Consider the following 57,671-nt stretch of genomic DNA (forward strand, 5'->3'; position numbering starts at 1 on the left):
CCCCAAAGTGCTGGACGGGTGTCACCCCTTGTTCATCCGTCCGTCGCTGGCGGCCGCGCAAACCTTCCGATACCAGCCGCGCATCGTCGATGGTGTGGCCGTCGCAGTGCCGTCGGTGCGCAACACCTTTCACTTCAGAATCAAGTGAGACCTGTCGGTCGCGGTGGGGAAGGGCGTGAAGGTAGACGGGATCACCAGGACTGGCTGGTTTGCGCCCATCACGCAGGGGCCGGCGTATTGGCTATTGCAGGCTATGCGCCCTGCGGTACTAGCGATGGTTGCGATAGCGTTCGGTCAAGGACTGCACGAGGGTGACGTAGGATTGCGTCTCGGCGTAGGGCGGCACCCCGTTGTACTCGTCCACGGACGCTTCGCCGGCGTTGTAACCTGCCAGCGCGAGCATCTGGTTGCCGTTGAAGCGCTTGAGCAGCCAGGCCAGGTAACGCACGCCGCCACGAATGTTCTGTCGTGCGTCGAACGGATCGCCCACGGCGAAGCGCTCGGCGGTGGCGGGCATCAACTGCATCAGCCCCTGGGCGCCGGCGTCGGAAATGGCGTTGGGGTGAAACGCCGATTCGGCATGGATCACTGCGCGCACCAGCGCCCGGTCGACCCCATACTGACCCGAAGCGGCCTCGATCTCGCGCTGATAGGAGCGGGTGTCCAGGCGCAGCGAGGCGACCTTGAAATCCTTCGGCGCCGTGCACAGATAGCAGCCCTTGATGTAATACACTTCAAGCACATCGACCCGTGCGGAGATCCCGACGGGGCGCCGGCTCACATATTGACGAACACCCTTGTGCATGAAGGTGAACACCCTAATCCGCATCGCGCCTGAGTCGTCGCCCTGCACAAGCCGTGGCAGGGCCGTAGCCTTGGCACCGACATCGGCACCCGCACCCGCCATGCCATTCACGCGAGTGCAGCGGGCGCTGGCGATGGCCTGGCGGTTGTAGCTGATGGCACCGTCACTGTCCTGGCATTTGAACATGGCGCTGGCGCACAGCGGCGCGACCAGAAAGGTCAGCCCGATGCCGCCGTGAAGGCTCTTGCGAGCCCATCGCCATGCTTTGGAACTCATCACATCGCTCCGCGCCGCGGGCGCCGATCAGGCTGGAGGAGGGCGCCTGGCCCGCCTGTTGTACTGACAGTTATACCCCTTGTATCCAGCCTTGGAACTTGCGTTGACGTACGGGCTGCCGGCGTTCCCGAAGAGGTGTCGGCCGGATTGCTCGCACGATGCGTTATCCGCATCGGTCCGGCGCACGGATCTGGCATCCCGCGGCGAACTTCGCGTCTGTAGCGCTTGCGGAGGGGAGGCCCGATCCAGGGCGAGGGTGAAAGGGCATTTCGTCCACGGTGCTGTCGTGTGACCGCTGGCCGATTGCTGCCCGTCGTGAGGCTCTGAAATCGACCCATCGCTGACTGTCGCCTGGAGGTGCCTGAGTGCTTCGGCATTCCTGTCAGGAATGCCGTGCATAAAATTAATGAATTTTTATTATCGTTCTTTATGACCTAAGTTGATTCAAGGACATGGAGAACCGCCTTGAAAACACCACTTGATTCAGCTGAAAAGTTCGATAACACACGGGCTAATGAGTACGGACGACAGAGCCGAATTGCACTGGCAGGTTATGACGCCTGTCATGACTTGGCGGCCTGCATGATGGCGGCAAGTCTTGGAAATAGGGGCACGGCAAAAATACTGGTCGTCGGCGCTGGCGGCACGGCGCAGGAGATCATCGCGATGGCGAGGCTTGAGCCGGGCTGGCGCTTCACCGCCGTTGATCCATCCGAGCCGATGCTTGAAACCGCGAAACAACAGTTAGCCGTAAACAACCTGCTTGAAAGAACGGACCTGCATCTGGGGCACGTTGACGACATGGCGGCAGATGAGTGCTACGACGCCGCCACGTAGATCGGCGTACTTCACCATCTGGATGGCAATGATACCAAGGGAGAGATTCTGCGATCCATTCGGACTCGTCTGAAACCGGGGGCTCCGCTGATTGTCGCCGGCAATCAATACGCCTATGCCAGCCAGCCGTTACTTCTCGCTGCGTGGGGGCAACGCTGGCGGCAGCACGGAGCCAGCCCCGATGAAGTGAAGGTAAAATTTGGGAAAATTCTTCAGGGCGCTGACCCTCCACATTCCGAGGCGGCTGTTCAGAAGCTTTTGCATGATGCGGGTTTTGGGGACGCTACCCGTTTTTTCAGCAGCCTGTTCTGGGGTGCCTGGTTAACGTGTAAAACAGTCTGCGCCGATTGATGGCCAGGAAGTGGTGCCCGCTGTACAGCGGGCACCACTTCCTGTGTGGGATAAAGGCTTACCTACGGGCTTACCAGTTGTAACTCAGTTTGGCGGTAATCTCGCGACCCGGGTTGTAATAGTTTGCCGTGCCGGAACCGACCACGTGTTGCTCATCCAGCAGGTTGCTGACATTCACGGCAAGGTCGGTGCCCTTGGCAATCTGGTAATTGAAGGCGGCGTCGAACAACGTGGTGCCATCGCTTTTGTCGGTGTTGGCAGCATTCATGTAATAGGCACCGACGTAGCGCGCGCCCAGGCCAACGCTCACGTCAGTGCCGGGCAAGCTGTAGTAACTCCACAGCGAAGCGGAATGCTTCGGTGCCGTGGTGAACTCATTACCCTTGAGGGAGCTGCCGTCAAACAACGTACCGCGCAGGACCTCGGACTCCATGTAGGAGTAGCCGCCAATCAGGCTGAGGTTCTGCGTCACTTGCGCTTTGGCTTCCAGGTCGAGGCCGCGCACCCGCGACTCGCCCACCGTCTGCTGCTCAATGATGCCGCTCGGCAGTACCACGGCGATGGTGACGTTTTCCTGGGTCAGGTCATAAACGGCTGCCGAGAACAGCGCATCCATCGCCATGGGCGAATACTTCACGCCCACTTCGTACTGCCGGCCCGTTTGCGGTGTAACGCCAACCTGCGGGGGCGAGACGGACTCCACCATGCTCACATAGGTGGAAACCTCATCGTTGACGATATAGGTCAACGCACCGCGGTAGGAGGTTTCGGAAAAGCTGTCGTTATCATCAAATTGCACCGGGCTGGAGAACTGGTTGTAGCCCTTGCTGGACAGGTCCATAGAGTCGTTGCGCACACCACCGGTGACGATGAAACGCTCGTAGAACGACAGGTTCTGCTGGAGGAATACCGCCTTGGTTGTCGCGTCGCTTTTTTTCGCGGTATATGGCGTGAGTGCGCTTGAAACGCCAGTGAACACCGGGTTGGCGATGTCGATTGAGGACGCCAGGTCGTACACGGAGCTTTCTTTGGTCGACGAGTCGAGATATTCCACGCCCACCAGGGTGCTGCTGTCGATGTTCTCGAAACGGGCATCGTATTGCAGCATCAGGTTGCCGTTGAACTGGTCGGCATCGCTGTCCGTCCCCAGCAGATAGCGGGGCACCGTAGTGCCGACACGCGAGGCGCTATCGCTCAGGTAAACGTAGCCGTAGTCATCGGTCAGCTTGCTGTAACGCAGGTTGCTGCGCAGCACGAAGCCGTTGTCGAAGTCATGGGTGACGTTGCCGCTGAGGCTGGTGCGCTCGACATCGTGAAAGTTGTAGCTGGGTTCACCAAAAAATTTGCTGCGGTCGTATTCCTTGTCCAGCGGATAGCCACCACTGTTAGGCGAACTTTCGGTTTTCAGGTAGTCCAGAATCATCGTGGCCGACGTGTAGTCCGTGGGTGCCCAAGTGAGGCCACCCATCACCAACTGGTTGTCGTCCTTTGAGTGATCGTACTCGCGGTCGCTGTTTTGCCCTTTGGCCGTAAAGCGGCCGGCCAGGGTTTTTTCGTCGTTCAGCGCATCGCCTACATCGATGCCAGTCTCGACATGGTCAAAGGAACCGTAGGTCACATAGCCCTGGCCAAACTGCTCGAAGCGCGGCTGTTTGGTCACGAAGTTCACCGAGCCACCGGGGTCCGCCGGACCGAACAGCGTGGAGTTGGCGCCACGCAGAATTTCGATGCGCTCATAGGCGAAAGGATCTTCGCGTACGCCGCGCATCGAACTCAGGGTCAAGCCGTCACGGTAGGTGGTGGCCTGGAAGCCGCGGATCTGGAAATAGTCGTTACGGTCGTCCGTACCATAAAAGTCGCTGACCACGCCCGGCGTGTATTGCAACGCCTCTTCAGTGGTGCTGACGCTGCGTTGCTCCATTTCCTTGCTGGTGACAACCGACACCGAGGCAGGCGTGTTGAGAATGCTGGTGGCTACTTTGCCGCCGACCCAGAGTTCCTTGGCAACCACCGAGTGGGTGTCGTCGTCGGCATTAACCTTGACCTTGGCATTGATGATAAGGGGCGCGAGGCGGTAGTCCTCGATGTCGGTTGCGCCGAGTTCGAGCGGGCCGGCAGGCTTTGGTAGAGGTGTCAGCAGGTAAGCGTTCGGGCCTTGCTGCTCGACCTGCAATTCGCTGCCCTGCAACAACGTTGACAGTGCTGTCGACGTATCGAAGGTGCCGTTCACGCCTCCCGTTGTGCGGTTCGCCACGCTCGGGGCATCGAAGGAAAGACTGATGCCAGCCTCGCGCGCAAAGCGGTCAAGCGCCGGTGCCAGTGGGCCGGCAGCGATATTCCACTGCTGGACCTGGTTGCGGTGTTCAGCGCTCGAAGATTGCGCCAGCGACGGCAGGGCGTAGCTGCTGACGATCAAACCCAGAATCACACCGTGGACGGCATGGCTCAATGGATGGCGCTGTGTAACCGGGGACGAACTCATTTTCTCGCTCCATGGAAGGGTATCGGCAGATTGGCCTGTAATGTCGGCCTTCCTTACAAGTCGAACGAGAATGAGAAGCCACCTCATTAATTTTTCAGATAAGAGAAAAGTGCGAATGGACTCAGCTGGCGGCGGTCAACGTCACCCAATAACGGGTTCGATAATCCACGCGCAAGCGCAGCGACTGCGCGACCAATGCCAGTACCTGATCGTTGTCGGCGAGCTGGAAGGTGCCGGACACCCGACGGTCAGCAACCTCTTCGGCGCATCGCAATACGCCGGGGCGGTAGCGCGATAACTCCACAATAAAATCACTCAGGCGCATATTGCGCGCGCTGATCACCCCGTCACTCCAGCTCCAGACGTCAAGGCCGTTTTCCTTGAACTCATGGGCGCCGCTTGATGTGAACAGCAGCAGATTGGCGGCCTGGACACTGCTGCTAGCGCTACCGGCCAGGGATTGACCGCCCCCAGGAAACACCGTGACTGTGCCTCCTTGAACCGCGAGCAGAGTGCCGTCGTCACGTTCCCGCGCCAGGAAGCGGGGACTCTGGGCGCGCATGACCCCGTCGCGTGTTTGTACCCAGAAAGGGCGCGTTTGTGCCGAGTGTTCGTCCGCGCCGACATTCACGATGATTTCGCCACGCCGCAGAATGATCAGGCGTCGCTGTGCGTCGAAATCGCTGTCGACAGCGCTGTCGCTATTGAGCTGGATAAGGCTGCCATCATCGAGCTGGACGCGTCGCTGCTCGCCGGTGCTACTGCGCTGCTGCGCGAGCATGGCCGGCACGGGTGTGTAGTCGCGGCCGAGCCAGGCGGCTGCGCCAACAGTGGCCACTATGCCGAGTAGCTTCAGGCTTTCCCGCCGTCGCATGCCACGGTGGGTGCCATTCAGGGTTTGTCGGGCCAATTGCGCTGGCATGCCCGCAAACTCATCCCCAAGCGTTTCCACACGGTGCCACGCCAACACATGCTCTGGGCGCTGCTGCAGCCAGTGCTCAAACGTGCGCTGTGTTTGCTCATCGGCCTGATTGAAGCGAAGGCGCACCTGCCAATGGATCGCCTGGTCCACAACGGCCGGATCCAGCGCCTGCGACTCACGCCTCGACATAACGCAAGCGATAGCAGTGTTGCAGGGCCGTGGCCAGGTCGCGCTCTACCGTGGCACGGGAAACACCCAGTTTTTCGGCTATTTGCGGGCAGGTCAAACCGTCGAGCCGGGCAAATAAAAACGCCTGGCGAACTCTCGGTTTAAGCATGTCGAGCATGCGATCTATCTGCTCGAGCGTATCAAGAATCAGCAGTCGGCTTTCTTCCGAGGGAACCTCGTGTTGGGGTAGCAGCGCGACGCTCTCCAGGTAGGCACGTTCGAGTTCGCGACGACGATACTGATCAATCATCAGCCCGCGGGCGATGCTGCTCAGATAGGCACGGGGTTCGCGCAAGGGACTTGATTGACGGGATTTGAGCAGGCGTACGAACGTGTCTTGCGCCAGATCTGCTGCGTTATCGCGACATCCAATGCGTCGGCTTAGCCAGCCGTGTAACCACGAGTGGTGGGTGCGATAGAGCAGCCCTAGATCGGCAGTGCCTAGTGTATCGTCGCTGCGCATCGGCATCCCGGAGAGTACATAATTGATAATGACTCGCATTCTACCTGCGTGATAGGCCTCAGGCAAATAGGTGGTGCTCAGCGTTTGCTTCTGGGCCGTTTTTTGCCTGTCGCGAAGGTCTGCCGTCGACAATGGAGATGATGCTGAACAATCCACACAAAGCGATTCCAGTTTCGGCGATCTGATAGCGGGAAAGCGCTTCCTTGAATATCCAGGACCCCAGCAGGATGGTGAAAAATGCGCTGAACTGAAGCGTCAACGAGGCGATGCCTGGCGACAGACCGGACGCGATGCCCAGATTGACCACACCCCACAGTCCAATGCCGAAGACCAGCCCATAACCGACGATGTAGCGCCACTGCACATCAGGTTTGGGAATGAAGAAAATCGCGGGAAGGGCGCAGAGTGTGAAGCGGATACCCGCCAGAATGAAAGGATCGACCGTTGCGAGTCCCCGTTTGATGACCGAGAAATTCAGGCCCCATAGGGCGGTGATCGAGATGGCGAGCAACAAGTGACGAATTTTCAACGCAATCTTCCTTGATGGTTGTGAGAGACACGAGCTGTAAAAAACCAGAGAGCCAAGGCCGCAGCGCTGATCGAAGCACCCAGCAGACTGACGGCCAACCATCCCCCGCGCGCATAGGCCTGAGTCGCCGCTACCGCGCCCAGCGCGCTACCTATTGAGTAGAAGCACATATAAACGCCGACCATGCGACTTTGGGCTTCAGGGCGAGCGGCGACAATCATGCTCTGGCTGGTGACATGGACGGCTTGCACGGCGAAGTCGAGCAGGATTACGCCACAGACAAGCGTGATCAGGGACGTCTGCGCAAAACTGATCGGCAACCATGAAAGTGTCAGCACGCTCAACGCCAGGCCGGTGACTCGCTGCCCCAGCCCTTGATCGGCCCAACGGCCGGCGCTCCTGGCAGCCAGGGCGCCAGCGAATCCTGCCAGCCCGAACATGCCGATGGCGGAGTGTGAAAGTGACAGCGGCGGCGCACTCAACGGCAGAACCATCGCCGTCCACAAGACCGAAAACGCGGCAAAAATCAGCAAGGCCAGCATGCCACGGACCTGCAACACAGGTTCGCTGAGCAGCAGCTTGAATAGCGACCGGATGAGAACGAAATACGAGTCCCGCGATGGTGACGGCGCCGTATGAGGAACGATTTTCCACAGCACGGTGGCGAGGACCAGTATCAGCCCCGAGGACAGAAAGTAAACGGCACGCCAGCCTGCCAGATCGGCGATCAGCCCGGACGTGAAGCGTGCCAGAAGAATCCCCAGCACAATGCCGCTGGTGACCGTGCCGATGGTCTGCCCGCGTTGTGAGGGCGTTGCATGCGAAGCGGCAAGGGCCACCACGACTTGGACGACGACTGCCGTCAATCCGACAACGATCATGGCGCCAAGCAGAACCAGCCACGCCTGAGCAGTGCCGACTGCCGCGAGTGCAATGGCGGACAGCAGTAGCTGGCTCAGGATCATCCGTTTGCGGTTGACGATATCGCCGAGCGGGACAATGAGTAGCAAACCCAGTGCGTAACCTGCCTGAGTGGCCGTGACCACGACGCCAATCATTCCCGACGCCACGCCCAGGCTCTCGGCCATTGAGTCAAGTAAGGGCTGGGCGAAGTACACGTTGGCTACCGCCAGTGCAGAGGTGACAGAGAGCAGCAGGGTGAGCGAAGACGAAAGGCCCCCGTTACCCGTTTGACTGATGCCAGGAGGTGTCTGCGTTGCACCAGATCTGTACAAGCGGTCAGTCGGTGATTCGGTCTCAACTGTCATAACGACTTCCATGTGAGTAAACTGGTTTCAATTAGCAACCGAAATGAATTCTCGCGCGGAGTAGTTTCAAATTGCAACCAGATTCGCTCGGGTTATCGATTCGATCTGGCTGACCGACACTCAGAAGGTACAAAAATGGCTGAGAACGATTCGCCACAAAACAACGAATGCCCTGTTGCAAGAACGCTGGAAGCCATAGGTGATCGCTGGTCGCTGCTAATCATCCGCGACGCATTTGACGATATTCGCCGCTTCAGCGAATTTCAGAAGAGCTTGGGGGTTGCCAAGAATATATTGGCATCGCGGCTGAAAACGCTGGTTGAGGTCGGCGTGCTCGATATCGTTCCGGCGTCGGATGGCAGCGCTTACAAGGAATATGTGCTCACGGAAAAGGGCCGAGAGATCTTTCCGATTGTGGTCAGCATGAGGCAGTGGGGAGAGCGCCATCTGTTCGAGCCGTACGAGACGCGCTCAGTGCTGCTGGACAATGCAACCGGTCAGCCTTTGATGCCCATCGCCGTTCTTTCCTCAAGCGGTCAACCACTTGGGCCGTCTGAGTGTCATCGAGTGAGGATATTGGCGCAGCAGTCTTGAATGAGAGGGCGCCTGTCCGCAGTGGGCGAATCTGTGATGCGGGCCTTTGCGGCCGTCGGAAAAAACGAAAGCCCGCTTCGGGCTGTGGACTCAACCGGTCGACGCAACAGATTGGCTAAATCGTTCAGCGGGTGTTTCGTAGTCTAGTGTTTTCCGAGGGCGGCTATTTAGCTGCCTCGCGACTTCATTGAGCGTGGCTTGGGATTATTCAAGCGGTCCCTGTATGTGGTCTCTTGATCGTAGAGAGAAGCCACCTTAATGGCCAGGGCAGGGGCGGGTAGTGAGTGGTTATCGGCCAATCCGATTGCCGGCGTGTTGCTGGATTTGAACGAAAACCTGACGGCCTACGCCAGCTATTCGGACATCTTTACCCCGCAGGGCAACTTCCGTTCAGAAGACGGCTCAGCGCTCAAGCCACTGGTGGGGCAGAGGTCTGAATTGGGGATCAAGGGGCCTGGTTTGACGGTGACATCGACGACAGCCTGAACGGTGCGGCATTCAACACCTACCTGATAAATGAAGATCGGCATCCGAGCCGAGAGCGGCTGTTTAAAAGCGTTTAAGGATACTTCCTGCAAGCTACAAGACCTTGCGCCGTTGCCTACGGGTACGCCAGAATCCGCCGGCTTGTGCGCTTTTGGGGCCATCGGTAACTTGATTCGTGTCACTGATTCCCAGTGATCGGGTTTAGCAGCCCGTGGTATTAGAAGACCGCGCGAGTGTCCGTCAAACAGGTATTCCCATGCCTGTATTTGATGGTGGCTGTACGCAGGGCGCCTTCGGGCGCGCCGGCTTTCTTCTTTTCCCCGGTCTGCTAACCTGCGTACAGCTGCCACCCCTCGTTTAGCAGCGATGGAGTGGCTGCACTGCAACAGAAAAAGAAAACCATGTTCAAAGTCACACCCAACCCGCCGGACGCCGATCCTGCCTCCCCATACGAACCCGATTCAAAAAAACTCAACGAGGCCGCCGAACGCGCCCTCGATTTTCACTTCCCCTCGACCGCCGATATCAAAGCCACACCGCGCACCGTCAGCACCCTCTTCACCGTCGACCCTGAGGTGACGCTCGAAACCCTGGCCGTTTATTTAGTCGAGACCCTGGCCTCAGTGGATGTGATGGTCCATCAGTTGGTTGATCACCTGGACGGTGAATCACGCAATGCGCTGCTGGGCATTTCCAACAGCGTGATGCTGGCGGAAATCACCGCGAACCGGGTACTGGATCAGATCGATCCACCTGAGTAGCGGCGAACTCGTAACTGTAGGCGCGAGCTTGCTCGCGAAGAAGGGCAATGATGGCGCGTTAAACCAGACTCGCCCCGGTGCCCTCTGGTTTTTCGCGAGCAGGCTCGTGCCTACAGAGGGCGTGGAAGGCAACTGCTGGATGGAAATGAAAAAGTGGACCCGCCAAAACGGCGAGTCCGAAAGGTGAATCAAAGCTTCGGCAACTGCCCGATACGGCCCATCATTTCGGTCACGATCTGCAAGTCCAGCAGGAACTGCTCGGTGGTCTTGAACTCGTTGTCGTTGTGGCCGGTGTATTTGACGTCAGGCATGGCCAGGCCGAATTGCACGCCGTTAGGCAATTCGTGCACGGACGTTGCGCCGGCGGAGGTGCCGAACGTGTGTTCCATGCCGAGGTTTTCGCTGGCCACGGCGAGCAGGGCCTTGACCCATTCACCCTCGGGGTTGCGGTACATCGGCTCGGCGATCGAGTAATCGAAGGCCGGTGCGATCTTGCTCTTCTTGCTCCAGGCGTCCAGTTTTCCGGCGATTTCCGCTTTCAGCGCATCCGGCGACTTGCCCTTCGGCACGCGCAGGTTGACCGCGAGTTTGAAGGCTTTGTCATCCACGCCGACATAGGTCAGGGAAGTGGTCAGCGGGCCCATGAACTCATCGGAAAAACCAACGCCCAGTTTGTTGCCCTGGTAGTCCAAGCCCCAGTTGTCAGCGGCGTAACGAGCGGCGTCCGTGATCTGGTTGTGCTTGAGCGCGACCTTGCCGTCGAGGCCATTGATGAAGTCGAGCATCCGCGCCACCGGGTTGACCCCGGACTCGGGCTCGGAGGAGTGGGCGGAAACGCCGGTGACCGTCAGCTTGACGTCCTTGCCGTCGACCTTGGCGGCGATCTCGAAGTTAGCGCCATTGCGCTTGACGTAATCCGCGCCGGCCTTTTGCAAAGCCGCAGCCAGTTCGGCGGGCTTTTCAGTCACCAGGGTGGCGACCGATGTCGACGGAATCTGGTTGGTGGCCAGGCCGCCGGTCATCGAGGTGATTTGCGCGCCTTTGCCTTCGCCAGCGCGCTTGGCGAAGCTGGCCATGACGGTGCCGTAGCCTTTCTCGGCGATCACCACCGGGTAGCCGCCATCCAGCGCCAGGTTGTAGTTGGGCGTCGGGTTGCGTTCGAAGTAGTAAGGGATGGCGTCGCCCGTGGTTTCTTCGGTGGTGTCGACCAGCAGCTTGAAGTTGCGTGCCAGCGGCAACTTCTCTTCCTTGATGACTTTCATGGCGTACATCGCGACCACGATGCCGTTTTTGTCATCCTCGGTGCCACGGCCATACATACGGTCGCCGATCAAGGTGACCTTGAACGGATCGAGGCGGGTGCCGTCCTTCAATACCCAGTTCTCCGGTGTCACCGGCACCACGTCGGCATGGGCGTGAATGCCCACGACTTCATCGCCAGTACCTTCCAGGGAAATTTCATAAACGCGGTTATCGACGTTGCGGAAGTTCAGGTTGAACGCCTGGGCCAGGCCCTTGATCTTTTCGGCGATCTTGATGAACTCGGGATTGTCGTGCTGGGCTACGCCGTCCACGCGCATGGTCGGGATGGCCACCAGCTCCTTCAAGGTTTCAGTGGCCGCGCTGCCGTACTTCACGCGCGTGTAGAGGCCCAGCAGGCGATGGATTTCGTTTTGTTGCACGGCAGTGAGCGTCTTGTTGTCGAGGAAGGCGCTGATGGCCGGGCCGAGGTCGCCAGCCTTGGCGATGTCGCTCTTGGCCAGGCTCCCGAGGAATTGCCGGAAATCCGTGACCGAGGCATCACTGAAGGTCTTGAGGATGATCGCGCTCTGTTGTGGCGTGATGTTGGCGTGGGCAACGGTGGTGAACGACGAAAGGCTGGCGAGCATCAGAGTGGTCGCGGCCAGGTGCTTGAGTGAAAAATCCATTTCTGGAGGCATTCCTTTGCAGGCGGTTTGTGGGAAATATCTGATCGTTCAATCAGAAACATTTCCAAACTAACACCATGAGGGCGTGATGCGGGAGCCTCTGTAACGGGATGTGTCGCACGGAAATGCAAAAACGGCGCACAAACGAAAAACCGTTTATCAGTGCTTACATTCTGCCAGCACTACCTTGCAGGTACTTGGCGTGCCGCCGGATCGCCCCGCATAGCGTGCGCAATTGGTCAGGGATTTCTGCCGAGCCATGTTCAAGGTGTCGCCCCAGGCGAGGCCACCTTCACCGACAGTGGGCAGGGCCTTTGCGTAGCAGGCCGAGCCTGCGTTCGAGGCCGTATAGCGAGGTGTGGCTGATTTGCCTGCACAGCCGACGATCAGCGCCAGGTTGATGGCGAGCAGGGCAGGGAGGAGCCATGACGAGCATTGATGCGAGTTCAAGCTCGTCATCGCGTTTCCCCTGAATCCAGAGTGCTAAAGGTGTGTTTTCGAGTGTGCGCTGATTAGTCTAGACGGCCTGGTACAACATCGATCATCAAACGCGAGTTCGCCGTCCAGGCGGCGATCAGTAATCCCAGAAGGCCGCGACCCAGCGAAACGCATTACCGTCGACGGCCACGCGGCCAACGGAGGGGAATGGCAGGTGAGTGGCGACAAACAGCTCACCGCTTGCCGCCGCTTCTTGCATCAGGCGAACCCGAACGCGCATCGATTCCTCGGGGTCATGTTCAAAGCCGTTGTGCCAGTCGGGGTGTTCGAAGGCGACCGGAAACAGGGCGTCGCCGGCGAAGGTCAACCGTTCGCCACCGGATGTCACGTAGACCACGCAATGCCCCGGGGTATGGCCGCCGGTGAGTCTGGCGACCACGCCCGGTGCCACCTCGTATTCATCTTCGAAGGTGCGCAGCTTGCTGTGGAATTCTTTCATGAATTCATTGGCGGTTGCCCGCAGGACGTCCGGCACCGGCGACGGCATGGAAGTGAGGGAAAAATCGGGTGACTTCCAGAACTCGACCTCGGTCGCCGCCACGTGGATTCGCACGTCCGGACGCAGCCGGTTCTTCACTTCGTCGACGAGCAGCCCGCCGATATGGTCCATGTGCATGTGGGTAATCACCACGTCGGTCACGGACCCCAGGTCGATACCGGCGGCCTCCAGTCGCTTGGGAAACTGCCCGGCGCGGGGAAAGCCGGGGAACTGCCCGCCCAGTCCAGCGTCGACGAGGATGGTCTGGTCGCCGCTGCGAATCACCAGCACGTTCAGTGCCCAATCGAACGAGTCCGGCCCCAGGAACATGTCCTTGAACCAGGCCGCGCGGGCCGCCGGGTCGGCGTTGGTGGACATCGTCGTGGTGGGCAGCGGCAGCACGCCATCGCTGATCACCAGCACGTCGATTTCACCGACCTGCACCGCATAGCGCGAAGGCACCAACTCCTCGAGCCCCGACCTTGCGCCGAGTGAGGTGTCGTGTTGACCGTTGCTTTTCTGATGTATTCCATCGTTCTGGATGGTTAGGTTCGGTTGCGTTGTCATGGCCATTCTCCGATTGCCTGGGTCAGATCGCCCGGAGAATCAGTGTGCCTTTCGACGCAGCGCGTTCGATACCATACGCACGTATAGAACCGTCAGGCTTTAGCGTGAGCGTTCCTTACCAAAAGGTAATTTTCCTGCGTGCCAAACGCCACCCGCAGGCGGTCGATGATGTCCTCGATCGACGGCCCCTGAATGCTCGGCGGCTCCGGACTTTCGCCAAATTCACGCCAGATGAACAGGGTCATTTCCGCGCCATCGGTCTGCGTCTGAGGGCTGGCCGCGCCGAAGTTTCTCAGCAGCCGATAACGTTCATCCTGCCAGAACAGTTCTTCGACCCAGTGGTACACCGGGATGAAGTGAAAGTGGATCGGGAAGCGCGGGTCGTGGCCGAATCGGCTGATGTAGAGCCACTTCGGCTGCACCTCCGATTGCAGGGTTTTCTGCACTTTGGCGAGCAGCACGCCCATCTCGACCAACGCGCCTTCGGGCAGGTCTGACAACGAACGCACCGGGTGCCGCGTCCCCAGCACCAGATAGCCGGGCAGCTTGGTCGTCATGTGGTGATTGAGTACCCAGTGGGCAGTCTCATGGATGATGAAGCGTGGCGCTATGTCCATGGTTGGGTATCCGTTGTCGAAGCTGGCAGGGAGAACGAGAAGGTCGCGCCGTGGTTGGGCTGACTGTCTACCCTGATGCATCCACCATGCAACTCGATGATTGAGCGGCAGATGGACAATCCGATCCCCATGCCATCTTCTTTGGTCGTGAAAAACGCATCAAACAGCAGCGCAAGGTGATTCTGGTCAATCCCTGGGCCGTTATCGCGTACCTCCACCACCGCTTGACTCTCTTTCGCCTGTATTCGCACGTGCAGCTCCCCGGGCAAGTCGTTGTGGCCACTCATGGCCTGCAGGCTGTTCATGATCAGGTTGATCACTACCTGCTGGAGCTGGATTCGGTCGCCCGATACCGTGGGCGACGGGTGTTCGAACGTGCACGACAATCGCACCTGATGACTCTGGATTTCCCGGTCAAGCAGGGCGAGCGAGTCCGCTACTACCGATTTTAGATCCACTTCTTCGTAGTGCGAATCGCTTTTGCGAGTCAGGTCGCGAATACGCTTGATCACCTCGGCCGCGCGGCGCGCGTTACTGGCCGCCCGGTCGATGGCGGCCCCGGCTTCCTTGAGGTCGGGACTGGGGCGGTCAAGCCAGCGCTGGGCCGCTTCGGCACTGGAAGTGATCGCGGCCAAGGGTTGACTCACTTCGTGGGCGATGGACGCTGCCAGCTCGTCCATCGTGGTATTTCGACTGATATGAGCGAGTTCGATTTGCGCACGGTGCAGCTGCGCTTCGACATCACGGGTATGGGCTAGCAAACTGAATTGTTCCTGTAGTTCATCGCTGGTGCGGCGGTTTTTCAAGGCCAGCCAGGTGGCAATGCCAATGGCTGTCAGGCTAACGAGGCAGCGGGCCAGCGCGGCGCTGAACGGATGATCGAGATGGGAAAAGCAGAACGCGGCGGTCGTCAGCACCGCGCAGGTCAGTGCAACCCGGCGCAACCCGCGAATCGAGCACGAGTCCATGGCCATCATGATGACCAGGACGTACAACACCGCCACCGCGATATCGAGTTCTGTGAGGGTATCGACCACGAAAATCGCGAGTGTGGTTGCCCAGAGCGCCAGGCACCTTGTCTTGGCGCACGGGAAGCCGCCCATGACGTTCATCATGAGTCGGCTCTTGCAGTGCAGTCGCAGCCCAAGGAAATCAAGCTTTGATGAACGCCAGGAGGTCCGCGTTGATCAGCTCACCATGGGTCGTGCACAGGCCATGGGGCAGGCCCGGGTAGGTTTTCAGCGTGCCGTGCCTGAGCAGTTTGATCGACAGGTGCGCCGAGTCGGCGATCGGTACGATCTGGTCGTCTTCGCCGTGCAGCACCAAAGTCGGCACGTCGATGTTTTTCAGGTCATCGGTGAAGTCGGTTTCCGAGAAGGCCTTGATGCAGTCGTACTGCGCCTTGGCGCCGCCGTTCATGCCCTGGCGCCACCAGTTGTCGATGATCGCTTCGGAGACTTTCGCGCCTGGGCGATTGAAACCGTAGAACGGCCCGCTCGGAAAATCGCGATAAAACTGCGTACGGTTGTCCGCCACGGCTTTGCGCAAGCCATCGAAGACGTCCATTGGAATGCCGCCCGGATTGTTCGCGGTGCGCAGCATGATCGGCGGTACGGCACCGATCAGCACCGCTTTGGCCACGCGGCCGCGACCATGACGCGCCACATAGCGTGCCACTTCACCGCCGCCGGTGGAGTGGCCGACGTGTACGGCGTTCTTGATGTTCAGGTGCGCCATCAATTCAGCGACGTCGGCGGCGTAGGTGTCCATTTCGTTGCCGACAGCGGTCTGCGACGAGCGGCCATGGCCACGGCGATCGTGGGCGATGACACGGAAGCCCTTGCTGAGGAAAAACAGCATTTGCGCGTCCCAGTCGTCACTGGAAAGGGGCCAGCCATGGTGGAACACGATCGGCTGGCCGCTGCCCCAGTCCTTGTAGAAAATCTGCGTGCCGTCCTTGACGGTGATCATCCCCGAACCACTGGCATTGCCGTCGCTTTTGCCTGCGGTGGACGCGGGCGTCTGTGCCTTGGTTTGCTGCGCTGCCAGCGCAGGTAGGGTCACCGCCAGGGCTGCTGCCATGGCACCGGTCGTGATTAGGCCACGACGTGAGGTTCCGCTTTTCTCGTCAGTCATTTTTCAACACTCATGTGAGTTCTGGAGATAACGCATGCACGGCCCGAGGCATTTCCCCGGTTGAGGGAAATTTATGGGCAAAGCAGGGCACTGACCACCAGACATGGGTGTTTGAAACTAACGCTTTGGTATAGGCGAAAACTCCCGTACGGCGGGCTTCAAACCGCCAGCTCAATTACCAATGCGCCATTGAATTCGGGATTCTCGTTGACGCCATCTTTGGCATAACCTCGGGCGTTGCACACCACGCGGGTATCGCCCACCCGGTAGTCAAAGCTGCCGTGGGTATGCCCGTGCAGCCACAGGGCCGGCTGCCATTTCCTGATCCGCTCTTCGAGGTCGGAAACAAAACTCGAGTTGATCGGTGAAGTGGCAAACATCGGACTGATGCTCGAACGGGTCGGTGCGAAATGCGAAATCACCACCGTGGGCGTGGTGCTGTCGCGGGCAAAGCAGTCTTCCAGCCAGGCGACGGTCTGCAAAAACACAAGCTGGGACACCGCCGGGCTGAACAGGTCTTCGAAATCGGGGGAGATTCTGATGCGGCTGAAATCCCGCACCAGCGCCGTTGCCAGGTCGATACCATGGGCCCGTTCGTGCGCATCCTCGTACAGCCGATAGTCGGACCACAGGGTGCACCCCAGGAACCGCACACCGTCGTGGACATGTTCCGAGCGCTCCAGCACCTGAATCTGTGTGCCTTGTGACAGCGTGTGCAATTGCTCGTAGGTCGAGATCAGGTCGCTGCCGTAAAACTCGTGGTTGCCAGCCACGTATACGATCGGCGCGGGGCAGGCCTTGGCCCACTCAATGGCGGCAGCGGGGCGCGAAATGTCGCCAGCGAGGACGACGATATCGGCATCCACATCGGGAAACGGAATCGCATTGACGGACAGGTGAATGTCGGACAGCAAGGCGATGCGCATGGGTCAACTCCTCTCTTGGTTCAACGTCAGTTCCATTGAGTGCTTGCCTGTTCGCCAACGGTATCGCGCGAAGCGACACACAGTTGTCACGACGGTGGTTTATTTACGAGGCCAACGCCAGTAGATTAGGCGGCGGTTTGCCATCATCCAGCCTCACTTACCAGGAAGCAGCATGAACGTTAACTCATCCTCGTCATCATCCAGCGCATTGATCGCTGCCTATTCTTCTGCCGCCAATACCAGGGCAGATGGCCAAGGCAAAGTGGCCGACAGCGATCAGGCAGCTGGCAATTCGCAGAATGACGACTCGGTGAGTTTTTCCGGCACGGCCACCGACTACAGCGCTTCCATCGCCAGCAACGCGCCGTATTTTCCGGTACGCCCGGGAATGAACGCCGACGCGTTGATTCTGGGTGTGGCCAAGCCTGGGGCGATTTCCAGTTCCAAGGATAAAACCTTTGCCGACGTGGCCATCGATGCCCGCAAGCGCATGGATGAAAAATACGCGCTGATGAAAGACAGCGGCAAGCCGTACGACAACAAGAACGTTGAGGATCGCAATGCGCTGATGGGCGATCTGGATCGGCGTTCGCTGTACGCGATTTCCACCAATGAAGGCGGCCAGTTCACCAAGGAAGAACAGGCCACGGCCCAGGAACTGATGCGCCAGCAGGCGCAGCTCGCGACGGGCTACTACGTCGGCCCGGAAGACCAGAAGAAGAACTGGCGAGATCCGTTCGCCAACGACCCGGTCGGTCGCGCCAAGGCAGCCCTGAACTTCCTGGACAACATGAGCCCGGAAGAAAAATCCACGCCGCAATGGCTGACCCAACGTTCGACCATCCAGACTGCACTTGACCAAGCCACTGCCGCTGACCCGGTGGAACTGGCGAAGAAGAAGCAGCTGTACTTCCCGATCCTCGCCGAGATTTTGCAGAACGGCACCAGTTGGTTCGACAAGAAAGAATCGGACGGCAAGAGCGCTGATGATTTGCTGAAACAGCTTCAGGCGGTGGTTCAATCAACCAAGTAGCCTGCTGCTCGGCGCGCCAGTGAGATCTTTGAGAACTCACTGTCTGCTCTGTCACTTGCTGGCATCCAACACCACGCGATAACGCGCCTTGCCACTGCGCAGATGATCGATGGCTTCGTTGATGCGGCTCATGGGAAACATCTCGACCTGCGGCACGATCTGATGACGTGCGCAGAACTCCAGCATGGTCGCCGTGTTGCTCGGCGAGCCGACCGGTGAGGCGGACAGGGTTTTTTGTTGCGGAATCAGGTCGAACACGTGCACCGGGATTGCACTGGGCACGATGCCGACAAAATGCAGGCGACCCTTGCCGCGCAGGGTGGCGAGGATGGTCGTCCAGTCGAGATTGGCGTTGGCGGTGACCAACAGGAAGTCCAGGGTGCCGGCAATGGCTTTCAATGCGTTGCTGTCGGTCGAGGCGATGACCTTGTGCGCGCCCAGGCGTTTGGCTTCGTCCTGTTTGCTCAGCGATGAGGTGAACGCGGTGACTTCGCAGCCCCAGGCATTGAGGAAGCGCAGCGCCAGGTGACCGAGGCCGCCGATGCCCACCACGCCGACCCGATCGGTCGGTTTGATGCCGAATTCCACCAGCGGGTTGAACACGGTGGAACCTGCGCAAAACAGCGGGCCGGCCAACGCCGGATCGAGTCCTTCAGGTATCGGCAGAGCCCAGGCCCAATGCGAGCGCAACCGGTCGGCGAAGCCACCGTTGCTGCCGATGATGGTGGGTTGGGCCGTGCGGCACAGGTTGTGCGAGCCTTCGATGCAGGACGAGCAATGCATGCAGCTGCCCTTGTACCAGCCGATGCCCACCCGTTGCCCCATTTCGAGACCGCGCACCTGCGCGCCCACCCGGACGATGCGGCCGACGACCTCGTGGCCGGGAATAAACGGGTACTGGCTGATGCCCCAGTCGTTATCGATCAGCGATTGGTCGGAGTGACAGACGCCGCAATATTCCACGGCGACTTCTACTTCTTCTTCACCCAAGGGGCCGGGATCGTAGCTGTAACGCTCCAGTGGCGCACCGGCCGCCGTTGCGGCCCAACCGGTGAATGTCTTGAGTTCGGTATTGTCGCTCATGGAAGACCTCCAGATCAGGAGACGAGGGTTTGGCCGCTCGTGCAGCGGCGACGGAGCCAGAAAAGTGTAGCGGCTCTCTTTCCCGGCGCCATCGCCATTGGCGGCAAACCTCTGAGCGGTCTTTCAGCCACGCACCGCCCGAGAGCGCCAGACCATCATCTTCTCGACCTGCATTTCCTTCATGGTGTGAGGAATGCCGCCCACGCCATGCCCGGACAGGCGCGCGCCGGCGAACGGCATCCAGTCGACACGGAACAGCGTGTTCTCGTTGACCATCACCGCCGTGGCGTCGAGGTCCTGATAGCACTGCATCGCCGTGTCCAGATCCCGGGTGAATACCGCCGCCTGGAAAGCATAGGGCAGGGCGTTGGCCAACTGGATTGCGTCAGCCAGATCGTCATAGGCGTAGACGGCAACTACCGGTCCGAACACTTCCTTTTGCATCACATTGGAATCAATGGACGGATTGAGCAGCACGGTGGGCGCATAGCAGCTGTTGCCGAGTGCGCGGCCACCGGCGATCAAACGCGCGCCACCGGCGACGGCGTCATCCACCCATTGGCCCACGCGGTTTACTTCACGTTCAGCGATCAGCGGGCCGACATCGGTACGCGCATCGGTCGGGTCCCCGACGACCATGGCGTCGCCCATTTGGCCCAGGCGTTCGGCGACCTGCTCGGCGATGCTGCGATGGCAGAAAATCCGTTGCACGCTCACGCAGGCCTGGCCCGCGTGCCAGAAGCCGCCACGGGCGATGCGCGGCAAGGCATCGTCGAGGTCGGCGTCCGCCGCCAGGATCACCGGCGCCACGCCGCCGTGTTCCAGCGCGCAGCGAGTGCCAGGTGCGAGAGTCGAGCGCAGCATCCAGCCCACCGCCGCCGAACCGATGAAGCTGAAGAAACCCACTCGTGGATCGGACACCAACTTGCCGGTGATGGCGTTGTCGGTTGGCAATACCATCTGCGCCCAACCGTCAGGCAGACCGGCTTCGGTGAGGATGTCGAGCAGCGTCCGGCAACTCAGCGGTGTGTTGGCCGCCGGTTTGACGACCACTGGCGCACTCACGGCGATGGCCGGCACCACCTGATGCACGATCAGGTTGAACGGGTGGTTGAACGCCGAGACGGCCGCCACCACGCCGAGCGGTTCGTACTGAGTGAAGGCCACACGGTTGGCCGACGTGGCGTTCAGCCCCATCGGAATCACATGACCGCCCTCGGTGCGCAGCACTTCGATGCAGTTGAGGATGCCGTCGATGCCACGTTCGACTTCGGTGATCGAGTCCTTCAGCGGCTTGCCACCTTCGCTGGCGGCCTGGGTGGCGATCTCGACCTTGCGTGCAGCGATCAGCTCGGCGGCGCGCTGCAAGATCTCAATACGCCGAGGCTTGGACAACCACTGGCTGCGGTCACGGAACAGGCCGTGGGCGATGCTCATCGCGTGCTCGAGATCGGCCTCGGTGGAAACCGCCACGTGACCGACGACGGCGCCGTTGTAAGGGGCGTGCACAGCCAGGGTGTGTTCAGACATGGGACTTACCTCGAGTAATTCTAAAATGACAACCGCTGGCGCGTGGTCACGGGGCGATTGAAGCCGTGCCTGCCAAACCTGGCGCCAAGGTAGTCTCGAGTGAGTTTTTCCAAAACTGAATAATTAAGAAGGCTCCGTTCATTTTTCGAGAAGACCTGCGAGGACTAAACCCCTTTGGTCGACGGAAGCAGGATAGTCAGGATCCCCAGCAGCGGCAGGAACGAACACAGCGTATACACGTATTCGATGCCGTGGATATCCGCCAGGTGCCCGAGCAGCGCGGCGCCGATGCCGCCAAAGCCGAACATCAGACCGAAGAATACGCCCGCGATCATGCCAACGTTACCCGGCACCAGTTCCTGGGCGAAGACCACGATCGCCGAGAACGCCGAGGCGAGGATGAAACCGATGATCATGCTCAGCACGCCCGTCCAGAACAGGTCGACATAGGGAAGGGCGAGGGTGAAGGGCGCAGCGCCCAGAATGGAAAACCAGATCACTTGCTTGCGACCGATCCGGTCGCCGATCGGGCCGCCGAAGAACGTGCCGGCAGCCACGGCGCCGAGAAACAGGAACAGGTACAACTGCGAACTGGCGACCGACAGGTCGAACTTTTCGATCAGGTAGAAGGTGAAGTAACTGGTGAAACTGGCCATGTAGAAATACTTGGAGAACACCAGCATTGCCAGCACCACCAGGGCGAACGTCACCCGTCCTTTGGACAGACCGTGGGTGGCCTTGGTGCCTTGCTTGAGCTTGAACAGGTTCAGGTGGTTGCGATACCAGCGGCTCAAACCGTATTGCACGAGTATGGCAAACACCGCGAACAGGCCGAACCAGGCGACGTGCCCCTGACCGTAGGGAATCACGATCGCGGCTGCCAGCAACGGGCCGAATGCACTGCCGGCGTTACCACCGACCTGGAACGTCGACTGAGCAAAACCATAGCGACCGCCCGAGGCCAGGCGCGCAACGCGAGACGTCTCGGGGTGGAACGTCGACGAGCCAATACCCACCAGCGCCGAAGCCAACAGAATCGCCGGGAAACTGCCGACCATCGACAGCATGAGAATGCCGATCAGGGTGCAGACCATGCCGGCCGGTAACAGCCACGGCTTGGGATGACGGTCGGTGTAGTAACCGACCCACGGTTGCAGCAGCGAAGCGGTGAGCTGGAAGGTCAGGGTGATCAGGCCAACCTGGGTGAAAGTCAGGCCGTAAGTGGCCTTGAGCATCGGGTAGATCGACGGCAGCACGGCCTGAATCAGGTCGTTGATCAGATGCGCGAGGGCACAGGCGCCGATCACGCGCATCACCAGAGGGCTGGCTTGACTGGCCACCGAAGCGGTGGCGGCGGGGGAAGCGGTGGTGCTGATGGACATGGGCGGTCTTCCAGACAAAAACGCACAGCGGGGCGCCAAAAGCGCTACCCATTTCGGGGTTGAGCGCTATGCTAGGTTTCGCCGGATTGCCTGTCTCGCGCAATTCGGGAATCCACTATCGCAAAAAGGGCATGGTGTTGAAGCCGCTGGATGAATTCCTCAGAGAGATCGACGGGCGAGCCTGCGCAGTCAGCAGCAGCGCGACCGACTACCCGGAAAGCTGGGTGATCGAACCTCACTCCCATGAAGCGCATCAATTGATCTACGCGATCGAGGGCGTGATGGTCGTGCATTCAGGATTGAGCCAGTGGACCGTGCCGCCAAGCCGTGGCATCTGGATGCCGAGCGGGCACATTCACTCGATTCGCTGTGTGGGGCCGTTGAAGATGCGCAGCGTGTTCGTGCGTCCCGAGCTGTTTCCAGACTTGCCAACCGAGCCTCGAGCGGTGAGCATTTCTGCGCTGCTGAGTGAGTTGATCAAGGTGTCTGTCAATGTGGCGCCGCCCTACGACCAGGACTCGCGCGAGGGCCGCGTCATGCGCCTGATCCTCGATGAACTGAGGATTCTGCCCACCTTGCCTTTGCACCTGCCTCAGCCGACGGATCAACGTATCAACGCCATTTGTTCGGCCTTGCAGCGTGATCCGGGTGATGGATCGACATTGGCGCACTGGAGCGCCCGGCTCAGCCTCGACGGGAAAACCATCCAGCGCCTGTTTCACAAGGACACCGGGATGACCTTCGGGCAGTGGCGCCAGCAAGCGCGGTTGCTGCTGGCGCTGGAGCGCATCGCGGTCGGGGAGAAGATCATCGACATCGCCGGTGAGCTGGGCTACGACAGCCCCAGCGCATTCACGACCATGTTCAAGAAACAGTTCGGCAAGACGCCCAGTCATTTCTTCAAATAAAGCGCTGATTGCGCAGGGTAAACATCCGCAACCAGCGCCCCGGCTCAAAGGTGATCCGCGTCAATCACAGCCTTGGCAAAGGCCTTCGGATCTTCCTGCGGCAGGTTGTGGCCAATGCCGCCGCTGATCAGGCGGAACTGATATTTGCCGGTAAACCGCTTGGCGTAGTCGTCCGGGTTAGGGTGTGGTGCGCCGTTGGCGTCGCCTTCCAGGGTGATGGTCGGCACGCTGATGGACGGCGCTGTCGCCAGTTTCTGTTCCAGGGCGTCATATTGGCTTTCGCCCTGTACCAGCCCCAGGCGCCAGCGGTAGTTGAACACGGTGATGTCGACATGATCAGGGTTGTCCAGCGCCTTGGCGCTTCGGTCGAAGGTGGCATCGTCGAACGCCCACTTCGGCGAAGCCAGTTGCCAGATCAGCTTGGCGAAATCATGGGTGTTTTTCTCGTAGCCGGCACGGCCGCGGTCGGTGGCGAAGTAGAACTGATACCACCACTGCAATTCAGCCTTGGGCGGCAGCGGGTTTTGGCCGGCCGCCTGGTTGCCGATCAGATAACCGCTGACCGAGACCAGCGCCTTGACCCGTTCCGGCCACAGTGCCGAGACAATGTCGGCCGAACGCGCGCCCCAGTCATAACCGCCAAGCACCGCTTGTTTGATTTTCAGGGCATCCATGAAGTCGATGACATCACTGGCCAGCGCGGCCGGCTGGCCGTTGCGAACGGTTTTCTCAGACAGGAAGTGTGTGTCGCCATAACCCCGTGCATACGGCATCAGCACCCGGTAACCCTTGGCCGCGAGCAACGGTGCCACTTCGTCATAGCTGTGAATGTCGTACGGCCAGCCGTGCAGAAGAATCACCACCGGACCCTCGGCCGGACCGGTTTCGGCGTACGCCACGTTCAGCAGTCCGGCGTTGACATGCTTCAACGGGCCGAACGGCGAGGGTGTCGTGTAAGTGGCGTCGGCACTGGTTGCGGCGGGTTGCGCGGCGGCGGTCGTTTGCGCGTGGGCGGTGCCAAGCACGCTGAACAGGGTGAGCGCGAGGATCGACGGGCCAACCAGACGGCGGCGAGTATTGCCGGTGCGGTTGTTCTGCAGTGCCATTTTCATGGTGATGTCTCCGTTGCAAGCCATTGGCCAGGAGGTCTGGATGATCTCCTTCAAACCTGGCAGTCATTACAACGCGGTGACGTATCCGGGCTGTGTCCGCATCGACGGCGAGATGAAAGTCTGTGTATCGGGACGGGATCCGGATACGTTGTGATACACAGTGAGCGGACGCAACACGCAATGTTATCCCGACGGGCAACTCCACATCTGCAAGAAAGGCTGGCGGTCGGTCGGCGGACCGAGCCACTCGCTCATGAAATGGCAGCGGTCATCGAAGCACAATTGGTAGTCGCCGGCCTCGGGGGTTCGTCCCAATCGCAGGGGTTGCTGCGCAGGCAGCAGGCGGCGGTAGTGCCAACTGCCGTTTTCCAGTCGAGCGTCTTCAGGAATCTCCATGCCCGCCCCATTGCCGCGGATTCGTGCCTCTGCGAGCACCAGGCCTTGTTGAGTGACACGGTAATCCTCCTCCCAGCGGATCTTTTCGATGGTGTGGTTCCACGCCAGCGTGAAGTCCGACACCGGCAGCTGGGCCCAGACCACACCGGCCAGGCCCAGGCACAAGCCGATCATGCGTTGGCCACCCCAGCCAGTCTGGATCTCCAGACGTGCTGGACAATGACCAGTATCCCGAGTGCGAAGCCGATCTCATCGGTCAACGGCATCGCGACAATCAACAATGCACCGGCGCCTAGACTCAACAGACGCTCCCAAACGGCCATTTTCTGTTGCAGGTAACCGGTGGACGCCATGCCCCAGAGGCCGACCGCCAGCAGGGACTTGATCAGCATGTAGACGGTCATCCACACGTTGTCGCCTTGCAGCATCAACGCCGGGTTATAGACCGCCATGAACGGAATGACGAAGCCCGCCAGCGCAATGCGCACCGCCCACAAGCTGATCTTGAATCCGCTTTCCTTGGCGATCGGTGCCGCGGCAAAGCAGGCGAGGGCGACCGGTGGCGTCAGGTCGGCGAGGATGCCGAAATAGAACACGAACATGTGCGACACGATCAGTGGCACGCCCAGTTCCAACAGGGCCGGTGCCGCGATCGAACTGGTGATGATGTAGTTGGGGATGGTTGGAATGCCCATGCCCAGTACCAGGCACGTCAGCATCGTCAATATCAGTGACAGCAGCAGGTTGTCCCGGCCGATGGCCAGAATATACCCGGCAAACGTTGAAGCCACCCCCGTGAGTGACACCACGCCGATGATCACGCCCACCAGTGCACAAGCGATGCCCACCGGTACTGCATGGCGTGCGCCTTCGACCAGCGCATGCAGGCAGATGACCAGCGTTTCCCGGCCGCCCTTGATGAACGCGCATATCACCATCAGCACCGCGATGACCGCAAAAATCACCGCGATGCCCAACTGGAAAAAGCCGGTGCACAGGACGCCAAGCGCGATCCAGAACGCGCAGCGCAGGCCGAAGCCTTGCACCCTGAAAATGATCGCCGAACCGAGAATCACAATGGCGGTCAGTGCCAGCCCGACCATGCCGGAGAACAGCGGGGTGCGCCCGGAAAACAACAGGTAAACCAGCACCAGCAGGGGAATCAGCAAGTACCACTTTTCCTTGACGGCGCCCAAGGCGCTGGGGCATTGGTCTTTGGGCAAGCCCTTGAGGTTGGAGCGCTTGGCCTCCAGATGAACCATCCAGAATACCGAGCCGAAGTAGAGGACGGCGGGTATCAATGCAGCCTTGGCAATGTCCACGAACGGCACGTTGATGGTTTCGGCCATGATGAAGGCAACGGCGCCCATGACCGGCGGCATAATCTGGCTGCCCATGCTGGACGTGGCCTCGACCCCGCCGGCAAACGCGGCCCGGTAGCCAAAGCGCTTCATCAGCGGAATGGTGAATTGTCCCGTGGTCACGACGTTGGCAATCCCGGAGCCGGTGATGGTCCCCATCAGCGCCGACGAGGCGACGGCCACCTTGGCTGGGCCACCGAGCTTGTGCCCGAACAATCCCATGGCGAAGTCGGTGAACAGCTTGATCATGCCGGCCTGTTCAAGAAAGGCGCCGAACAGGATGAACAGAAAAATGTAGGTGGCCGAAACGTAGGTCGGTGTCCCGTACAGGCCTTCGGTTCCAAACGACAGTTGATTGATGATCTGGTCAAAGCCGTAGCCGCGATGGGCCAGGTCGCCCGGTAGATATTCGCCGAACAAACCGTAGGCCAGGAACAGGCCGCAGATGATTGGCAGCGCAATGCCCATCACGCGCCGGGCGGCTTCGAATACCAGAACGATCAGCAGGACACCTGTCACCGTATCCGCTGTCGTCAAGTCGCCGGAGCGCTGGATCAGGTCCGCCTCGAACACCCATTGATACAACGCGGTGACGATGGCTGCCAGGCTGAGCAGCCAGGCCAGCGGTTGCCAGGGACGAGTCTTGCCGTGGGCGGGGTAACTCAGAAAGACCACCCAGAGCAAAAAACCGACGTGTACTGCGCGTAGGACCTGGCTGGAGATGGGGGAAAAGGCCGCGGTGACGATCTGAAAAATCGAAAACAGCAACGCTACGTAAAATAGGTTTTTTGGCCAGTCCCGCGGATTCGCGGAAATGCCGTGATGCTCGTCACTCATTGGCTGCCTGCCTCATGACCACACTGGATAGAGTTGATGGCGCAGTGGCAACTAGGCCCGCTGCGCCTCGTGCGGTTACAGCGCGCCTTTTTCCTTGTAGTAGCGTTCGGCGCCCGGATGCAGCGGAATCGGCAGGTTTTTCGCGGCGCTTTCCAGTTTGATGTCCTTGGCTGCCGAATGTGAGTTACCCAGGCGCGTCAGGTTATCGAACATCAGTTTGGTCATCTCATAGGCGACTTCATCGGGCACGTCGGCGCGGGTGACCAGAATGTTGGTGATTGCCACCGTCGGCACGGCTTGGGTTTGCCCGTCATAGGTATTGGCCGGAATCAACGCGCTCTGGTAGGCGGGGTTGCCGATCTTTGCGACCACATCGGTCGGGATGGCGATGTAGTTCAATGGCATGACCGAGGACAGGTCGCGGATGGCCGCCATGCCCAATCCGGACGATTGCAGCGTCGCATCCAGTTGCCGGTTCTTGATCAGTTCGACCGATTCGGCAAAGGGCAGGTATTGCACTTTGCCCATGTCCTCGTAGGTCAAACCCGCCGCTTTAAAGATCGCTCGCGCGTTCAGCTCGGTGCCCGACTTGGGGGCACCGACCGAGATGGTTTTGCCTTTGAGGTCCGCCAGGGTGGTGATGCCCGACTCCTTGCTGGCCACGATCTGGATGTAGTTGGGATAGGCACCGCCAATGGCGCGCAGTTTGGTCAACGGCGTTTTGAAACCGGCGTCTTCCACACCGTTCTTGGCATCGGCTACCGAGTCACCCAGTGCCAGAGCCAGTTCGCCTCGACCGGCTTGCAACAGGTTCAGGTTTTCCACCGAAGCCTTGGTGGCCTGGACCGATGTCTTCGCGCCCGGGATGCCATCGCTGTAGATCTGCGACAAGCCCACACCAATCGGGTAATAAACCCCACTGGTCCCCCCGGTCAGGATGTTGATGAATACCGGCGCTGCCTGGGCGGCAGTGGTGAAGGCCAGGGTGGCGGCGGCCAACAGGGCAAAGCGTTTTGTCACTCGCATGGGGGAACCTCTCCGTCTTGTTATGGCTTTATGCAGAGTGTTTCCACTGTAGTAGATCCCGGCGCAGAGCGTGGTGGGCGAGACGTCAATTCATGCCCAGCCAGTTCGGCAGCACCAGGGAGATCCACGGCACGTAGGTGATCAGCATCAGGAACAGCAGCAGGATCATCAGCCAGGGCATCGCGGCCCTTACGGTGGCTGGCAGTGTCATACCGGTCACTGCGGAGGTGACAAACAGGTTCAGGCCCACCGGTGGCGTGATCAGGCCGATTTCGAGGTTGACCACCATGATGATGCCCAGGTGAATCGGGTCGATACCCAGCTTCACGGCAATGGGGAAAAGGATCGGGGCCAGGATCAGGATGATGGCCGAAGGTTCCATGAACGCGCCGGCAACCAGCAACACGATGTTCACCACCAGCAGGAACGTCACCGGCGTCAGCCCGGCCTCGATCACCCAGGCGGTGATTTGTTGCGGCAATTGCTCGGTGGTCAGCACGTGGGCAAAAAGCATGGCGTTGGCGATGATGAACATCAACATGATGCTCAGCTTGGCTGAGTCCAGCAGGACTTTCGGCGTTTCGCCGAGCGTCATGTCCTTGTAGACGAACAAGGCGATGAAGGCCGAGTAAACCGCCGCGACAGCTGCCGCCTCGGTCGGGGTGAACATCCCGGAATAGATCCCGCCCAGGATGATGACCATCAGCAACAGACCCCATATGGCCTTGCGCGCCGTACCCAACCATTCACGCAACGTGGCGCGTGGTAAGGCGGGCAGGTTTTTCTTAACGGCGACGATGTAGATCGCCACCATCAGCGCGGTGCCCAGCAACAGGCCTGGCACCACACCGGCCATGAACAGCTTGCCGACCGAGGTTTCGGTGGCGGCGGCGTAGACCACCATCACGATCGACGGCGGAATCAGGATGCCCAGGGTCCCTGCGTTGCAGATGATCCCCGCGCCAAAAGCTTGCGGATAACCGGAGCGGACCATGCCGGCAATGGCAATCGAGCCTACCGCAGCCACTGTCGCGGGGCTTGAGCCGGAAAGGGCGGCGAATAACATGCACGCCAATACGGCGGCGATGGCCAGGCCGCCGCGAATATGACCGACACAGGCATTGGCAAAGTCAATCAGCCGGCGCGCCACGCCACCGGTGGTCATGAAGGCCCCGGCGAGCAGGAAAAACGGGATCGCCAGCAGTGTGTAATGCTCCGACGTCTCGAACAGTTTGATCGCCAGGGAGCGCACGGAATCGGGGCTGAAAAAAATGATGGTCAGCGAGCCGGCCAGCCCCAGGGAGATGGCAATGGGAACACCGATGAACATCAGGACGAACAGGGCGACGAACAGGAAGGCGATGGTCATGGCTTGTCATCCTCGTGTTCAGTCAGTTTCAGCACATCGGCGGCTTCGTCGGCCAGGCCCAGGCCGGTCTGGCGGTTGAGCAGGATGCGCACGAGAATTTCGGCGAAGCGAATGAAGACCAGGGCAAACCCCAAGGGGACGATCAGCCCGATGTGCCATTGCATGATACCGAAGTGGCCGAGGTCTTCTGCGCCGATGCCTGCAATCATCAACGTGTTAATCCATTCGAAGCTGGCAACACTGAGCAGTCCCGCATAAGCCAGGCAGCACAGGCAGGCCACGATACCGATGTACTTTTGCACCGATCTGCTGGTGAGCCTGACGAGCGCGTCAACGCCGATATGCCCGGCCGTGCGCACGCCGTAAGCCAGGCCGAAAAAGATCAGCCAGCCGAACAGGGCTTTGGTCAGCGCGGTGCTCCAGGTCATGGCCTGGGCCATCCCCATGATCCCGTCGCCGATGGCAAACAACGGGACGCTCGCATCACCCCAATGGTCGCCCATCCAGTAGAAAAAGCTATAGAGGTTATTGAGGATCACGTAGACGAACGTGACCAGCGTCATGGCCGCCAGGAGGAAGACAATAAATCCCTCCTCGAAGTGTTCCCAGATACGCCTGAGCGCTTTCACGGATGGCATCTCCCGTCGATTGATGACCGGACAGGCGCCGCGTCAGCAGCGCCTGCCTTGCGATCATTGAGCCTTGTTGGCGGCTTCGGCTGCGGAAATCAGGTCAGGACCGATATCACCTTCAAACTTCTTCCAGACCGGCTTCATCGCTTCACGCCATTGCTCGCGCTCCTCGGGCGTCAGGGTGATGATTTCGGTGGTCTTGGCCGCGATAATCCGTTCTTTGTCACCCTGGTTCAGTTGCTCCGCTTCCTTGTTTACCTGAGCGGTGACTTCAACAATGATCTTGTCCAGTTCACTGCGAATATCGGGTGGCAAACCGTTCCAGAACTTGGTGTTGGTGATCAGCATGTAGTCCAGCAGGCCATGGTTGGATTCAGTGATGAACTTCTGCACTTCATGCATCTTCTGGCTGTAGATGTTCGAGTAGGGGTTCTCCGCACCGTTGACCACACCGGTCTGCAAACCCTGATACACCTCGGCGAAACTCATTTTGCGCGGGTTGGCGCGCACGGCCTTGAATTGCTCCTCAAGTACGGCCGACGCTTGGACCCGGAACTTCAGGCCACGGGCATCGGCGGGGACGCGCAGGGCTTTGTTGGCAGAGAGTTGTTTCATCCCGTTGTGCCAATAGGCCAGGCCGGTGATGTTTTTGCTTTCCATGGACTTGAGCAGCCCTTGGCCTTGCGGGCTCAGCTGGAAGCGGTTGACGGCCTCGATATTGTCAAAAAGGAAAGGCAGGTCGAACAGTTGCACGGTCTTTGTGTACTGCTCGAACTTGGCCAGTGACGGTGCAATCAACTGCACATCGCCGAGCAGCAGGGCTTCCATCTCCTTGCCGTCACCAAACAACGAGGAGTTTGGGTAGACCTCGACCTTGACCTTGCCGGGCAGGCGTTCCTCTACCAGTTTCTTGAACAGCATCGCCCCTTGGCCTTTGGGCGTCTGTTCGGCTACCACATGTGAGAATTTGATGATCACCGGATCGGCTGCCATGACACTGGTGATGGTGCTCAGGGCAAGGGTGCAGGCGAACACTTTGCAGATGGACTTGAACATCTGGGGGGATTCCTCTTGTTTTAGTTGTTCGTACGGTTCCGTGCTTTAACGCTTGTTCGTACGACGGACAGGAGCAAGTCTAGGCAGAAAATCGCGATTTGCAGGGGAGGGTTGAAGCGGGGGTGAAAAAGTGGGGGCAAAGCGCCGGGTCAAGCAAACCCTCACGCTGGTGGATGTCGGGAATTCCAGATGTCGCCGTCGTGGGCGTAGTGGCCTTGCCGTTGCTGATCACATCCCGCAATGCGCATTCACCCGCCATCCGGATCGGATACCAGGACGGCGCGATGATGGTGGCGGCGCGCGGGCAGGGGCAGGAAAAGCGGTCGGCGAAACCGCATTTGGGCTGCTTTTGATATCCGCTGTTTGGATTAAAACGCGCTTTCGTCTCTGAATCATTGCCTGCGTGAAAATCATCGTGTATTTTTTCATGAAATTAGAACTATAAAATTTCATGGAGCCGGAATGTTTCAGCAATCCACGCAGCATGTTGCCAGCTATTACGCCCATACCTGCGCCGATCGCCTGGTCGATCGGCCGGCACTCGACGGTGAGCAAGACACCGAAGTGCTGATCATCGGCGCCGGTTTCAGCGGTTTGCACACGGCACTGCGCCTGGCGCTGGCCGGCAAACGCGTGACGCTGCTGGAGGCCAGCCGGGTGGCGTGGGCGGCTTCGGGGCGTAACGGCGGGCAGGCCATTCTGGGTTGGTCCTGTGACATGCCGCCACTGGAAGCCGCACTGGGTTATGAGCGCGCGCGGCGGCTGTGGGACAGCATGCGTTGGGCGGCGCGGGAGTTACGTGAGCTGCCTGCGCGCCATGGTTTCGATTGCGACTATCGGCCCGGTCACCTCTGGACGTCGGTGATGCCGCGACGGGTCAGCCTGCTGACGGAATGGCAACACGAGGCCAGCCACAAATGGGGTCACGACGCTTTGCAGTTCATCCCGCGCGAGCAACTGCCGGATTGGGTCGCCAGCGAGCGTTATCAGGCCGGGTTGTTCGATCCCGAAGGCGGGCACTTGAATCCGCTGAAACTGGCTTTGGGACTGGCCGCCGCGATCGAGCGGGCCGGAGGCGTGATTCATGAACAAAGCAAAGCGCTGAATTATCACGAGGACGCCAACGGCTACGTGGTCACCACTGAGCGCGGTCGCATCCGCGCCGATGTGTTGGTGCTGGCCTGCAATGCTTACCTTGACCGCCTCGACCCGCAGCTATCGAGTTGCGTGTTGCCGGTTGGCACTTATCAGGTGTCCACCGCGCCACTGTCCGAAGCGCAGGCGACGGCGTTGCTACCGAGCAATGTGTGCGTCACCGACAACCAGTTTGTGCTCGACTATTTTCGCCGCACACCTGACAACCGGCTGCTGTTCGGCGGTGGCTGCACTTATCTGGGTGGGATGCCGAAAGACATCGCCGGCGCAACCCGGCCGTGCCTGGAACGGGTGTTTCCGCAATTGAAAGGCGTCGAGCTGGAGTTCGCCTGGGGCGGTCACATCGATCTGACCCTCAAGCGCACGCCGGACATCGGTCGACGCGGCGATGTGTACTGGCTACAGGGATACTCCGGTCACGGCGTACTGCCGACCCTTGCCGGGGCACGGGCAGTTGGCGATGCGATTCTCGGCCAGCCGGACGAGTTGGCGTTGTACCAAGGGTTGAGTAACGGCAGCTTTCCCGGCGGCAAGTACATGGCAGCGCCACTGGAAGCCATCGGCAAAGCCTGGTATCGGCTGCGCGACAGCATTTGAAGCAGCAATTTTTGGAAGCCTCCAGATGGACATGCAAGAAGAGATTTCGGCGCTGGCGATCCTGATCCAGGACCTGCGCAAGCACAAGAAATACACCCTCAAGGAATTGGCGGACAAAATCGGCCGGTCCGTGGGGTTCCTGTCGCAGGTCGAGCGCGGTTTGTCCCGCCCGACGGTGGCGGACCTGACCGCCATCAGCGAAACCCTCGGCGTGCCGACCACCTATTTCTACAGCCTGCCCAAACCCATGGCCTTGCCGTGGGTGACCCGCCCGGACGAGCGCCGCACGCTGTACTACGCCGACGGCATCACCGACATCATGGTCTCGCCGAAAATGCGCGCGTCTTTTTCCATGCTCGAAAGTCAACTCGAACCGGGTGCCAGCAGTGGCGACCGGCATATGAAAGACAGCTCGGAGCAGGGTGGCTATGTCCTCGAAGGGGAATTGACGTTGTGGCTGGATAACGATGAGCCGGTGACCCTGCGTGCCGGCGACAGTTTTCAACTGGCCAGTCACGCCCATTGCCGCTACGGCAATCTCTCAGACCAACTCACCCGCGTGCTTTGGGTTTACACCTGATAAAAACAACAAGGAACAAAATGATGGATGCTGTGTGCTCTGATCTGCTGGCCGAAGTGCGTGGGTTTCGTCAGCGCTACCCCGATGTGCGCTACGTCGACCTGATTGCCCTGGACATTCCCGGGCATTTCTACGGCAAGCGCTACCCGATCGAAATGCTCGAAAAAGTCGCTGCCGGCAGCGCGCTCAAGTTGCCGCAGAACTGCGTGTTGCTCGGTACACAGGGCGGGCTGTTCAAGATCGGCGACTACTGCTTCAACGACGGTGATCCCGATGCGTTGCGTCGCCTGGTGCCAGGTACGCTGAAACGGGTGGGCTGGGAAAAACAGCCGTTGGGACAAATGTTGATCACCTCTGATGGCACAGAAAAACCGATCGAATTCGAACCCCGCGAAGTGTTGGCGCAAGTGCTGGCGCGGCTGGGCCGCAAAGGCATTTTCCCGGTGGTGGCGTTCGAGTTGGAGTTCTATCTGTTCGACAGCCAGTTGCGCGATGGCTTGCCGCAGTTTGCCCGTGATCCGCTGACGGGTGATGCCGATGATCAACCGAACATGCACATCGAGCGTCTGTCGCGGTTTGCCCCGGTACTCGATGAAATGGTCGAGACCGCCCGGGCGCAAGGCATCGATGCCACGGTGATCACCGCCGAGTTGGGGCCTGGCCAGTTTGAGATCAATTTCGGTCATCTGGATGACGGCCTGCGCGCCGCCGACTGGGCTGCCCTGTTTTGCCGTAGTACTCGCGGCGTCGCGCTCAAGCACAACTACCGCGCCAGCTTCATGGCCAAGCCTTACTTGCAGCACCCCGGCAGCGGCATGCATGTGCACGTGAGCCTTTACGACGGAGCGGGCAACAACCTGCTGGCGGCGAACGGGCAGCAAGCGCTGCGCCATGCGGTCGCGGGCTGCCTGGATGTGTTGCCGCACTGCATGCCGATCTTCGCGCCAAACCACAACGCGATGCGTCGCTTGAGCGGCACGGTGAACGTCGCCTCGCGAGCCAGTTGGGGTTTTGAAGACCGTGACGCCTGCCTGCGAGTGCCGGAGTCGGACGCGAAAAACCTGCGGATCGAACATCGTCTCGCCGGTGCCGATGCCAACCCTTACCTGGTGCTCGCCGCGATTCTGGTCGGGCTGGAGCAAGGACTGGAACACGGTCGCGAACCGATTGCCCCGCTCAACGAAGACCGCAACAGCGGCATCGATTTCCCGCTGGAAATGCTTGAGGCCGTGCAGTCTATGCAAGGCAACCCGCCGTTGCGCGAAGGACTGGGCGCGGAGTTCGTCGATGTGTATTGCGAAAACAAGCGCCAGGACCACTTGGCCTTCATGCACGAGATCAGTGCGCGGGAGTATCGCTGGTTCCTGTAGTTAAAGAGGTTTCGAGGTTAACCTTAAAAAATATCTGGATATTTAAAGGCTTAGAGAGGTTAGTAACTGGTTGGTTAAATAAAATATCTTGTTACAGAGCGAAACATTGCGTAATATCCGCGCCGCGTTCACCACCACGGTTTATGCATTTTTAAGTCCCGGGCGTCCATCAGCTGCCCGGGATTTTTTTTGCCTGCAATTTCTACATCCTCTCAGTGAGTCAGGACTTTGCTTCCTTGGTCCCCAGCACATCACGAATGTTGTCCACCACATTGCTGTCCTTGATCACATCATTCAGCCAACCTTCGAGCGGCATGTTGCCCCATTTGATCGCGCGTTCGATCAGGTAGGGCACGGGACTCTGGGGCTCGGTCTGCTTGAAGAACCGCGCGATGCCCGCCAGCAGGGTGAAGGCCTCGTCGCGGGTTTGCGGTGTGGTGCGCAGCGGGGTGACGGGGATGTCTTGCCGGGTCTGGGTCATTGCGGCACCTGCAGGTTGTGCGCCAGCGATTTCGGCGAAGGTCGGGGTGGGCGCGACAGGGGCCGGGTTCAGTTCGATGCCGCGGTCCTTGAGCAGTTTTTCGGCCAGTTGGCCTGTGCGGGACAACACGTCATGCAGCCCGGCAAAGCTTGGCGCGTCTTGGCCGAACAGCCTGTCGGCGGTGCTCTGCAGTTGCTGGCACGCGTTGAGGCTGGCGGCTATTTCGCCGGCCTTGAGGCGCAGGTGATCGGAGTCGGTCAGCACCACCGAACGCTGGAACACCTCGGCGTTGATCTTGCCTTCCTCGAGGGCGGCGCGCATGGCCTGGGGGTTCTGCAAACCGAGGTTTTCGACGTGCCGGGATTCGTCGTAACGCAGCAGGCCGTACTGCTGGCCCTGGGTGATGGGCAGTCCGCCCACGACATCGGCCAGGGTTGTTTTCATCCATGCCAGACGGGCAGCGCGTTCATCAACCCCATCCTCGAGGGAAGGGAAGAGGCCGCTCCAGAAATTGTCCAGCAGGCGTTCGGCCAGGGTCAGGCCGAAGGTGATGCCGGTGAAATGGTACTTGTGCGCCAGGGCGCATGGGTGTTTCCTTTCGCACGTATTCAAGTCCCGGTTCGACAAACTGTGATGTGCTTCTCGTTTTTCAATATGCCAAGAACTTTTTGCGGGTAGGGTGATCGCATCCCGGAACAGACAGCTGGATCAGTTGGTCTTTATTGTTGTTTGCTGGAGCGAGGCTTCAGCTAGTTGAGCGTGACGTGCAGAAAGTGCGTAGAGCCGTTACACGGCGATAGTTTCCTACGGAACTTTCCGATCGGCGGGTATAGGAGAAAGGAACATGGACGAAAGATTTTTACCCTGCACAGTGGCCAACCCTCGCGGAACGCGCCAACAAGCCGGATTGATCGGTGGCGGCAATCTTCCATTTCCCAGCGAGATTGCCTCGCGGGCTTTTCCTGCACCGCAAAATTTTGCCGGTTACTACGCGACCAATGATTACAACGCGGCAATGTTTCTTGCCCATGAACTGGCTTCGCCTGAATTGGACATGTCGCCTAGTGAGGCGCAAGAATCCTTACAGTTATTGCGTTCGTTAATCAGGAACCTGTCTTCGGCGAAGGATATTTCAGTCGAAGCGCTGAAAGAATTGCAGAAAACCGCCGAGGCCATCCCGGAGATAGGGCCCTTGATGTTTTCTCCGGCCAACTTGCCAGGCACCTTGGTCAGTGCCGGAACCAGCATCGCTGCGTTAACCAAGTCAAAGTCGGTTGTAGACCTGCTGGATCTCTCCGCGGCCGACAAGAAAAAGCTGATCAAGTGGGCCAATAGTCGTGGAACAGCGAACTCGACTTCGGCTAAAAAAGCCTTTAAAGGTCGGATAAAACTGATTCGGGTTGCGGGGCAGTTGCACTTCGAGGTGCCGATTACAGCTCAGGCGCAAAGTTACAAGGTGCTCGGTAAGATAGGGGGGCAAGTTGCTCATCTCCCAGCTTATGGGACCAAGGGGGCGCTCAATCAGCGTGCGATGCTTCATGCCGAAGGTGCAACGCGCGGGCTAAAGTTTATGACAGGTAATACCGTAGGCATTGCCTTGGCCGTTGGGCCGCAGGCTTATTTTGATTATACAAGTTCGGCATCTATGGATGAGTTTTATAGGCGGTCTGCATATAGCCAGCCCACTAATGTGGCTGCGTTTGCGGGAGGCGTCGTTTTTACAGCATTCGCAGGTGCGCTGGGGGCGCCGCTTGTTATTGTTCTGGCATTTGGTTGGCTGGGTGGTGCCGCCGTACAATCGTTCATGGGGCGTGGTAACTATGATAAAGAGTTTGGGAATTACCTGACAGAATGAGAGTGCTAAATGTTTGATCCTGATGCATATATGATTAAAAAGCTACCGTGGCTCGTGTTTTTTGCGGTGGTATTTGCGGGGGGGTTCAAAATCTACGAATTTCCGAATTATTGGTATCTATATTTTTTACTTAGCTTCGCTATGTTGGGGGTGACATTATATTTGGCTTATCGATGTGAGCGATATACAAATTTTGTATTGGTGACGCTGTGCGCTGGTTTGTATTCCTTTATGTATCTTATGTGTAGTTTAAGTTATTTGATTTTGAGAAAAGATATAGGGTTTGACGTGGGGCCGGCGGCCATGCTGGGAGTAGCGCCTGTGCTAGTAGTGGTTGCGTTGTTTGTTCTGATTTATTTTACTAAGTCCTCATATTTTCCTTTCGAAATTAATAGTGGAAGAGTCGCTGTTCGTGATTTCAAGGCGAAAGATTTTGGCATCGTTGGTGGGGTGTTAGTAGGTGTCTCAACATTAATTGGTAGTCTGTTTATAAAGTCTGTTGGTTCGTTTAATGCTGGGGCGGCCTCAATTTTTTTTGGGACTTTTATTTGCGTGTTCTTACTAATACGTCTTCGGCATACAATCCGCGGTATCCGTACTCTTCGCTTGCAAGAGCGTGGCATACCTACCCCGTACACCTTCATGAGAATTGATGAGATTCGTGAAGCCCGTAACCGGTGGTGGATGGGTAGGTTGTTGAAATGGTTAGGCACCCTGCGTACTTCGGCGTGATGTGGGCGGGAGTTTATCGAGTGAAGTTTTCATGATTGACGCGAAGAATATAAAAAAACACATTTTTTTGACGTTTTTTGTGGTTGCTTTTTTTGGTGCTTTTGGCCCCTTTGATTTGGAGTATTTTTGGTGGTGTTATTTATTTGTTGTTGTTTTTTATTTTGGTTTTAGTTTGTATTTGATTTATTGTTGTGAGAGGTTTGTTGTATTTTTATCAACAGTATTTATAACTGGGTTGGTGGCTTTACCTTTTATTTCCGGAAATTTGGCGTACTTGATCGCTTCAGATTTTTTTGGTAAGGGGGACTTCAGGTCTGTTGCCATTGGGATAGCACCAATCACCATCGTATTTCTGACGTTTCTAGTGATTTTCTATAGTAAAGCATCGTTTTTTCCTTTCGAATGCGTAGGCAATAGGGTTGCAGCCCGGCCAAAAAAAGTTGCGAATGCCAAGAGTTATAATCTCGGATTAATTTCCGGTGTGTCGACGCTTACAGGCAGTATGTTTCTGAAGTCAGTGGGTGCAGATACGGGAGGTATAGTTGCGATAATGATCTGCACGGGGGGTTGTGTATTTATGTTGTTCTACTTACGCCACAGCATCCGAGGTCTCCGCACCCTCCGCATTCGGGAACGCAAAATGCCCACCCCCTACACCTTCATGCAAATCGACGAAATACGCGAAGCCCGCAGCCGCTGGTGGCTGGGCCGGTTATTTAAATGGATGGGTTCCCTGCGCCAGTCGACAGGTTCCTGATAGCCAAACATTAATGCGGCGGTTGCCCGAACATTGATTACAGGAGTTACACATGACAATGGATCTTTCATCCTTGTTTACCGCGCAGAACCGGCGCCTGTTCAAACTGAATATGCCGCTTAAAAGTGGCCAGGAACTCCTGCTTGAATCCTTCGTCGGGCACGAGGGCCTTTCGATGGAGTTCGGCTTTGAACTGGAGCTGTTGTCCGATGATGCCAGTGTAAAACTCAAAAGCGCGCTGGGGCAGTCGGCGACGATCGAGATTGAATTGGCTACGGGCGCAAGTCGCTACATTAACGGGCATGTATTGCGATTCGGTAGTAGTGGCAGCGACGGTGGGATGTGTCGTTATTCGGCGCTGATCGGCTCCTGGCTCAGTTTGCTTGAACAGCGGTTTGACTCGCAGATTTTCCAGGACCAAACGGTCGAACAAGTGATTACCCAAGTGTTCAGTCGTTATGAAGGACTGGCCAAGTTCGAGTTTCGAGTTAACCGTGCGCTCAAACCTCATAGCTACATCACTCAATATCGGGAAAGTGATCGGCATTTCGTAATGCGCCTGCTGGAGCACGAAGGGCTGTTCTATTACTTCGAGCACACCGCCGATAGTCACACGTTGATCATCATGGATGATTCAACCCAGTTACCTGTACTGCCAGAGCAGCCTCAAGTGCGATTTCACACGGCTTCCATTACGGAGTCGGCGGACTCGATCACCCACTGGAATGCGGAAAGGGAGTTGCAATCGAGCAAAATAGCGGTCCAGACCTTCGATTACCGCCAGCCTCAAAACCGCCTTCCAGTGACCATGAACAGTCTCAATCAGCAGGGCGATGTACCTGCGTTCGAGATTTACGACTTCATGGGGCAGTACACCCATGGAACGTACGACGACGGCGAAGTGCTGGTGCGCAATCGTATCGAGGCACTGGAACTCAGAGGCAAGGAGTTTTCCGCTGCGAGCAACTGCCGGGCGATGCGACCCGGTTACACGTTCGAGCTCACGCAGCACTACGAACACGATAATGGCTCGGTCGATGACCGACAGTTTTTGTTGATGAGCATCCAGCATCGGGGCAGTAATAATTATCTGTCCGGCGGACAGGCGGGTTATGCCAACAACTTTTTTTGCGTACGCAAGAAAATCAAGTTTCGACCTCAACTCGATACCCTGACGCCAACGATATCCGGCCCACAAACCGCCATCGTCGTCGGCCCACCCGGCGAAGAGATCTACACCGACGAACTGGGCCGGGTAAAAGTGCAGTTCCACTGGGACCGTTACGGTGAGTTCAACGACAAGAGTTCTTGTTGGGTCCGCGTGTCGCAGTCCGGTGCCAGTGGCGGTTTTGGCAGTGTCCTGATCCCTCGCGTTGGCGACGAGGTGGTCGTGGCGTTTCTTGATGGTGATCCAGACCGCCCACTGGTCATGGGCAGCCTCTACAACAGCCAGAACACCCCGCCGTGGTCGCTGCCGGCGAACAAGACCCAGAGCGGGTTTCTGACGCGGTCGATGAAGGGTGACGGCGGCACGGCGAACTTCTTCCGCTTCGAAGACAAGGCCGGCGCCGAGCAGATCATCATGCATGCCGAGCGCAACATGGACACCGAGATCGAGGTCGACGAGATCCACAGTGTCGGCAGCAACCGCACGATCACGGTCGGTGGCACGCACACCGAAACGATCAAGAAAGACACGGTGATGAATGTCCAGGAAGGCTCACTGACGATTCAGGTCGACAACCAGTTCATTCAGGTCAGTGCCAATCAGCACATCATTCTTCAGGTGGGGGACAGCAGCATCACCCTCACGCCGGACGGCATCGAGATCAAGGGCAAGGCGATCACCACGACGAGCACTGGCACGACCCAGATCACCGGTTCCGAGGTCAGGGTCAATGACTGAGGTAGCGGCGCCATGATCAGAACCAGCCTCTACGATCGGATTTCCGAAAAGCGTATCGCGCAGGAGGAAGCTGCTCGCGTTGAGTTGCAGAACGCACCGGTCATTGAACCCGAGCCGGAACCCGAGCCCGAACCTGTGGTGGCGCTGCAAGACACGCCCAGCAGTTTCAGCTTCGGTGGCTTCAACCTGGCGTTCCCGACGGGGTTCAATTTCCGCGAGGTCCAGACCACCCTCGATCACCAGGGCGAGCCGGTCAGCCTGACCATCAAGCGTCGCGATGTGCAACAGGGGCAGACCCTGGAGCAGCTTTTCGAGGCGTCGGTGCAGGGCTTTCGCAAAGACCATCCGGACGTGCGCATCATCCGCCAGCGCGATGTCCGCGTGGCTGGCAGTGCGGCGAAGTCCGTGGACCTGCATTTCAAGTCCGGTCATGCCGAACGTCATGCGCGCCTTGTCGTTGCCCTGGTGCCTGTCGCCGGGCGTGACGATATGCAATGGCTGAGCATTGCTTGCGAGATTGATCCAGCCCGACCCGCGCTCAGTCTGTGGCTGGTTGATTTTGACGACATGCTCGATGGCCTCGCTGCCCGCTGAACGCCTATTTTTTTTGATTCAAGGAAGTTACCCGAAATGGATTATGAGTTGCAGGAAGGCAGCATCGCGTTGCCACAAGGTTTCCAGGACCGCACGGTGAACATGTTTGTGTTGGGGGCGAGCATTCCGGCGCCGTTGAGTATCACCATTTCCCGGGACACATTGCTGCCCGGCGAAGCGCTCAAGGCCTACGTCGAGCGTCAGATCAAGATGCTCGCGTCCAAGTTGCGCGGCTATACGCTGCTGGGCAAGAAGGCCGTTGCGCTGTCGACCACGGCGCCGATCGAGGGCGTGCAGATCGATGCGTATTACATGACCGATGGCCGACCTTTCTACCAGCGCCAAGCGGCGTTCCTGATCGAGCCTGGACGCGCGATCATTTTTTCCACCACAGCCCAGGCTGACTTCAGCAGCGAGCAGAATCAGAACTGGATGGACCTGCTGGCGAGCTTTCAGCCTCGCCAGCCCGGCGGCCCCAAGACCGACTCCAGCCCACCGGAGTAACGGCCATGTTTGAAGCCGCAAGGTTTGGCGATGAACTGTCGCACACCAGCGCCCTGGGCGGGTTTCTCATCGGTGCGGCGCTCGGTATAGCGTTGATCGCCACGGTGGCGATCGCTACGTTCACCTGTGGGTTTGGCGTGGCTTTGTTGGCGGGTTTGGCCGCAGGCGTCGGAGGTAGCCTGCTCACCGCGGCCGGGGAGAAGATAGGCAGTATGTTTTCTTCACCCGCGGGGACCATCGTCACTGCGTCGCCCAACGTGTTCATCAACAGTCGCAAGGCGGCCCATGTCGAAAAAAGCACGGGGGCCTGCGACAAGCATCCCGGGCCGGTAAAGGTCGCCGAGGGCTCGACCAACGTCTTCATCAACGGCACGGCGGCCGCCCGCAAGGGCGACAAAATGACCTGCGGCGCAACTCTATCCAGCGGCTCGGACAATGTATTCATCGGTGGCGGGACCCACCGCTACCTGCCAGTGGACGACGAGATTCCCGGTTGGTTGCGGACCACGGTCGACATCCTCATGGCGGTCGCCGGTGCGGCCGGTGGTATCGCCCAACTGATCAAGGCAGGGACCCAGGCCGGCATGAAAGCCGTCATGCCCTGCGCACTGAAATTCACCGCCGGGTTCGTCGCCGGCGAGGTCGCCTCGCGTTACGTCGTGGGGCCGGCCATCGAGCGCGCGGTGGGAGGCTTGATCGGCAACCCGGTTGACGCCACCACAGGCCGCAAGGTCATCACCGACGAAACCGACTTCAGTCTGCCCGGCCTGATGTCGATTCAATGGTCCCGCTTCTATGCCAGTGACCTGAGCGCTGACAGCGTGCTCGGCAAGGGCTGGGTCTTGCCCTGGGAGCAAAGCCTGCGTCGCAGTGGCGCCTTCGTGTACCTCACTGACAATCAGGGGCGCAGTGTTCCGTTCGTGGACGTGCAGCCGGGGGAACGCATCTACAACCCCCATGAACAGGTGCATCTGGTCTGCACCGAGGGCGGCCACTACCTGCTGCAAACCCTCGACAATACGTTTTTCTACTTCGGCGAAGTCGCGGACGACAACATCCCCGTACCACTGCAGCGCATCGAAAACGCCCTGGGCCACTTCCTGCATTTCACCCACACCGCCGAAGGCACGCTCACCGACATCAGCGCCACCGGTGGCGTGCGGGTACACCTGCATTACGACAACCCGCTGGGCCGCCTGACCGACGTCAGGCGCGTGGTCGACAACGAGGCCGTTGAAACCCTGGTGCAATACCGTTACGACGACAACGGCCAGCTTGCTGAAGTCATCAACCGCAACGGCGATTCAGTGCGCCGTTTCAGCTACATCGACGGCGTGATGGCCAGCCACAGCAACGCCCTGGGCCTGACCTGCAATTACCGCTGGGAGCACATCGACAGCCAGCAACGGGTAGTGGAGCATTGGACCAGCGATGGCGAGCGCTTCCAGTTCCGCTACGACAGCAAGGCGCGCACCACGCGGGTCACTGACGTGCTCGGGCGCGAAGCCGAGATTCACTACAACGCCGATCATCGCATCACAGCCAGCCGCGACTTCGGCGGCGAGCACTACGTCATCGACATCGATGACACCGGCAACATGACCGGCCTGACATTGCCCGACGGCAACAGCATCACACTCAAGTACGACGAATACTCACGCCTGCTCGAAGAGACCGACCCGCTCGGGCGCACGATCAAATACCGCTATCACCACCTGACCCCGCTGATAACACAGGTGGACTACCCGGACGGCAGCACCTGGCAAGCCCGCTACGACGACAAGGGCAACCTCATCGCCGAAGTCGACGCCCTCGGCCACACCACCGAATACCTCAACGGCGACGACGGCCTGCCGCACACCATCATCGATGCGACCCACAAGTCCAAATACCTGTGGTGGAACACCCTGGCCCAGGTCGAACGCTTCCAGGATTGCTCGGGTAAAAACACCACCTACCGCTTCGACGAGCGCCAGCACCTGGTCGCCGTCACCGACGCGCTGGGCCAGACCACTACCCTGGAACGCAAACCCGACGGCGAAGTGCTGCGCATCCATCATCCGGACGGCAGCGCCGAGTCCTTCACCTACAACGCCCTCGGCCAGGTGCTCAGCCATACCGACGGCAAAGGCCAGACCACGCGCCTGCTGCGCACCGCCCGTGGATTGCCGAGCAGCCGCCAGGACGCCAAGGGCCAGCGCATCCGCTACGAGTACGACCCGGCGATTCGCCTGACCGCGCTGATCAACGAAAACAATGCGGCGTACCAGTTCGCCTACGATACGTCCGACCGCTTGATCGAAGAAAAACGCATCGACAACCTGAGCCGACGCTTCAGCTACAACCTCGGCGGGCATCTGACCCAGGTCGACGAAACCGGCTACGGCGAACGCGGCGAACAACCACAGCGTCGTACCGAGTTCGAGCGCGACAGCATTGGCCGGCTGCTGGCCAAACTCAATGCCGATGCCCGTCAGGATTACGTGTACGACGACGCTGATCGCCTGCTGTCGATCCAGCGCCTGCCGACCGCGCAGGGCAAGCAACTGGGCGTCAGCGAAGAAACGCTGGAATTCTCCTACGACCTGCTCGGCCGACTGATCCAGGAGACCACGCCGCAAGGCGCCTTGTCCTACGAATACGATCAACTGAGCAACCTCACCACGCTGACATTGCCCACCGGCCAACACCTCAATCACCTGTACTACGGCAGCGGCCACCTGCACCAACTCAACCTCGACGGCCAGCTGATCAGCGACATCGAGCGCGACGACCTGCACCGCGAAGTCCTGCGCACCCAGGGCACGCTCACCAGCTGCTTCGGCTACGACGCCATGGGCCGCAAGCGCTGGCAGTTCGCCTCGCGCCTGCCGGCGGAAAAACTCTCGCGCCTGCACAATCCCGGCATCCAGCCGGATTCGGTGCCAAGTAATGCGTTTATATTCCCTAACGCTATAAATAGATAATTATATATTCCTTTTGTTGTCATCAAAGGCAGTGCACCTTGAGGGCCTGCCCATCCATGCGGAAGGGCTCGACATCAGACAGGAAGCCTCATCATGACTATCAAAGCGATCAACGTCCGTAATCAGTTCAAGGGCGTCATCAAGGAAATTCTCGAAGGCGAAGTGGTCTCCGAAATCGACGTGCAAACGGCGTCGGGCATTGTCACTTCGGTGATTACCACCCGTTCGGTGCGTGACCTGGAATTGAAGGTCGGGAGCGAAGTCATTGCCTTCGTCAAATCCACCGAAGTCTCGATCGCCAAACTCTGAGTCCGGTCTCAACGCTTTTCTGTAGCAGCTGGCGTAGCCTGCGTTCGGCTGCGCAGCAGTCGTAGTTCCTGAGCATGAGGCAGTCAAGGAGGACCGCATTGCTTGAGATCGCGACTGCTACGCATCCGAACGCAGGCTTCGCCAGCTGCTACGGATTGTGTGAAGACTTGAGTGACTTAGTTCGTTCCTTCAATCGCTGATGAGGTTTTCATGGTGGGTCGTTTCAAGAATTCAGGGTTGACGCTGTTGGCGGCATCCGTTGCAGCGGTGGGTGTATTGCTCAGCCCGGGTGCACAGGCCGAAGGCAAGATCAGCATCGCCCAGCAATTTGGCATCGGTTACCTGATTCTGGATGTGGTGCGCGATCAGCAGCTCATCGAGAAACATGGCAAGGAGCAGGGCCTGGACATCAAGGTCGACTGGAACAGCATTTCCGGCGCCACGGCGATGAACGAGGCGTTGTTGGCCGGCGCACTGGATGTGGTGTCGGCGGGCGTGCCGCCGATGCTGACGATTTGGGACCGGACCAAGGGCAAACAGAACGTCAAGGCGATCGCGTCGCTCGGCTCGATGCCCAACTACTTGCTGACCAATAACCCGAATGTGAAGAGCCTCAAGGATTTCACCGAAAAGGACCGCATCGCGGTGCCGGCGGCGGGCGTCGGGTTCCAGTCGCGCACGTTGCAGATCGAAACCGCCAAACAGTTTGGCGATGAGCATTTCAAGAAGTTCGACGATATCTCGATCAGCCTTGCGCACCCGGATGCGACGGCGGCGTTGATCGCCGGTGGCTCAGAAATCAGCTCGCACTTTTCCAGTCCGCCGTTCCAGTATCAGGAGTTGCAGAGTCCCAACGTGCACAAAGTGCTGAGTTCCTACGACGTGTTGGGTGGCCAGGCGACATTCAACGTGCTTTACACCACTGAAAAATTCCACGACGAAAACCCGAAAACCTACAAGGCGTTCTACGACGCACTGGCCGAGGCCGAAAAGATCATCAAGGCCGACAAGTCCGCGGCGGCCGCGACCTACATTCGGGTCGAGCAGTCGAAGTTACCGCTGCCGCTGGTTGAGAAAATCGTCAACGATCCTGAAATCGACTTCACGATTACTCCGCAGCGCACAGCTGTCTACGCCGAAAAACTGCAGGCGTTGGGCGTGCTGAAAAACAAGGCCGATAGCTGGAAGGACTACTTTTTTGAAGAAGCACACGGTGGTGCGGGGAGCTGAGTTGCCTTCATCCTGCTGAGAAGCATGAAAAACCCGGCTGATCAGGCCGGGTTTTTTGTGGTGTTGCGGTGAAGCAATTGGTTTCAGGCGACGGAGTTGCCTTGGAGACGATCCGAGCCATCGGCGGCGACAGTGTTGCCTTGCAGGCGGTCGGAGCCATCGGCGGCGACAGTGTTGCCTTGCAAGCGGTCGGAGCCGTCGGCAGCGACGGTGTTGCCTTGCAGGCGATCCGAACCATCAGCAGCGACGCGGTTTTCGATCAGGCGATCAGAACCGCCTTCAGCTACACGATTCTGGATCAGACGATCCGAACCACCTTCAGCCACACGGCTTTCAATCAGTCGATCCGAGCCGCCTTCAGCGACGACAGGTTGAGCAGAAGTTGCGGCGAAAGCGTTAACTGCGAAGATCGAGAAAGCGATGCTGAGGATGGTTTGGCGTTTCATGATCGTGTGCTCCGGGGTGTTGTTGGTTGGTATGGAGCTGATGTTACGCCGTGGAATTTTTAAGAGAACTTCATTGAGTTAATGGTGACTATTGACGCAGTCAATGGTTGCGAACTGCTAATTGTAGGAGCAGAGCTTGCTCGCGATGAGGCCGGTACATTCAAAATGTATGTCGACTGATACGGCGCCATCGCGAGCAAGCTCTGCTCCTACAGGTTCATTGGTCGCTAGCGAGAAATAAGCCCATGATCCAGGGCGTACTTGACCAGCGCAGCAGGCTTGTCGATGTTGAGCTTGCGCCGAATGCTCAAGCGATGGGTTTCCACCGTGCGCACGCTGATGTCCAGTTCCCGTGCCATTTCCTTGTTGTTCATCCCTTGCGCCATCTTCACTAACACCTGGCTTTCCCGAGGCGTCAGCTCGTTGTCGGTGTTCTTGTCGGCGATCAGTCGCTGGGCAATTTCGGCGCTGTAGAAGGTTCCGCCGCTGCTGATGGCTTCGATGGCCGCGATGATTTCCCGTGACGGGGCGTTCTTGAGCACGTAGCCGCTGGCGCCGGAGCGCACCGATTCACTGACGTACTCGTAATTGTCGTACATGCTCAACACCAGCACTTTGAGCGACGGGTACTGGCTGCGCAGCACGCGGGTCAGCTCCAGGCCGTTCATGTCCCGCAGGCTGATGTCGACCAGCAACAGGTCTGGTTGGCAGCGCCCGACCATCTCGATGGCCTCGGCACCGCTTTCGGCTTCGCCCACCACTTCCAGGGGGGCCATGACGGCCAGCAACGCCTTGATGCCGTCGCGGACCAGGGAGTGATCGTCGACCAACGCGACGCGGATCGGGGAGGGCAGGTTCATTCAAGGCTCACTCTTGTTGGTTTGCGGGCGATGTCAGCGTTTGCCGCCGGGCATTTTCATCGGCAACAGAACATCCAGTTCACTGCGTCCGGGTGTCGAGATCAGGTCGAAGCGCCCACCAAAGTGTTCGACCCGCTCACGGATATTACGCAGGCCAATGCCGGCGTGACGACGTTCGACCTGGGCGACATTGAACCCCACACCATCATCAACCACCGTCAGACGCACGGATTGTTCACAGCCGCGCAGGGTAATGGAAACGTTTTTTGCCCCGGCGTGGCGTTCGATATTGGTCAGGCCTTCCTGCACGATGCGGAACAACGAAACAGCGGCACCATCAACCAGTTGGCAGTCGAATTCATTGTCGTTGTAAGTCACCGTAAGACCGCTGCGCTGCTCGAATTCCGCCGCCAGTTGGCCGATGGCTGCCGACAGGCCGAGGGTGTCGAGCAACGATGAGCGCAGGTCGTGGGACAGGCTGCGAACTTCGCCGATCGCTTCACCCAAGCGCTCGGTGGCGTCTCTTAAGGTGTTCAAACCCTTGTCGTGTGCCTGGCCTCTCTCCAGCAGATGGCTGGCCAGTTCGAACTGAAACTTGATCGAGACCAGCACCTGGCTGATGCCGTCGTGCAGCTCGCGGGATACTCGCGAGCGCTCTTCCTCCTGGAGGCTGACGATGCGCTGGGTCAGGCGCTGCAGTTTTTTGTCCGCCAGACGGTGCTCGCTGACGTTCAGCGTCATGCCGGTGGCGAACACGAACAGCACCGCGACGAGGGCGACCACGGCAATTGCCATCATGGTCTTGCGAATGCCCTGGGCTACTTCGGCGCGGGCTTGCTGAGTCGCACGTTCGACGTCTTCGAGGTAGATGCCGGTGCCGAGCATCCAGCCCCAACGATCGAGCATCACCACATAGGCAAGCTTGTCGGTCACCTGGCCGGAGGAGGGTTTGTTCCAGGCGTAGCGTTGAAAACCTTCACCCGATTGCGCGCTTTTGAGCAGCGCCTGGATCACCGGCAGACCGTGCGGGTCTTTCATGTCCCACAGGTATTTGCCCACCAGCTCCGACTGCCGCGCGTGCATCAGGCTGCGGCCCTCGTGGTCGTAGACGAAGAAGTAACCGTTGATGCCAAAGCTGAGTTTGCGCAGTTCTTCCAGCACTTTTTGCTGGGCGTGGGCGTCGCCGTGGCCATCGTCGTACAGCGGCTCGATCAGGCTTTTTGCCATTTCCACGTAGTTTTTCAACTCCGCGCGCTTGCTCATCAGAATGCTGTCTTCGATCAGCTGCGCCTGCTGATCGCCCAGTTGGCGGTTCAGCGAAATGACCAGTGCGCAAATGACGGCAATGGCCAACACCAGCGGCAGAATCCCGAGGGCGACGATCTTGTGTTTGAGCTGCATGTTGACTCCTGCCCGCGCGAAGGGTCGGCATCATATGCCAAAGATACGCCTTGTAGGAGCGAGCTTACCCGCGATGGAATTTCAGGCGCCGAGCGGCGTCGGTTTACGTTTCTTGAGTAGCCATCAGAAATGAGAGGCACGCTGTATTAGATTTGAGAATTAGCTTTTGGGCGTCGCCGGAATTGAGACTGGCTTTTATCGCCAGCGCAGGATTGACCCAGTTACCAAGTTTCCACTGACCCAGGCTCTTACCTTGTGAACCATTACCAGAGCGGCACTTTTGCCGATTGGTGTTGGGCCAGTGTGGTATCGGCTACTGGGTCAATTCGGCGCCAGCGCCAACTCGCGTGATTGCCTAGAGTATGTTCAGAGGGTATTCGATGAAGGCCCGGACTTCATTCAGGTTAGGGCCGACATCACGATCTGCCCGGTAGATCGAGTTGCGCAATTTGAAAGACAGATCCTTGAGTGAGCCGTCCTGCACCACGTATTTGACCTGGTTGAAGAACTCACGCTCGGTACCGTCTTGCTCGCCCCCTGCATCAATGTTGCTGCCGCGCACGTAAGCCGTCTTGTACGTCAGGCCCGGTACGCCGAACTCCGAGAAATCCAGCTCATAACTCAGTTGCCAGGACTGCTCGTCTTTCAGGTTGAAGTCAGAGTAATAAGAGTTGGCGACGTAAATGGCGCTACCACCGTCGCCGTAGTCATAGGCATAACCTGCATCGCCGCTGTTACGTTGATGGGCGACGATAAACGCATGCGCGCCGACGCTGTATTTGGCCGCCAGGCTCCAGATAGTGTTGGTGTCATTGACGCCATCGCCACCAAAATCCAGCGCCGCTTGGGAGCCATCGTCATAGTCGGTACGGTAGATGTTGAAATCGAGGTTCAACGCCTGGGACTCGGAAAACGGCACTGTGTAATTCACGTTGCCGTAGTACTTCTTGTAGGTGTCCTTCACGTCGGAGTGATACGCCGCAACACTCAAGGCGTCGGTCACGCTGTAGGTGCCGCCAATCACATCAATACTCTTGAGATGATTCGGATCCCGTGCCGGATCGCCCATCGGGCTATCCGCCGTGAACCGTCCTGCATTCAATTCCAGGCCTTCAATTTCCTTGCTGGTGACCAGCGTGCCGGTGAAAGCTTGAGGCAACAGACGCGAATCGTCATACGCCAGCACCGGCATTGAAGGGAACTGGTTGCCGTAACGCAGTACGGTATTGGAGAAACGCAGCTTCAGTGCGGCGCCTGCCTCCGAGAGATCATCGACCGGGCGGCCATCGCTGTCGGCGTCGAAAAAGGCCGTGTAGTTGCGCCCGCGACCGCTATCGAGCTTCACACCGAGCAAGCCATAAACATCCAGGCCGACACCGATGGTTCCCTGGGTGAAGCCGGACTGGAACGTACCAATAAAACCCTGGCCCCACACCTTGGCATCATTGGTGTGATTCTTGTAATCGCGGTTGAAGTAGGCGTTACGCAGCAGCACATTCAGGTCGCTGTCTTCAACAAATCCTTTGGAGTCGGACTGATCACTGGCAAACGCACAGGACGTGCTTGCCGAGATGAGCGTGCACGCGATCGCGACATGTTTAGGATTAAACATTAGATACTCCCAATAGCTGTGTTCTTGATTTTTAGTGTTGGCAGGAGGCTGCGAAGGTCGTGATATCCACAATAAAGAATGTGGTTATTGGCGGGGGTGATTGTTTGTTTAGGAGTTCCCACCCGTTGCAGCAGACGATAAATACTATTGAAAGCAACCTTGGTGATAAGTCCTATTTTTGATTCCAGTTATCAATGAAATCAATAATGTATAGAACCAAAACACGGATATGCTGACGGCGATGAATGCACGAGGTGCGGTTCTGGCCCCTTGGTGCAGGGGTATCTCCACTTCATCACTCCTTTGATGTACTTTTTTGGCCCGCCCACGCGCGGGCCTTTTTTATGTACGCCGTTGCGCCTGACGATGACTGTCTGGCTGATGGTCAGAATCCTCTTCCAGCTCAGGCAACAAGGCATCCAGATCGGGAATCAATTTTTCCAGGGAGGACGTGGGCTACGCCTTGATGTGAAAGAGGGCGAAAACAGTGGGAGAGACACGGTGTCAGGAAGGGGAGAGACTGCCCTGCGGTTTTGAAAGCAGGCTACCGTGCTACGCGGTCAGGCTTGAGCGCTAGAGTCGTGAATAGCCATTGCCGGACAAGCTTGACGCCGTCCGGCACATGGCGGTGTTCGATCTGTTATCGAATCAACGGCACGCCACTGAGCGTTTGCAAGTCCTCAAAGCTGATATCGGCAACAATTTCCCGGACCTGCAGGCCTTTGGGCGTGACGTCCAGGATAGCCAGGTCGGTATAAATCCGAGTCACGCAGCCAATGCCGGTCAGCGGGTAAGTGCATTGCGGCACCAATTTGCTTTCGCCAGTCTTGGTCAGGTGATCCATCATGACGAACACTTGGCGTGCGCCTGTCGCGAGGTCCATCGCGCCTCCCACTGCCGGAATGGAACCTTCGGCGCCGGTGTGCCAGTTGGCAAGGTCGCCGTTGACCGAGACCTGGAAGGCGCCCAGCACGGCAATATCGATGTGTCCACCGCGCATCATCGAGAACGAATCGGCGTGGTGAAAATAGGCACCGCCGGCCAGCAATGTCACATGCTGTTTGCCCGCGTTGATCAGGTCATCGTCTTCCTCACCCTGCGCAGGACTCGGACCCATGCCCAGTACACCGTTTTCACTGTGCAGGAACACTTCCTTGTCACCCAGGTAGTTGGCCACCAGCGTGGGCACGCCAATGCCGAGGTTCACGTAAGCGCCTTCGAGAATATCATCGGCCACTCGTTGGGCCATTTCGCTACGCGATAGTTTTTTCATAACAGTCATGGCGGGCCTCAGTTGATGTTGGCATTCGAGATAGGGGCGTGCGGCACGGCGACCACGCGCTGAACGAAGATCCCCGGCGTGACAATGTGTTCGGGGTCCAGCTCTCCCAACTCGACGATCCGTTTGACCTGAGCGATTGTCGTTTTCGCTGCCATTGCCATGATCGGTCCAAAATTACGCGCGGCTTTGCGATAGGTGAGATTGCCCCAGCGATCGCCTTTTTCGGCCTTGATCAGGGCGACATCGGCGTGCAACGGCATTTCCAGCACATAGTTGCGACCGTCGATCACCCGGGTTTCTTTGCCTTCAGCCAGCAACGTGCCATATCCGGTTGGCGAATAAAACGCACCGATTCCAGAGCCAGCCGCGCGAATACGTTCGGCCAGGTTGCCCTGTGGCACGACCTCAAGCTGCACCTTTCCTGCCAGGTAGAGCTCGTCAAATACATAGGAATCGGATTGGCGTGGAAACGAACAGATGACCTTGGCAACGCGCCCGGCCTTGAGCAATGCGGCCAGACCGATTTCACCATTGCCGGCATTGTTGCTGATGATGGTCAGATCGCGAGCGCCCGAAGCGATGACGCCATCTACCAACTCCGACGGCATCCCGGCAGTGCCGAAGCCACCGACCATGATGACTGAACCATCGGCAATGCCGTCTAGTGCAGCAGCGACGGATTCAAATGTTTTATTGATCAAGGCGTATTCCTGTTTTTATCTTGGCTGAACAGAATGATCCGACGGCAAACCGCATGAATCGTGTTGACTGCAAAGGTGTGCATAGCCTGCCAAACAACGGGTGAAGGAGGGGGGCCCAGCACCAGATGTCGTGCGATTAACGAACGGAACTGTGAGTCGTTAAGGGGCATGACTGAACGTCTTTGGCGGCAATGGTGGGGGTTCGTCAAGTCGCGGCAGTCCCCGAAAAACCTTTCAACGAAGTCGCTGAGGTTCAATGTGCTGCGAGCGGCCGACCTTCTACCGCCTCAAGTTGAGGGCGATAAATGATCAGTCCGGCCGAGAAACCACAGGCTAAGTTCGAAGTTTACTGAGGTCTAATATCATTTGAGTGCTTTACGATACCTGGAAGGTATGGTCGGCAACTGTAGGCCGCCGATAACCAGACCCCATTCTCTATCGCTTTCCAGATTCGCTCTCGAACGTCCTGCTCAGCCTTGTTCACTGACTGGCAGGGTTTCCTTAGTCGGTGCAGTTTTTTCGCATTTAACTTTTGCGTGCCGTCAAATTTCCAACTACAAATTATAAGCAAGGTATTAGGTGTCCAAATCTTGACAGTCTTGTCACGGCCCGGACGTCCGATAGACAGCAGCAGCGTTGAAATGGTCGTGCACATGGAACAAGGCAAGTACCGCTCGGACATCGATGGGCTGCGGGCAGTGGCGGTGATAGCGGTACTTTTACATCACCTCAATTCCAGCCTGCTGCCAGGAGGATTCGTTGGAGTTGACATCTTCTTCGTCATCTCCGGTTTTTTGATCACCTCCCAGGTTTATTCCGAGGTCAAGCGCAACGCCTTCTCCCTGAAGGGTTTTTATCTGCGACGCATCAATCGCATTGTTCCTGCCTTGGTGACGGTATTACTGGCGACTTTGATCGTCGGGGCATTTATCCTTTCACCGGTCGACCTGATTCGACTCAATGTCAGTTCATTGCTCTCTTTGCTGGGTGTCTCGAACGTCTACATCTGGATCAAGTACGGCAACTACTTCGCCGCTGATGCCAGTGAAGCCCCCCTGTTACATACCTGGTCACTGGGTATTGAAGAGCAGTTCTACCTACTCTGGCCATTGTTCATTGCGCTGCTCTATCGGTTCGCGCCGCGTTACGTACTGCCGGTATTGGCTATCGGTGTGGTAGTCGCGGTTGCCGCTTCCGAATACGCAACAGGCATCTTTGCGACAGCCGCCTACTATCTGATACCTACACGCTTCTTCGAATTAATGCTGGGTGGGTTACTGGGTATCTACTTGCATCAACCGCGCATGATCGGGAAGCTGACGTCTCAAGGCATTGCTCTGGTGGGCTTTCTGCTGATCGGATATTCGCTGTTTGTCTTGAACCCCAACTCGATCTTCCCCGGCATCAACGCTCTGATCCCGTGCCTGGGCGCAGCGTTGTTGATCCTGGCCGGTTGCGGGGAAGCGCGCTCACGTTTGCTCACCAGCCGGCCCATGGTGTTTATCGGGTTGATTTCCTATTCACTCTATTTGTGGCACTGGCCGTTAATTGCCTACCTGAGTTATCTGGAGATCCCCATCGATTTGCCTATCGGGGCCATGCTGGTCGGGGTCTCGATCATCCTCGCCTGGCTATCCTGGCGTTATGTCGAGGTGCCCTTTCGACGCAGCGGGGCGACGTGGCAGTTTTCCCAGGTCTTTGCACGTCGATTTGCCTTGCCGGCATTGGGCTTGGCCACGTTGGCAGTGCTGAGCCTGCAATACAACGGGTTCCCACAACGTTTCAGTCCTGATGTGTCGCTGCTCGAAGCAATGACCCTGCACAAGCCCAGCGAGATTCGCAAGGGTTGCCACGTCACCAATGCCCTGTACGACACAGCACCTAATGACGCGTGCCGTTTAGGCGTTAAAAAAGCAGGGCTAGACGGCATTATGATCGGTGATTCGTTCGCCAATCACTTCACCGGCATGGTCGATCTTCTGGCCAAACCCGACAACCTCTCGATCATGGATTACACCATGGATTCGTGCCCGCCAATCCTTGGCTACACCGTCGACATGTCCACGGTCTATGCCGCTCATTGTGCGCAACGTAACGAAAGAGCGTTCAGCCTGATCGAGCAGAACCATTACCACAATGTGGTGCTAGCGGCGATCTGGCCCAGGGACGCGATTGCCAAAGACATGGTCGAGGCGAGTATCAAACGGGTCGTGGAGCACAGCGAAAACGTCATCGTCATCTTGAGAAATCAGCACATCGAAAAAGCCGCAAGTTGTCCTATCCGCCACCTGATGTTCGGTACAGCCCACAACTGCACGGTTACCCAAAGCCCCAAGGCGCCCTATTGGGAAGATATACACTCGAAGTTCCCGCAGGTGCACTTCATCGATCCCAATCAGGTGATATGCCCGTCAGGGGTGTGCAGCCCGATTATCAAGGGCCATCTCCTGTACCTGGATGACTCGCACTTGAATGAAGTGGGATCACGTTTTATTGGCCGCACATTGCTGGACCGAGGCTACTCCTTGCTGCACGACCCGGTGGCAATCCCACGTACAGCGGGGACGAGACTTGAGGGCGCTGTTTCTCTCTAGGCCAGCCTCGTAAAATTTGATCACATCCACTTCTGGCCGTCTTTAACCTGTGACCAACGGCAGCTTAGGCCAATTCAGATGATTGCCGATCGCGCTAGCTAAAGGAAAGAGTGTCATCTACGTAGAACTACGTAGATACCGCGTACGTAGTAACGCGGATTTATTTGTGGACGGCATGCGCGGATATTGGGCCAGCTCCGCACAGCGGACACAATTATAAAAATTACCGCCGCAGTTCACTGGCTGTCGGCAGGAGACCCTCTATGCCCCGTCTGGCTAAACACCTCGCCTGGTTTGCCGTGGCTGTCCTGGGAGCGATTGCGCTAAGTGTCGTGGCCCTGCGCCGCGGCGAAGCGATCAACGCCCTGTGGATCGTAGTTGCAGCCGTCGCTATCTACCTCGTCGCATACCGCTATTACAGCCTGTTCATCGCCAATAAAGTGATGCAACTCGACCCCAATCGAGCGACCCCGGCTGTGCTCAACAACGATGGTCTGGACTATGTGCCGACCAACAAACACGTGCTCTTCGGTCACCACTTCGCGGCCATCGCTGGCGCGGGCCCACTGGTGGGTCCGGTATTGGCGGCGCAGATGGGCTACCTGCCCGGTACGCTCTGGCTGATCGCTGGCGTGGTGCTGGCGGGTGCCGTTCAGGACTTCATGGTCCTGTTCATGTCCACCCGCCGCAACGGTCGCTCCCTGGGCGACATGGTTCGCGAAGAAATGGGCCGCATTCCCGGCACCATCGCGCTGTTCGGTTGCTTCCTGATCATGATCATCATCCTCGCGGTGCTGGCGCTGATCGTGGTCAAAGCCTTGGCCGAGAGCCCGTGGGGCATCTTCACGGTGATGGCAACCATCCCGATCGCGATGTTCATGGGCATCTACATGCGCTACATCCGCCCGGGCCGCATCGGTGAAATCTCCATCATCGGCGTGCTGTTGCTGCTCGGTTCGATCTGGCTCGGCGGGCAGATTGCCGCTGACCCGGTCTGGGCCAAGGCCTTTACCTTCACCGGTATCCAGATTACCTGGATGCTGATCGGCTACGGTTTCGTGGCGGCCGTGTTGCCGGTGTGGCTGATTCTGGCGCCGCGTGATTACCTGTCGACCTTCCTGAAAATCGGCACTATTGTCGCCTTGGCCATCGGCATCCTGGTGACCATGCCTGAGCTGAGAATGCCGGCACTGACCCAATTCGTCGACGGCACCGGTCCGGTGTGGAAGGGCGGTCTGTTCCCGTTCCTGTTCATCACCATCGCCTGTGGCGCGGTATCGGGCTTCCACGCGCTGATCGCTTCCGGCACCACGCCGAAATTGCTGGCCAGCGAAGGTCACGCCCGTTACATCGGTTACGGCGGCATGCTGATGGAATCGTTCGTGGCGATCATGGCCATGGTCGCCGCTTCGGTGATCGATCCGGGCGTGTACTTCGCGATGAACAGCCCGGCCGCCGTGGTTGGCGCCGACGCTGTTGCCGTCGCACAAACCGTCAGCAGTTGGGGCTTTGCTATCACCCCGGAAGCGCTGCAAGCGGTCGCCCATGACATCGGTGAAACCACCATTTTGGCCCGTGCCGGTGGTGCGCCGACCCTGGCGGTCGGTATCGCGCAGATCCTCCACCACGTGCTGCCAGGTGAAAACACCATGGCGTTCTGGTACCACTTTGCGATCCTGTTCGAAGCACTGTTCATTCTGACTGCTGTGGACGCCGGTACCCGTGCCGGGCGTTTCATGCTGCAGGACCTGCTTGGCTCTTTCGTGCCAGCGCTGAAACGCACCGAATCCTGGACCGCCAACCTGGTGGCCACCGCCGGCTGCGTGGCGATGTGGGGTTACTTGCTGTACCAAGGCGTGATCGATCCGCTGGGTGGCATCAACACCCTGTGGCCGCTGTTCGGCATCTCCAACCAGATGCTGGCCGGTATCGCGCTGATGCTCGGTACCGTTGTGCTGATCAAGATGAAGCGCCAGCGCTACGTCTGGGTGACGTTGCTGCCAGCCGTGTGGCTGCTGATCTGCACCACCACCGCAGGCTTCATCAAGCTGTTCGACGCCAACCCGGCGATCGGCTTCCTGGCGTTGGCCAAGAAGTACAGCGATGCCTTGGCTAACGGCCAGGTTCTGGCCCCGGCCAAAAGCATCGACCAGATGCAGCACGTGATCTTCAACGCCTACACCAACGCAACGCTGACGGCTTTGTTCCTGTTCGTGGTGTTCAGCATCCTGTTCTTTGCGCTCAAGGTCGGCATCGCCGCCTGGGGCACCAAGGAGCGCACGGATAAAGAAGCGCCATACCAAGCGCTGCCGGAAGCCTGATCATGTTCAATGACTTGAGTCGTCTCGGCAAATACCTCGGCCAGGCCGCGCGCCTGATGGTAGGCATGCCCGATTACGACAACTACGTCGAACACATGCAAACCAAGCACCCGGACAAGCCGTTGATGGACTACGAGGCGTTCTTTCGGGAACGCCAGGAGGCCCGTTACGGCAGCAAGGCTGGACCGAAGTGTTGTTGAGTGAATAAAAAAACCGGCTGAAAGGCCGGTTTTTTTATGGATGAAAATCAGCTATTACCCCGGCAGTCATGCCGCGCGGCGACCCGTCTTCGAGTTACAGCTCACACCCTTGCGGACATCACCGGGTTCTGCCCGCAGTGGCTGTCGATCCGGGGCTTGAATCTCCAGTGCCGCAAGCGCGACCTTGGCGTTATGAACAAGGCGACACAGGACGACTACGATGGCGATCGACAGCAGCGGCCAATAGATCAGCAGGGTTTTCAGGGCCATGACACTTCCTCGAACTGCATGCATTCCTCACGAACGTCGGCGTCTTCATGGCATTCAAGGATGAATGCCGT

50 protein-coding genes and 4 pseudogenes (1 of these 54 cut by a window edge) are annotated in these 57,671 nt (G+C 58.5%); 23 read left to right on the forward strand and 31 right to left on the reverse strand.

What is annotated here, in order from left to right:
• On the forward strand, positions 1-148 hold the end of the coding sequence (locus tag ACNYC6_RS28245; RefSeq protein ID WP_419710180.1) for an energy transducer TonB. Its footprint begins 662 nt before the window's first position; 148 of the gene's 810 nt are visible here — the last part of the coding sequence; its start codon lies off the left edge, out of view; its stop codon occupies positions 146-148.
• Between the two features lie 120 nt (positions 149-268).
• Here the strand turns inward: ACNYC6_RS28245 and ACNYC6_RS28250 are convergent, their stop codons facing one another.
• Positions 269-1,081 (reverse strand): lytic transglycosylase domain-containing protein, encoded by an 813-nt coding sequence (locus tag ACNYC6_RS28250; RefSeq protein WP_419710181.1) that lies wholly within the window; start codon positions 1,079-1,081, stop codon positions 269-271.
• Between the two features lie 582 nt (positions 1,082-1,663).
• Between ACNYC6_RS28250 and ACNYC6_RS28255 the strand changes: the two are divergent.
• A pseudogene (locus ACNYC6_RS28255) lies at positions 1,664-2,269 on the forward strand (SAM-dependent methyltransferase).
• A gap of 70 nt (positions 2,270-2,339) precedes the next feature.
• On the opposite strand, the gene ACNYC6_RS28260 reads toward ACNYC6_RS28255, so the two are convergent.
• The 5 genes and pseudogenes from ACNYC6_RS28260 to ACNYC6_RS28280 form a co-directional block, all read right to left on the reverse strand.
• Positions 2,340-4,751, reverse strand: coding sequence for a TonB-dependent siderophore receptor (locus ACNYC6_RS28260; RefSeq protein ID WP_419710182.1), 2,412 nt, complete (start codon positions 4,749-4,751; stop codon positions 2,340-2,342).
• Positions 4,752-4,872: 121 nt separating this feature from the next.
• Complete coding sequence (locus tag ACNYC6_RS28265) at positions 4,873-5,862, reverse strand: FecR domain-containing protein (protein ID WP_419710183.1); 990 nt, start codon at positions 5,860-5,862, stop codon at positions 4,873-4,875.
• On the reverse strand, positions 5,849-6,364 hold the full coding sequence (locus ACNYC6_RS28270; RefSeq protein WP_419710184.1) for a sigma-70 family RNA polymerase sigma factor: 516 nt from the start codon (positions 6,362-6,364) through the stop codon (positions 5,849-5,851). The genes ACNYC6_RS28265 and ACNYC6_RS28270 overlap by 14 nt, the downstream gene beginning before the upstream one ends.
• Positions 6,365-6,476: 112 nt before the next feature.
• A pseudogene (locus tag ACNYC6_RS28275) lies at positions 6,477-6,893 on the reverse strand (EamA family transporter); the annotation flags it as partial.
• Positions 6,890-8,161 carry an MFS transporter gene (locus ACNYC6_RS28280; RefSeq protein WP_419710185.1) on the reverse strand — a complete coding sequence of 424 codons (1,272 nt, stop codon included), beginning with the start codon at positions 8,159-8,161 and terminating at the stop codon, positions 6,890-6,892. The pseudogene ACNYC6_RS28275 and the gene ACNYC6_RS28280, both read right to left, overlap by 4 nt.
• Before the next feature lie 135 nt (positions 8,162-8,296).
• On the opposite strand from ACNYC6_RS28280, the gene ACNYC6_RS28285 reads away from it, so the two are divergent.
• The 3 genes and pseudogenes from ACNYC6_RS28285 (at position 8,297) to ACNYC6_RS28295 (ending at position 10,002) form a co-directional block, all read left to right on the forward strand.
• Positions 8,297-8,755 carry a winged helix-turn-helix transcriptional regulator gene (locus ACNYC6_RS28285; RefSeq protein ID WP_419710186.1) on the forward strand — a complete coding sequence of 153 codons (459 nt, stop codon included), beginning with the start codon at positions 8,297-8,299 and terminating at the stop codon, positions 8,753-8,755.
• 300 nt (positions 8,756-9,055) lie between these two features.
• Positions 9,056-9,243 (forward strand): annotated as a pseudogene (locus tag ACNYC6_RS28290) (hypothetical protein); the annotation flags it as partial.
• 399 nt (positions 9,244-9,642) lie between these two features.
• On the forward strand, positions 9,643-10,002 hold the full coding sequence (locus ACNYC6_RS28295) for a DUF6124 family protein (RefSeq protein WP_419710187.1): 360 nt from the start codon (positions 9,643-9,645) through the stop codon (positions 10,000-10,002).
• A 188-nt stretch (positions 10,003-10,190) separates the two neighbouring features.
• Here ACNYC6_RS28295 and ACNYC6_RS28300 read toward each other — a convergent pair whose 3' ends face one another.
• The 7 genes from ACNYC6_RS28300 to ACNYC6_RS28330 all read right to left on the reverse strand — a co-directional run bounded on the left by ACNYC6_RS28300 (position 10,191) and on the right by ACNYC6_RS28330 (position 17,152).
• Positions 10,191-11,930, reverse strand: coding sequence for a dipeptidase (locus ACNYC6_RS28300; protein ID WP_419710188.1), 1,740 nt, complete (start codon positions 11,928-11,930; stop codon positions 10,191-10,193).
• 159 nt (positions 11,931-12,089) lie between these two features.
• Entirely contained in the window at positions 12,090-12,389 is a 300-nt protein-coding gene (locus ACNYC6_RS28305; protein ID WP_419710189.1) for a hypothetical protein, read from the reverse strand.
• Between the two features lie 115 nt (positions 12,390-12,504).
• Positions 12,505-13,473, reverse strand: a complete 969-nt coding sequence (locus ACNYC6_RS28310; protein ID WP_419710190.1) for an MBL fold metallo-hydrolase — start codon at positions 13,471-13,473, stop codon at positions 12,505-12,507.
• A gap of 92 nt (positions 13,474-13,565) precedes the next feature.
• Positions 13,566-14,090: an HIT family protein gene (locus ACNYC6_RS28315; RefSeq protein WP_419710191.1), complete on the reverse strand. Its 525-nt coding sequence runs from the start codon at positions 14,088-14,090 to the stop codon at positions 13,566-13,568.
• Positions 14,081-15,205, reverse strand: a complete 1,125-nt coding sequence (locus ACNYC6_RS28320) for a sensor histidine kinase (protein ID WP_419710192.1) — start codon at positions 15,203-15,205, stop codon at positions 14,081-14,083. The genes ACNYC6_RS28315 and ACNYC6_RS28320 overlap by 10 nt, the downstream gene beginning before the upstream one ends.
• Before the next feature lie 37 nt (positions 15,206-15,242).
• Complete coding sequence (locus tag ACNYC6_RS28325; protein ID WP_419713029.1) at positions 15,243-16,061, reverse strand: alpha/beta fold hydrolase; 819 nt, start codon at positions 16,059-16,061, stop codon at positions 15,243-15,245.
• Positions 16,062-16,384: 323 nt separating this feature from the next.
• The gene (locus ACNYC6_RS28330) at positions 16,385-17,152 is read right to left on the reverse strand and encodes a metallophosphoesterase (protein WP_419710193.1); all 768 of its coding nucleotides are present in this window, start codon (positions 17,150-17,152) and stop codon (positions 16,385-16,387) included.
• Positions 17,153-17,324: 172 nt separating this feature from the next.
• Here ACNYC6_RS28330 and ACNYC6_RS28335 point away from each other — a divergent pair, with 172 nt between their 5' ends.
• On the forward strand, positions 17,325-18,185 hold the full coding sequence (locus ACNYC6_RS28335) for a hypothetical protein (RefSeq protein WP_419710194.1): 861 nt from the start codon (positions 17,325-17,327) through the stop codon (positions 18,183-18,185).
• A gap of 51 nt (positions 18,186-18,236) precedes the next feature.
• On the opposite strand, the gene ahr is transcribed toward ACNYC6_RS28335, so the two are convergent.
• The 3 genes from ahr to ACNYC6_RS28350 form a co-directional block, all read right to left on the reverse strand.
• Entirely contained in the window at positions 18,237-19,268 is a 1,032-nt protein-coding gene (gene ahr / locus ACNYC6_RS28340) for an NADPH-dependent aldehyde reductase Ahr (protein WP_419710195.1), read from the reverse strand.
• 123 nt (positions 19,269-19,391) lie between these two features.
• Positions 19,392-20,798: an aldehyde dehydrogenase family protein gene (locus ACNYC6_RS28345; RefSeq protein ID WP_419710196.1), complete on the reverse strand. Its 1,407-nt coding sequence runs from the start codon at positions 20,796-20,798 to the stop codon at positions 19,392-19,394.
• A 164-nt stretch (positions 20,799-20,962) separates the two neighbouring features.
• Entirely contained in the window at positions 20,963-22,180 is a 1,218-nt protein-coding gene (locus ACNYC6_RS28350) for an MFS transporter (RefSeq protein WP_419710197.1), read from the reverse strand.
• Between the two features lie 86 nt (positions 22,181-22,266).
• On the opposite strand from ACNYC6_RS28350, the gene ACNYC6_RS28355 reads away from it, so the two are divergent.
• Positions 22,267-23,088, forward strand: a complete 822-nt coding sequence (locus ACNYC6_RS28355; protein WP_419713030.1) for an AraC family transcriptional regulator — start codon at positions 22,267-22,269, stop codon at positions 23,086-23,088.
• A gap of 44 nt (positions 23,089-23,132) precedes the next feature.
• On the opposite strand, the gene ACNYC6_RS28360 is transcribed toward ACNYC6_RS28355, so the two are convergent.
• The 7 genes from ACNYC6_RS28360 to ACNYC6_RS28390 all read right to left on the reverse strand — a co-directional run bounded on the left by ACNYC6_RS28360 (position 23,133) and on the right by ACNYC6_RS28390 (position 30,877).
• Positions 23,133-24,200, reverse strand: a complete 1,068-nt coding sequence (locus tag ACNYC6_RS28360; protein ID WP_419710198.1) for an alpha/beta fold hydrolase — start codon at positions 24,198-24,200, stop codon at positions 23,133-23,135.
• A 183-nt stretch (positions 24,201-24,383) separates the two neighbouring features.
• Positions 24,384-24,770 (reverse strand): DUF1850 domain-containing protein, encoded by a 387-nt coding sequence (locus tag ACNYC6_RS28365; protein WP_419710199.1) that lies wholly within the window; start codon positions 24,768-24,770, stop codon positions 24,384-24,386.
• Positions 24,767-26,794: a TRAP transporter permease gene (locus ACNYC6_RS28370; protein WP_419710200.1), complete on the reverse strand. Its 2,028-nt coding sequence runs from the start codon at positions 26,792-26,794 to the stop codon at positions 24,767-24,769. Before ACNYC6_RS28370 ends, ACNYC6_RS28365 begins: the two co-directional genes overlap by 4 nt.
• Before the next feature lie 75 nt (positions 26,795-26,869).
• The gene (locus ACNYC6_RS28375; RefSeq protein WP_419710201.1) at positions 26,870-27,820 is read right to left on the reverse strand and encodes a TAXI family TRAP transporter solute-binding subunit; all 951 of its coding nucleotides are present in this window, start codon (positions 27,818-27,820) and stop codon (positions 26,870-26,872) included.
• An 85-nt stretch (positions 27,821-27,905) separates the two neighbouring features.
• Positions 27,906-29,189, reverse strand: coding sequence for a C4-dicarboxylate TRAP transporter large permease protein DctM (gene dctM, locus ACNYC6_RS28380; RefSeq protein ID WP_419710202.1), 1,284 nt, complete (start codon positions 29,187-29,189; stop codon positions 27,906-27,908).
• Positions 29,186-29,818: a TRAP transporter small permease gene (locus tag ACNYC6_RS28385; RefSeq protein WP_419710203.1), complete on the reverse strand. Its 633-nt coding sequence runs from the start codon at positions 29,816-29,818 to the stop codon at positions 29,186-29,188. The genes dctM and ACNYC6_RS28385 overlap by 4 nt, the downstream gene beginning before the upstream one ends.
• A gap of 63 nt (positions 29,819-29,881) precedes the next feature.
• The gene (locus ACNYC6_RS28390) at positions 29,882-30,877 is read right to left on the reverse strand and encodes a TRAP transporter substrate-binding protein (protein ID WP_419710204.1); all 996 of its coding nucleotides are present in this window, start codon (positions 30,875-30,877) and stop codon (positions 29,882-29,884) included.
• 215 nt (positions 30,878-31,092) lie between these two features.
• On the opposite strand from ACNYC6_RS28390, the gene ACNYC6_RS28395 reads away from it, so the two are divergent.
• From ACNYC6_RS28395 to ACNYC6_RS28410, 4 genes are all read left to right on the forward strand, one after another.
• Positions 31,093-31,230, forward strand: a complete 138-nt coding sequence (locus tag ACNYC6_RS28395) for a hypothetical protein (RefSeq protein ID WP_419710205.1) — start codon at positions 31,093-31,095, stop codon at positions 31,228-31,230.
• A 109-nt stretch (positions 31,231-31,339) separates the two neighbouring features.
• A complete protein-coding gene (locus tag ACNYC6_RS28400; protein ID WP_419710206.1) occupies positions 31,340-32,629 on the forward strand; it encodes an NAD(P)/FAD-dependent oxidoreductase in 1,290 nt (429 codons plus the stop codon).
• 25 nt (positions 32,630-32,654) lie between these two features.
• Entirely contained in the window at positions 32,655-33,209 is a 555-nt protein-coding gene (locus tag ACNYC6_RS28405; protein ID WP_419710207.1) for a helix-turn-helix domain-containing protein, read from the forward strand.
• Positions 33,210-33,232: 23 nt separating this feature from the next.
• Positions 33,233-34,579: a glutamine synthetase family protein gene (locus ACNYC6_RS28410; RefSeq protein ID WP_419710208.1), complete on the forward strand. Its 1,347-nt coding sequence runs from the start codon at positions 33,233-33,235 to the stop codon at positions 34,577-34,579.
• A 220-nt stretch (positions 34,580-34,799) separates the two neighbouring features.
• Here the strand turns inward: ACNYC6_RS28410 and tssA are convergent.
• Positions 34,800-35,642, reverse strand: a pseudogene (gene tssA, locus ACNYC6_RS28415) (type VI secretion system protein TssA); the annotation flags it as partial.
• A 262-nt stretch (positions 35,643-35,904) separates the two neighbouring features.
• Here tssA and ACNYC6_RS28420 point away from each other — a divergent pair.
• The 9 genes from ACNYC6_RS28420 to ACNYC6_RS28460 all read left to right on the forward strand — a co-directional run bounded on the left by ACNYC6_RS28420 (position 35,905) and on the right by ACNYC6_RS28460 (position 45,913).
• The gene (locus tag ACNYC6_RS28420) at positions 35,905-36,915 is read left to right on the forward strand and encodes a hypothetical protein (protein WP_419710209.1); all 1,011 of its coding nucleotides are present in this window, start codon (positions 35,905-35,907) and stop codon (positions 36,913-36,915) included.
• Between the two features lie 9 nt (positions 36,916-36,924).
• Positions 36,925-37,647, forward strand: a complete 723-nt coding sequence (locus ACNYC6_RS28425) for a hypothetical protein (RefSeq protein ID WP_419710210.1) — start codon at positions 36,925-36,927, stop codon at positions 37,645-37,647.
• 31 nt (positions 37,648-37,678) lie between these two features.
• Entirely contained in the window at positions 37,679-38,404 is a 726-nt protein-coding gene (locus tag ACNYC6_RS28430) for a hypothetical protein (protein WP_419710211.1), read from the forward strand.
• 52 nt (positions 38,405-38,456) lie between these two features.
• Positions 38,457-40,310 (forward strand): type VI secretion system tip protein TssI/VgrG, encoded by a 1,854-nt coding sequence (gene tssI, locus ACNYC6_RS28435; protein WP_419710212.1) that lies wholly within the window; start codon positions 38,457-38,459, stop codon positions 40,308-40,310.
• 12 nt (positions 40,311-40,322) lie between these two features.
• Positions 40,323-40,904 carry a DcrB-related protein gene (locus ACNYC6_RS28440; RefSeq protein WP_419710213.1) on the forward strand — a complete coding sequence of 194 codons (582 nt, stop codon included), beginning with the start codon at positions 40,323-40,325 and terminating at the stop codon, positions 40,902-40,904.
• Positions 40,905-40,940: 36 nt separating this feature from the next.
• Positions 40,941-41,408 carry a DcrB-related protein gene (locus ACNYC6_RS28445; protein WP_419710214.1) on the forward strand — a complete coding sequence of 156 codons (468 nt, stop codon included), beginning with the start codon at positions 40,941-40,943 and terminating at the stop codon, positions 41,406-41,408.
• Positions 41,409-41,413: 5 nt separating this feature from the next.
• Entirely contained in the window at positions 41,414-44,374 is a 2,961-nt protein-coding gene (locus ACNYC6_RS28450; protein WP_419710215.1) for a DUF6531 domain-containing protein, read from the forward strand.
• Positions 44,375-44,467: 93 nt separating this feature from the next.
• Positions 44,468-44,683, forward strand: a complete 216-nt coding sequence (locus tag ACNYC6_RS28455) for a TOBE domain-containing protein (RefSeq protein WP_007904463.1) — start codon at positions 44,468-44,470, stop codon at positions 44,681-44,683.
• Positions 44,684-44,893: 210 nt separating this feature from the next.
• Complete coding sequence (locus tag ACNYC6_RS28460; protein WP_419710216.1) at positions 44,894-45,913, forward strand: ABC transporter substrate-binding protein; 1,020 nt, start codon at positions 44,894-44,896, stop codon at positions 45,911-45,913.
• Positions 45,914-45,996: 83 nt separating this feature from the next.
• Here ACNYC6_RS28460 and ACNYC6_RS28465 read toward each other — a convergent pair whose 3' ends face one another.
• From ACNYC6_RS28465 to ACNYC6_RS28490, 6 genes are all read right to left on the reverse strand, one after another.
• Positions 45,997-46,359, reverse strand: a complete 363-nt coding sequence (locus tag ACNYC6_RS28465) for a hypothetical protein (RefSeq protein ID WP_419710217.1) — start codon at positions 46,357-46,359, stop codon at positions 45,997-45,999.
• A gap of 227 nt (positions 46,360-46,586) precedes the next feature.
• Positions 46,587-47,219 (reverse strand): response regulator, encoded by a 633-nt coding sequence (locus ACNYC6_RS28470; RefSeq protein WP_419710218.1) that lies wholly within the window; start codon positions 47,217-47,219, stop codon positions 46,587-46,589.
• Between the two features lie 33 nt (positions 47,220-47,252).
• A complete protein-coding gene (locus ACNYC6_RS28475) occupies positions 47,253-48,620 on the reverse strand; it encodes a cache domain-containing protein (protein ID WP_419710219.1) in 1,368 nt (455 codons plus the stop codon).
• Between the two features lie 355 nt (positions 48,621-48,975).
• A complete protein-coding gene (locus ACNYC6_RS28480) occupies positions 48,976-50,232 on the reverse strand; it encodes an OprD family porin (protein ID WP_419710220.1) in 1,257 nt (418 codons plus the stop codon).
• Positions 50,233-50,872: 640 nt separating this feature from the next.
• Positions 50,873-51,514: a 3-oxoacid CoA-transferase subunit B gene (locus ACNYC6_RS28485; RefSeq protein WP_419710221.1), complete on the reverse strand. Its 642-nt coding sequence runs from the start codon at positions 51,512-51,514 to the stop codon at positions 50,873-50,875.
• 8 nt (positions 51,515-51,522) lie between these two features.
• Positions 51,523-52,215 (reverse strand): 3-oxoacid CoA-transferase subunit A, encoded by a 693-nt coding sequence (locus ACNYC6_RS28490; protein WP_419710222.1) that lies wholly within the window; start codon positions 52,213-52,215, stop codon positions 51,523-51,525.
• 653 nt (positions 52,216-52,868) lie between these two features.
• On the opposite strand from ACNYC6_RS28490, the gene ACNYC6_RS28495 reads away from it, so the two are divergent.
• The 3 genes from ACNYC6_RS28495 to ACNYC6_RS28505 all read left to right on the forward strand — a co-directional run bounded on the left by ACNYC6_RS28495 (position 52,869) and on the right by ACNYC6_RS28505 (position 57,330).
• Complete coding sequence (locus tag ACNYC6_RS28495) at positions 52,869-54,809, forward strand: acyltransferase family protein (RefSeq protein ID WP_419710223.1); 1,941 nt, start codon at positions 52,869-52,871, stop codon at positions 54,807-54,809.
• A gap of 263 nt (positions 54,810-55,072) precedes the next feature.
• Positions 55,073-57,130, forward strand: a complete 2,058-nt coding sequence (locus tag ACNYC6_RS28500; protein WP_419710224.1) for a carbon starvation CstA family protein — start codon at positions 55,073-55,075, stop codon at positions 57,128-57,130.
• A gap of 2 nt (positions 57,131-57,132) precedes the next feature.
• Positions 57,133-57,330: a YbdD/YjiX family protein gene (locus ACNYC6_RS28505; RefSeq protein WP_034150399.1), complete on the forward strand. Its 198-nt coding sequence runs from the start codon at positions 57,133-57,135 to the stop codon at positions 57,328-57,330.
• Between the two features lie 66 nt (positions 57,331-57,396).
• On the opposite strand, the gene ACNYC6_RS28510 is transcribed toward ACNYC6_RS28505, so the two are convergent.
• Positions 57,397-57,600, reverse strand: a complete 204-nt coding sequence (locus ACNYC6_RS28510) for a hypothetical protein (RefSeq protein WP_419710225.1) — start codon at positions 57,598-57,600, stop codon at positions 57,397-57,399.
• Positions 57,601-57,671: the final 71 nt, after the last annotated feature.

This window comes from Pseudomonas sp. NFX224 (genome assembly GCF_048565165.1).
Taxonomy (GTDB): Bacteria; Pseudomonadota; Gammaproteobacteria; order Pseudomonadales; family Pseudomonadaceae; genus Aquipseudomonas.

Bases quoted from the DNA above. Each gene is read 5' to 3' on its own strand.
- tssI (WP_419710212.1), top strand. From the start codon at position 38,457: ATGACAATGGATCTTTCATCCTTGTTTACCGCGCAGAACCGGCGCCTG.
- ACNYC6_RS28485 (WP_419710221.1), bottom strand. From the start codon at position 51,514: ATGACTGTTATGAAAAAACTATCGCGTAGCGAAATGGCCCAACGAGTG.
- ACNYC6_RS28300 (WP_419710188.1), bottom strand. From the start codon at position 11,930: ATGGATTTTTCACTCAAGCACCTGGCCGCGACCACTCTGATGCTCGCC.
- ACNYC6_RS28320 (WP_419710192.1), bottom strand. From the start codon at position 15,205: ATGATGAACGTCATGGGCGGCTTCCCGTGCGCCAAGACAAGGTGCCTG.
- ACNYC6_RS28505 (WP_034150399.1), top strand. From the start codon at position 57,133: ATGTTCAATGACTTGAGTCGTCTCGGCAAATACCTCGGCCAGGCCGCG.
- ACNYC6_RS28375 (WP_419710201.1), bottom strand. From the start codon at position 27,820: ATGCGAGTGACAAAACGCTTTGCCCTGTTGGCCGCCGCCACCCTGGCC.
- ACNYC6_RS28285 (WP_419710186.1), top strand. From the start codon at position 8,297: ATGGCTGAGAACGATTCGCCACAAAACAACGAATGCCCTGTTGCAAGA.
- ACNYC6_RS28325 (WP_419713029.1), bottom strand. From the start codon at position 16,061: ATGATCACCGTCAAGGACGGCACGCAGATTTTCTACAAGGACTGGGGC.
- dctM (WP_419710202.1), bottom strand. From the start codon at position 29,189: ATGACCATCGCCTTCCTGTTCGTCGCCCTGTTCGTCCTGATGTTCATC.
- ACNYC6_RS28350 (WP_419710197.1), bottom strand. From the start codon at position 22,180: ATGTCCATCAGCACCACCGCTTCCCCCGCCGCCACCGCTTCGGTGGCC.
- ACNYC6_RS28475 (WP_419710219.1), bottom strand. From the start codon at position 48,620: ATGCAGCTCAAACACAAGATCGTCGCCCTCGGGATTCTGCCGCTGGTG.
- ACNYC6_RS28480 (WP_419710220.1), bottom strand. From the start codon at position 50,232: ATGTTTAATCCTAAACATGTCGCGATCGCGTGCACGCTCATCTCGGCA.
- ACNYC6_RS28335 (WP_419710194.1), top strand. From the start codon at position 17,325: ATGAACGTTAACTCATCCTCGTCATCATCCAGCGCATTGATCGCTGCC.
- ACNYC6_RS28400 (WP_419710206.1), top strand. From the start codon at position 31,340: ATGTTTCAGCAATCCACGCAGCATGTTGCCAGCTATTACGCCCATACC.
- ACNYC6_RS28465 (WP_419710217.1), bottom strand. From the start codon at position 46,359: ATGAAACGCCAAACCATCCTCAGCATCGCTTTCTCGATCTTCGCAGTT.
- ACNYC6_RS28460 (WP_419710216.1), top strand. From the start codon at position 44,894: ATGGTGGGTCGTTTCAAGAATTCAGGGTTGACGCTGTTGGCGGCATCC.
- ACNYC6_RS28360 (WP_419710198.1), bottom strand. From the start codon at position 24,200: ATGAAAATGGCACTGCAGAACAACCGCACCGGCAATACTCGCCGCCGT.
- ACNYC6_RS28280 (WP_419710185.1), bottom strand. From the start codon at position 8,161: ATGACAGTTGAGACCGAATCACCGACTGACCGCTTGTACAGATCTGGT.
- ACNYC6_RS28345 (WP_419710196.1), bottom strand. From the start codon at position 20,798: ATGTCTGAACACACCCTGGCTGTGCACGCCCCTTACAACGGCGCCGTC.
- ACNYC6_RS28450 (WP_419710215.1), top strand. From the start codon at position 41,414: ATGTTTGAAGCCGCAAGGTTTGGCGATGAACTGTCGCACACCAGCGCC.
- ACNYC6_RS28365 (WP_419710199.1), bottom strand. From the start codon at position 24,770: ATGATCGGCTTGTGCCTGGGCCTGGCCGGTGTGGTCTGGGCCCAGCTG.
- ACNYC6_RS28250 (WP_419710181.1), bottom strand. From the start codon at position 1,081: ATGAGTTCCAAAGCATGGCGATGGGCTCGCAAGAGCCTTCACGGCGGC.
- ACNYC6_RS28510 (WP_419710225.1), bottom strand. From the start codon at position 57,600: ATGGCCCTGAAAACCCTGCTGATCTATTGGCCGCTGCTGTCGATCGCC.
- ACNYC6_RS28495 (WP_419710223.1), top strand. From the start codon at position 52,869: ATGGAACAAGGCAAGTACCGCTCGGACATCGATGGGCTGCGGGCAGTG.
- ahr (WP_419710195.1), bottom strand. From the start codon at position 19,268: ATGAGCGACAATACCGAACTCAAGACATTCACCGGTTGGGCCGCAACG.
- ACNYC6_RS28440 (WP_419710213.1), top strand. From the start codon at position 40,323: ATGATCAGAACCAGCCTCTACGATCGGATTTCCGAAAAGCGTATCGCG.
- ACNYC6_RS28420 (WP_419710209.1), top strand. From the start codon at position 35,905: ATGGACGAAAGATTTTTACCCTGCACAGTGGCCAACCCTCGCGGAACG.
- ACNYC6_RS28425 (WP_419710210.1), top strand. From the start codon at position 36,925: ATGTTTGATCCTGATGCATATATGATTAAAAAGCTACCGTGGCTCGTG.
- ACNYC6_RS28445 (WP_419710214.1), top strand. From the start codon at position 40,941: ATGGATTATGAGTTGCAGGAAGGCAGCATCGCGTTGCCACAAGGTTTC.
- ACNYC6_RS28430 (WP_419710211.1), top strand. From the start codon at position 37,679: ATGATTGACGCGAAGAATATAAAAAAACACATTTTTTTGACGTTTTTT.
- ACNYC6_RS28270 (WP_419710184.1), bottom strand. From the start codon at position 6,364: ATGCGCAGCGACGATACACTAGGCACTGCCGATCTAGGGCTGCTCTAT.
- ACNYC6_RS28295 (WP_419710187.1), top strand. From the start codon at position 9,643: ATGTTCAAAGTCACACCCAACCCGCCGGACGCCGATCCTGCCTCCCCA.
- ACNYC6_RS28260 (WP_419710182.1), bottom strand. From the start codon at position 4,751: ATGAGTTCGTCCCCGGTTACACAGCGCCATCCATTGAGCCATGCCGTC.
- ACNYC6_RS28470 (WP_419710218.1), bottom strand. From the start codon at position 47,219: ATGAACCTGCCCTCCCCGATCCGCGTCGCGTTGGTCGACGATCACTCC.
- ACNYC6_RS28405 (WP_419710207.1), top strand. From the start codon at position 32,655: ATGGACATGCAAGAAGAGATTTCGGCGCTGGCGATCCTGATCCAGGAC.
- ACNYC6_RS28410 (WP_419710208.1), top strand. From the start codon at position 33,233: ATGGATGCTGTGTGCTCTGATCTGCTGGCCGAAGTGCGTGGGTTTCGT.
- ACNYC6_RS28370 (WP_419710200.1), bottom strand. From the start codon at position 26,794: ATGAGTGACGAGCATCACGGCATTTCCGCGAATCCGCGGGACTGGCCA.
- ACNYC6_RS28390 (WP_419710204.1), bottom strand. From the start codon at position 30,877: ATGTTCAAGTCCATCTGCAAAGTGTTCGCCTGCACCCTTGCCCTGAGC.
- ACNYC6_RS28455 (WP_007904463.1), top strand. From the start codon at position 44,468: ATGACTATCAAAGCGATCAACGTCCGTAATCAGTTCAAGGGCGTCATC.
- ACNYC6_RS28305 (WP_419710189.1), bottom strand. From the start codon at position 12,389: ATGACGAGCTTGAACTCGCATCAATGCTCGTCATGGCTCCTCCCTGCC.
- ACNYC6_RS28500 (WP_419710224.1), top strand. From the start codon at position 55,073: ATGCCCCGTCTGGCTAAACACCTCGCCTGGTTTGCCGTGGCTGTCCTG.
- ACNYC6_RS28265 (WP_419710183.1), bottom strand. From the start codon at position 5,862: ATGTCGAGGCGTGAGTCGCAGGCGCTGGATCCGGCCGTTGTGGACCAG.
- ACNYC6_RS28330 (WP_419710193.1), bottom strand. From the start codon at position 17,152: ATGCGCATCGCCTTGCTGTCCGACATTCACCTGTCCGTCAATGCGATT.
- ACNYC6_RS28310 (WP_419710190.1), bottom strand. From the start codon at position 13,473: ATGACAACGCAACCGAACCTAACCATCCAGAACGATGGAATACATCAG.
- ACNYC6_RS28315 (WP_419710191.1), bottom strand. From the start codon at position 14,090: ATGGACATAGCGCCACGCTTCATCATCCATGAGACTGCCCACTGGGTA.